Raw genomic sequence first — 57,671 nt, 5'->3', positions numbered from 1 at the left:
GCCTTGGTGGTACGGCGAAAGGGTTAGTGAAGGTTCGCGGTACGGTGGAAGCGCCGCAGCTGCTGGCGGACATTACCGCTAATAACCTGCGCTGGCAGGAACTTTCCATTGCCCGCGTGCGCGTAGAAGGGGACGTGAAATCCACCGATCAGATCGGCGGTAGCCTCGACCTGCGCGTGGAGCGTATTTCTCAGCCGGACGTGAACATCAGCCTGGTGACGCTGGCGGCGAAAGGTAACGAGAAGCAGCACGATCTCCAGCTGCGCGTGCAGGGCGAGCCGGTCTCCGGGCAGCTGCACCTGACCGGCAGCTTTGACCGCAACGCGACGCGCTGGAAAGGGCAGCTGGACAACACCCGCTTCAGCACGCCAGTTGGCCCGCTGGTGCTGTCCCGATCCATCGCGCTGGACTACCGCAACGCAGAGCAGAAAATCAGCATTGGGCCGCACTGCTGGACCAACCCGAACGCCGAGCTGTGCGTGCCGCAGACCATTGATGCGGGCGCGGAAGGACGCGCGCAGCTCAACCTCAACCGTTTTGACCTGGCCATGCTGAAACCGTTTATGCCGGAAACCACCCAGGCGAGCGGGGTCTTTAGCGGTAAAGCGGACGTCGCGTGGGACACCACCAAAGAGGGGCTGCCGCAGGGCAGCGTGAGTCTCTCCGGGCGTAACGTGAAGGTCACGCAGGAGGTCAATGACGCGCCGCTGCCGGTGGCGTTCGACACCCTGAATCTGAATGCCGACCTGCGTAACAACCGCGCGGAGCTGGGGTGGCTTATTCGTCTGACCAACAACGGTCAGCTTGACGGCCAGGTGCAAATTACCGATCCGCAAGGGCGGCGCAACCTCGGCGGCAACGTCAATATTCGCAACTTCAACCTGGCGATGGTGAATCCGATTTTCTCGCGGGGTGAAAAAGCGGCGGGTATGCTCAGCGCCAACCTGCGCCTGGCGGGAGATGCACAAAGCCCGCAGCTGTTTGGCCAGATGCGGCTAAGCGGCGTGGACATCGACGGTAACTTTATGCCGTTCGATATGCAGCCAAGCCAGCTTGCGATGAACTTTAACGGCCAAAGCTCAACCCTCAGTGGTTCAGTGCTGACGCAGCAGGGACAAATCAACCTGAGCGGTGACGCAGACTGGAGCCAGCTTGATAACTGGCGCGCCCGTATTGCGGCCAAAGGCAGCAGGGTGCGTATCACGGTACCGCCGATGGTGCGGCTGGACGTATCGCCAGACGTGGTCTTTGAGGCAACGCCAAGCCTCTTCACGCTGGACGGCCGCGTCGACGTCCCGTGGGCGCGCATCGTGGTTCACGAGGTGCCGGAAAGCGCGGTTGGCGTCTCCAGTGATGAAGTTATGCTCAATGAAAATCTGAAACCTGTTGAACAGAAGAGCGCTGGCATACCGATCAATAGTAATCTTATCGTGCACGTGGGGAATAACGTGCGTTTGGACGCGTTTGGGCTGAAGGCGAGACTCACGGGTGACCTGAAAGTGGCGCAGGATCAGCAGGGGCTGGGCCTGAATGGACAAATCAATATTCCTGAAGGGCGCTTCCATGCCTACGGTCAGGATTTGATTGTGCGTAAAGGTGAGCTGCTGTTCTCCGGTCCACCGGATCAGCCGGTCCTGAATATCGAAGCGATCCGTAACCCGGAAGCCACCGAAGATGATGTGATTGCGGGCGTGCGCGTGACGGGCTCTGCCGACGAACCTAAGGCAGAGATCTTCTCTGACCCGGCCATGTCGCAACAGGAAGCGCTCTCTTACCTGCTGCGCGGACAGGGTCTGGATAGCCAGCAGGGCGATGGTGCGGCAATGACGTCAATGTTAGTCGGTCTGGGGGTTGCACAAAGTGGTCAGGTTGTGGGTAAAATCGGCGAGACGTTTGGCGTAAGCAATCTGGCGCTGGACACTCAGGGCGTGGGTGACTCTTCGCAGGTAGTGGTCAGCGGCTATGTACTGCCGGGTCTACAGGTAAAATATGGCGTGGGGATCTTTGACTCACTGGCTACACTCACGTTACGTTACCGCCTGATGCCTAAGCTATATCTGGAAGCAGTGTCCGGCGTAGACCAGGCACTTGATCTGCTCTATCAGTTTGAGTTTTAGCAATGCGAATATTTGTTTACGGCAGTTTACGAACCAAGCAAGGCAACAGCCACTGGATGACCAACGCCCAGTTGCTGGGAAATTACACAATCGAAAACTATCAGCTGTACAGTCTGGGCCACTATCCAGGCGCGGTTCCGGGGAACGGAACGGTACAGGGTGAAGTTTATCGTATTGATAATGCTACGCTGGCCGAACTTGATGCCTTGCGCACCAGGGGCGGTGAATACGCTCGCCAGTTGATCCAGACGCCTTACGGCAGTGCATGGATGTACGTGTACCAACGTTCGGTCGACGGGTTAACGCTGATTGAAAGCGGTAACTGGTTAGACAGAGACCAGTTCTGAAAAACGACAACGCCACCGTAAGGTGGCGTTGTTTTTTGTTCAATCAGCTTTGTTCTGTATCCTTGCGCCGGGTTAAAAACAAAGGAATGAACAGCATGATGTACGGGGCGATAAGCCATAACAAACACAAGGAGCGTGAACGGCCATAGTAGTTTATGCACCGCGTATTGCTTGAAATGACGGGCAGAAAGAACAGTAAAAACAGCAGAATCGCATAATCGCTTCGATAAGGGATCCATAAGTAAAACATAAACCAGGCAAGCTGGAACGTCATGATGCAGAGATACTGCCCTTTGCTGTCTTTGCCATAGCAATCAAACGCCTTTATGTAGCCCATCTTTATGCTTTGAAGAAAGAAACTTAGCATGTATTACGCTCACGATCGCGACGGTCAGGAGAGTGCTCGTCAGCAACGCCCCTAAAAAATAGCTGTGGGTGATGTCAGTAGCACCAGAGCCTAAAGTATGCAATTTACTATAACCTCTATCTACTGCAACAAAAAGAGTATATAGCCCAATATTAATACAGAACTGAAGCAGACATGAAACTACAATATTTTTGGGGATTCTCTTTAATATAATGAGTAACACGTAAATAATACATGCTGAAAGGGCGAAGTAGAGCCCGTTAAATAAACTGGATACTAATGAGGGGGTTGTTTCGTTAAATATTAAATCATTGGTCCCATAATACCATGCCAGGTATTCAATATACGTGCTTCTGCCGAAGATAAACGCGGCAATGATAAGGATGGTTAAACTTACTAAATGACTTTTTTTACTCATAGTTTTGCTCCTTTTGAGAGCAGCTCTTTCATTGTCTTACTGGCTTCTAGCTGATCTTTGATTATGGCAAGATCACGCGTATTATGGTTATATTTTGCAATAGCGGTTGGTGTACCTTTTCCACCATTATCCATAAAAAAGATAATATCCTTACGACCATAAAGGAGAACATGTGGAATGGGATCTCGACCATAACTCACCGCCTGTGGCAGGGAGTGGATAGACTCTGTAGTGAGGAACCGAGGAATATTCTCAAGTTCAATATTGCCTAACGGCGTTGTGGCAACAAGGGAGCCGATAAAATCGGTTGTATACACTAGCGTATCTGTATCTTTAGTCGTGACTTTTGAACCCGTAAGGTATTTTATCTGTTGCCAAAGGGTAATATCTTTTGGGGTAACTTTAACCCCATCCATGAACATGTCTTGCTTACGTTTTAGCTGAATGACAGTACGGTGCACCTGCGTTAAAGAGGGGCTTATTTCTCCAAAGGAAGGCATAAGGCCATCGCGGGAATACAGCCTTTCAATAATAAAATAAATTCCAGTTGGGCGGGCTACATCAATGTTAATGGATGACATATGAATCCAATAATAAATGGGGATTAATGTTCATCATGACAGTATGTTGTGAACAGCCAAGCTATTCAACTACTCCCACCATAATTAATAGGGATATTTTTTTCATTTTTGAATGCCTCGCCCAAAATGAATGAGATTCTTCTTAAAAATCATCTGTAGGGCTTTTAACCAGAGAAAAAAAAAGCCCCGACGCGCGGGGCTTAGTATCAGCAGTAAGAATTACTTCTTAGCAGCACGCTCGAAAGAGGCGATGATTTCTGCTTTCGCCGCTTCTGCGTTATCCCAGCCTTCAACTTTAACCCATTTGCCTTTTTCGAGATCTTTGTAGTGCTCGAAGAAGTGGGCGATCTGCGCTTTCAGCAGCTCTGGCAGGTCGTTCACATCTTTAATGTGATCGTACTCTTTGCTCAGCTTGGTGTGCGGTACGGCAACCAGTTTCGCATCTTCACCCGCTTCGTCAGTCATTTTCAGCACGCCAACAGGACGGCAGCGAATGACGGAGCCTGGCTGCAATGGGTATGGCGTTGGGACCAGTACGTCAACCGGATCACCGTCCAGAGACAGAGTGTGGTTGATGTAGCCGTAGTTGCACGGATAGAACATGGCGGTAGACATGAAACGGTCAACGAACAGCGCACCGGTGTCTTTGTCGATTTCGTATTTGATTGGATCTGCGTTGGCCGGGATTTCGATCACAACGTAGATGTCTTCTGGCAGTTCTTTACCCGCAGGGACGTTGAGTAAGCTCATGTCGGTGTCCTTTAAAATGGATGGTAAACAAGTGGCAGGTATTATAGCCAACTGGCGCTGAAAGTCTTCGCCTGTTTTCGTCTTATCTCCCTCGCGCTTTCACTTTTCAGACCGTTTCCATGACAGGATAATCCATAAACTCAGCCGCATTTTAAATGTGGAAATGAAAGCGATTACAAACTTGTGATTAACGTTTTATTCACTTTTCTGAAGTGTGATGTAACGCAATCCGTAACATATTCCATTGGCTATAGTTCATCCGCAGAACATCTTTTAACCAACAATAACCTACCCTACGAGGACGTTCATATGTGGAAGCGCTTACTTCTTGTTACAGCAGTTTCGGCAGCCATGTCGTCTATGGCGATGGCCGCACCGTTAACCGTTGGATTTTCGCAGGTCGGATCTGAATCCGGCTGGCGCGCCGCTGAAACGAACGTGGCGAAAAGTGAGGCCGAAAAGCGCGGTATTACCCTGAAAATCGCCGATGGTCAGCAAAAGCAAGAGAATCAGATTAAAGCGGTGCGCTCTTTTATCGCTCAGGGCGTGGATGCCATCTTTATCGCCCCGGTTGTTGCCACGGGCTGGGAGCCGGTGCTGAAGGAAGCTAAAGAGGCTGAAATTCCTGTGTTCTTGCTCGACCGTTCCATCGACGTTAAAGACAAATCTCTCTATATGACCACCGTCACCGCCGATAACGTGCTGGAAGGCAAACTGATTGGTGACTGGCTGGTGAAGCAGGTGGATGGCAAGCCGTGTAACGTGGTTGAGTTGCAGGGCACCGTCGGGGCGAGCGTGGCTATCGACCGTAAGAAAGGTTTCGCGGAGGCCATCGCCAAAGCACCAAACATCAAGATCATCCGTTCTCAGTCCGGCGACTTCACCCGCAGCAAGGGTAAAGAGGTCATGGAAAGCTTCATCAAGGCAGAAAATAACGGCAAAAATATCTGCATGGTTTACGCCCACAACGACGACATGGTGATCGGCGCCATCCAGGCCATCAAAGAAGCGGGCCTGAAGCCGGGCAAAGATATTCTCACCGGCTCGATCGACGGCGTACCGGACATCTACAAAGCGATGATTGACGGCGAAGCGAACGCCAGCGTGGAGCTGACGCCGAACATGGCGGGCCCGGCATTCGATGCGCTGGAGAAATTCAAGAAAGACGGCACCCAGCCTGAGAAGTTGACCATCACCAAATCCACGCTCTACCTGCCGGACACGGCGAAAGAAGAGTTAGAGAAGAAGAAAAATATGGGCTACTAAGCTCAGCCCACCCTCACCCTAGCCCTCTCCCCGGAGGGGAGAGGGAAAAGGGCAGTTTGGGCAGAAAATTAAAGACTGGCACGAATAATCCCCTCTCCCCTCCGGGGAGAGGGTCAGGGTGAGGGGAAACCATGACCACCGAACAACACCAGGAAATCCTCCGCACAGAGGGCCTGAGTAAATTTTTCCCTGGCGTTAAGGCGCTGGATAACGTTGATTTCAGCCTGCGGCGGGGGGAGATCATGGCGTTGCTCGGCGAAAACGGGGCGGGGAAGTCGACGCTGATTAAAACCCTGACCGGGGTCTATCACGCCGATCGCGGCGCTATCTGGCTGGAAGGTAATGCTATTTCGCCCAAAAACACCGCGCATGCGCAGCAACTGGGGATCGGCACGGTCTACCAGGAAGTGAACCTGCTGCCAAACATGTCGGTAGCGGATAACCTGTTTATTGGCCGCGAGCCCAGACGTTTTGGCCTGCTGCGCCGTAAAGAGATGGAAGCGCGCGCCGCGAAGCTGATGGAATCGTATGGCTTCTCTCTCGACGTGCGCGAACCGCTGAACCGTTTTTCCGTGGCGATGCAGCAGATCGTGGCGATCTGTCGCGCTATCGATCTCTCGGCGAAAGTGCTGATCCTCGATGAACCCACCGCCAGCCTCGATACCCAGGAAGTGGAGATGCTTTTTACCCTGATGCGCCAGCTGCGCGATCAGGGCGTGAGCCTGATCTTTGTTACGCACTTCCTCGATCAGGTTTACGAGGTAAGCGACCGTATTACGGTGCTGCGCAACGGCGGCTTTGTCGGCTGCCGGGAAACCCGCGAGCTGCCGCAGATTGAGCTGGTCAAAATGATGCTGGGCCGCGAGCTGGAGACCAACGCACTCCAGCGCGCGGGCCGTACGCTGCTGAGCGAAAAACCGATCGCCGCGTTTCACGATTACGGCAGAAAAGGGACCATCGCGCCGTTTAACCTCGAGGTACGCCCCGGTGAAATTGTGGGTCTGGCAGGGCTGTTAGGTTCCGGGCGCACCGAAACCGCCGAAGTGATCTTCGGGATCAAACCTGCCGACAGCGGAACGGCGCTGATCAAAGGCAAACCACAAACGCTACGTTCACCACATCAGGCGTCGTGCCTCGGCGTGGGCTTCTGCCCGGAGGACAGAAAAACGGACGGGATTATTGCCGCCGCCTCGGTGCGGGAAAACATCATTCTGGCGCTACAGGCCCAGCGCGGCTGGCTGCGTCCGATCCCTAAGCGCGAGCAGAACGCCATTGCCGAGCGCTTCATCCGCCAGCTCGGTATCCGTACCCCGAGCGCGGAACAGCCCATCGAGTTCCTTTCGGGCGGTAATCAGCAGAAGGTGTTGCTCTCGCGCTGGCTGCTGACCAAACCGCAGTTCCTGATCCTCGACGAGCCCACGCGCGGTATCGACGTGGGCGCGCATGCCGAAATCATCCGGCTTATCGAAACGCTGTGCGCCGACGGTCTGGCGCTGCTGGTGATCTCGTCTGAGCTGGAGGAGCTGGTTGGCTATGCCGATCGCGTCATCATCATGCGCGATCGCAGGCAGGTGGCAGAGATCCCGCTGGATAAACTGTCGGTTCCGGCGATCATGAATGCCATCGCGGCGTAAGGAGTCATATGTGATGTCCCGTTCTCTTTCGCAAACTGGCGAAGCGAAGCGCCGCTTCAGCTGGCCGACCGGCACGCCGCAAATCGTGGCGCTGCTGCTGGTGCTGCTGGTGGATAGCCTGGTGGCTCCGCATTTCTTCCAGATCGTCGTGCAGGATGGCCGCCTGTTTGGTAGCCCGATCGACATCTTAAACCGTGCCGCGCCCGTGGCACTGCTGGCGATGGGCATGACGCTGGTGATTGCCACCGGCGGGATTGACCTCTCCGTCGGTGCGGTAATGGCAATTGCGGGCGCCACCGCCGCCTCGATGACCGTTGCCGGGCACAGCCTGCCGGTGGTTCTGCTGGCCGCGCTGGGCTCCGGTGTATTAGCCGGGCTGTGGAACGGCATTCTGGTCGCGGTGCTCAAGATCCAGCCGTTTGTCGCGACGTTGATTTTGATGGTGGCCGGGCGCGGTGTGGCGCAGCTTATCACCTCCGGTCAAATCGTCACCTTTACCTCCCCGAATCTTGCGTGGATTGGCAGCGGTAATTTTCTGTTCTTCCCGACCCCGGTGATCGTCGCGCTGGTGACGCTGGTGGTGTTCTGGCTTTTCACCCGCAAAACGGCGCTCGGGATGTTCATCGAAGCGGTGGGGATTAACATTCGGGCCGCGAAAAACGCCGGGGTAAATACACGGCTGATGGTGATGCTGACCTACGTGCTGAGCGGTGTCTGTGCTGCGATTGCCGGGGTGATTGTGGCGGCCGACATTCGCGGGGCGGATGCCAACAACGCCGGACTCTGGCTGGAGCTTGATGCGATCCTCGCGGTGGTTATCGGCGGTGGGTCGCTGATGGGCGGACGTTTTAATCTGCTGCTCTCGGTGGTGGGGGCGTTAATTATTCAGGGTATGAATACCGGTATTTTGCTCTCCGGGTTCCAGCCGGAGCTTAATCAGGTCGTCAAAGCGGTCGTGGTGCTTATCGTACTTATCGTGCAGTCGCCGCGCTTTATCACTCTCATTAAGGGGTTCCGCGGTCATGATAAAACGTAATTTGCCGTTAATGATCACGCTGGGTGTGTTCGTGCTGGGATACCTTTACTGCCTGACCCAGTTCCCGGGCTTCGCCTCCACGCGGGTGATTTGCAACATCCTGACCGACAACGCCTTTTTAGGCATTATCGCCGTCGGCATGACGTTTGTGATCCTCTCCGGCGGGATCGATCTCTCCGTTGGGTCGGTGATCGCCTTTACCGGCGTGTTCCTTGCCAAGGCGATTGGCTTTTGGGGCATTTCGCCGCTGCTGGCGTTCCCGCTGGTGCTGATTATGGGCTGCGCGTTCGGCGCCTTTATGGGGCTTTTGATCGACGCGCTGAAAATCCCGGCGTTTATCATCACCCTCGCCGGGATGTTCTTCCTGCGCGGCGTGAGCTATCTGGTGTCGGAGGAGTCAATTCCGATTAACCACCCGATCTACGACACGCTCTCCAGCCTGGCGTGGAAAATCCCCGGCGGGGGGCGCCTGAGCGCAATGGGGCTGCTGATGCTGGGCGTGGTGGTTATCGGGATCTTCCTCGCCCACCGTACCCGGTTTGGTAACCAGGTTTATGCCATTGGCGGCAGCGCCACGTCCGCGAACCTGATGGGGATTTCCACGCGCAGCACCACCATCCGCATCTATATGCTTTCGACCGGCCTTGCCACGCTCGCGGGGATTGTGTTTTCGGTATACACCCAGGCAGGCTATGCCCTGGCGGGGGTGGGCGTTGAGCTGGACGCCATTGCCTCGGTGGTGATTGGCGGTACGCTGCTCAGCGGCGGGGTAGGGACGGTGCTCGGTACGCTGTTTGGCGTGGCGATCCAGGGGCTGATTCAGACCTACATCAACTTCGACGGCACGCTCAGCTCCTGGTGGACCAAAATCGCCATCGGTATTCTGCTGTTTATTTTTATCGCGCTCCAGCGCGGCCTGACGGTGCTGTGGGAGAACCGCCAGAGCTCGCCTGTTACCCGTGTGAATACATCTTTAACAGGGCGATAACATGCTGAAATTGCTTAAACTCTAAACATTTTCCGGTAGCGGTCGATACTCTTTTTTTATGCCCAGAAATATCTCGCTACCGGAAATAACATCATGCTTAAAACGCTATCGATTCGTACCGGCTTGCTCTCTTTACTGGCCGTTATGACCCTTCTGCTGCTGATTGTCAGCGGCATTGGCATTTATGCCCTTACACAAAGTTCCACTTCTCTCCAGCGCATCAATCATCTTCAGGGTGAACAGATGGTGCAGCTGAATGCCGGCTATACGCTGATCCTGCGCGCGCGTAACGAAGCGGGTCAGGCCGTCCGCATGATGGAGGTCGGCCTGCTGGACGATGCGGCCAGGGCGGTCAAAACCATTAACCAGGAAGTGGCGCTGGCACAGAAAACGCTGAAGGGCGTGATCGGCGGCGGCGTGGCGGATGAGCAGGGGCAAAAGCTGCTGGATAACGTCGCCTCGAGCCTGGCGGTGTACAACCAGCAGGGTATCAGCCCGATGCTGAAGGCCCTGAACGAGCAAAGTGCGGACGGCTATTACGATCTGCTGGAAAGTAAGCTGGTCCCGGTGGCGAAGCAGTTTGATAACGATATGCAGGCGTTCCAGACGTGGAGCGAGGCGCGCGGCAAAGCGGAGGTGAGCGCCGTGCAGGCGAGTAAAACCCGTGTGCTGATCCTGATTATCGTCGCGGCGCTGCTGACGGCAGGCATTATCGTGCTGGCCTGGCTGGTGCTGCGCCATATGCTGCTCAAGCCGCTTTCAGCCTCAATTGCCCAGCTGGAGCACGTAGCGGCCGGGGATTTAACCCACACCCTGAACGCGCCGGCGAGCCAGGAATTTAATCGCCTCAACGCGGTCATCGAAGAGATGCGCCAGTCGCTGATGAACTCCGTTCTGCGGGTGCGTGACGCCAGCTCGCAGATTGATACCGGCAGCCGCGAGCTGACGGCAGGGAACCTGAACCTGGCCCAGCGCACGGAATCCACCGCCACCTCGCTGGAACAGACGGCCGCCAGCATGGAAGAGATCACCGCCACGGTGAAACTTAACGCCGATAACGCCGGGCAGGCGCATCAGCTGGCGCAGTCGGTCTCCGATACCGCCGATCATGGCAGCGAAATGGTCTGCTACGTCATTGAGAAGATGCGCGACATCGCCGGCAGCTCGGCGCGCATCGCCGATATCCTGAGCGTCATCGACGGCATTGCCTTCCAGACCAATATTCTGGCGCTGAACGCCTCCGTGGAAGCGGCGCGCGCGGGCGAGCAGGGACGGGGTTTTGCGGTCGTGGCGGGTGAGGTGCGTAATCTCGCCAGCCGCAGTGCTGATGCGGCGAAAGAGATCCGCTCGCTGATCAGCGATTCGCAAACCCACGTGAACGAGGGCAGCGAGCTGGCGCAACAGGCCGGTGAGACGATGGACGAGATCGCTACCGAAGTGCTGCGTATGACCAAACTGATGCGAGAAATTGCGACGGCGTCTCAGGAGCAGAGCCGCGGTATTGAGCAGGTTAACATTGCCGTCAATCAGATGGATGAAACGGCGCAACAAAACGCGGCGCTGGTTCAGCAATCCTCTGCGGCAACGCGTTCCCTGGAGGAACAATCGCGCGAGCTGATGGAGGCGATGGCATCCTTCAAACTGACGGCGCAAACGGCATGATAAAAATAGGGGAGCCTGTCGGGCTCCCCTATTTACGCGTTACGCGTCCGGGAATTCGCGGATCATGCGTTCAACGTCTTCAACCATGTGGTCGTTGCCGACAAAGAACGAACGGCGCTGGTGCAGGCTTTCCGGCACGATATCCAGAATACGCTCTTTACCGTCACTCGCTTTGCCGCCTGCCTGTTCGGCCAGGAATGCCATCGGGTTGCACTCGTACAGCAGACGCAGTTTTCCGTCCGGGTGGCTGGCGGTGCTTGGGTAGAGGTAAATACCACCCTTCAGCAGGTTACGGTGGAAATCCGCCACCAGCGAGCCGATATAGCGCGAGGTGTACGGGCGCTGGGTGGCTTTATCCTCTTCCTGGCAGAATTTGATGTACTTCTTCACGCCATTCGGGAATCGGATGTAGTTGCCTTCGTTGATGGAGTAGGTATTGCCCTTCTCCGGGAAGCGCATGCGCTCCTGGCTCAGACAGAAAACGCCCAGCGACGGATCGTAGGTAAAGGCGTGCACGCCGCAGCCGGTGGTGTACACCAGCATGGTGGACGAGCCATACACCACATAACCGGCAGCAACCTGCTTGCTGCCCGGCTGCAGGAAGTCTTCTTCCGTCACCGGTGTGCCAACCGGGGTGACGCGACGGTAGATGGAGAAAATGGTACCGACAGAAACGTTAACGTCGATGTTGGAGGAGCCGTCCAGCGGATCCATCAGAACAACGTATTTTGCGTGTTCACACCCTTCGAATACGACGATCTCATCTTCTTCTTCAGAGGCGATACCCGCAACGATGTCGCGCGCGCGCAGTGCTGCTTTCAGTTTTTCATTGGCGAACAGGTCGAGTTTCTGCTGAACCTCACCCTGAACGTTCTCGGCACCGCTGGCACCCAGGATATCGACCAGACCGGCCTTGTTGATATCGCGGTGGATGATCTTAGCGCCCAGCTTTATTGCCGACAGCAAAGCAGTGAGCTCACCCGTAGCATGAGAGAACTCGTGCTGCTTTTCGACAATAAATTCACCTAACGTTTTCATAACACTTTCCCTGCATCTTATGTTGAGTAAAGCGGTTGATGTCCAACAATCTTAACAAACATTCAAATATTAGCGCAGAGGTGAATCGCGCCAGCAAAATACGGATTTACCTGAAATGCGTTTCACAGCCGCTGACATGTGAGTAAAATGTGCGCCACATTGAAGAAGGATAGTGACGTATGCGCATTCATATATTGGGGATTTGTGGCACTTTCATGGGCGGACTGGCAATGCTGGCGCGCTCGCTGGGCCATGAAGTGACAGGTTCGGACGCCAATGTGTATCCGCCGATGAGCACGCTGCTGGAGAAGCAGGGGATTTCTCTGATTCAGGGATATGACGCCAGCCAGCTCGAGCCGCAGCCGGATCTGGTGATCGTTGGTAACGCCATGACCCGTGGGAATCCATGCGTTGAAGCGGTGCTGGAACGTAATATCCCGTACATGTCTGGCCCGCAGTGGCTGCATGACTTTGTCCTGCGCGACCGCTGGGTTGTCGCCGTTGCCGGGACGCACGGCAAAACCACCACCGCCGGTATGGCGACCTGGATCCTCGAAGCCTGCGGCTACAAGCCGGGGTTCGTGATCGGCGGCGTGCCGGGGAATTTCGACGTCTCCGCGCGTCTGGGCGACAGCCCGTTCTTTGTGATTGAAGCGGATGAATACGACTGCGCGTTCTTCGACAAGCGCTCCAAGTTCGTGCATTACTGCCCACGCACGCTGATCCTCAACAACCTTGAGTTCGATCACGCGGATATCTTTGACGACCTGAAAGCGATTCAGAAACAGTTCCACCATCTGGTGCGCATTGTTCCGGGTCAGGGCCGCATTATCCTGCCGGAGAACGACATCAACCTGAAGCAGACTATGGCGATGGGGTGCTGGAGCGAGCAGGAGCTGGTTGGCGAGCAGGGGCACTGGCAGGCGAAAAAGCTCAACGCGGATGCTTCCGAATGGGAAGTGCTGCTCGACGGCGAAAAAGTGGGCGAAGTGAAGTGGGGCCTGGTGGGTGAGCACAATATGCACAACGGCCTGATGGCGATCGCCGCGGCGCGTCACGTGGGCGTACTGCCTGCGGATGCCGCCAATGCGCTGGGTTCGTTCATTAACGCCCGCCGCCGTCTGGAGCTGCGTGGTGAAGCGAATGGCGTGACGGTGTACGACGATTTCGCGCACCACCCAACCGCCATTCTGGCGACGCTTGCCGCATTGCGTGGCAAAGTTGGCGGCACCGCGCGCATTCTGGCCGTGCTGGAACCGCGTTCGAACACCATGAAAATGGGGATATGCAAAGACGATCTCGCGCCGTCCTTAGGGCGTGCCGACGAGGTCTTCCTCCTGCAACCGCAGCATATTCCGTGGCAGGTGGCCGAAGTGGCCGACGCCTGCATTCAGCCAGCGCACTGGAGTGCGGACGTAGATGTCTTAGCGGATATGGTGGTGAAAGCCGCACAGCCTGGCGATCACATTCTGGTGATGAGCAACGGCGGGTTTGGTGGGATCCATCAGAAGCTGCTGGACGGTCTGGCGAAGAAAGCCGCGGCCGCAGAGTAAAAAAAGGCCCGGTGGCGTTAGCGCTTCCCGGGCCTACATTATCTCTTCTCCCTCTCCCCTTTGGAGAGAGAGCTGGGGTGAGGGGGTTACTCTTCGTTCTCAGACAGCTCGCGCAGATACTGGAAAATCAGACGCGCAGACTTCGGCGGCTTATTCCCTTCTTTCTCTTTCTTCGCGTTACGGATCAAAGAACGCAGCTGCTGGCGGTCGGCATTCGGCCACAGGTTCAGCACTTCAGGTACCGCGTCATCACCTTGCTCGATCAGACGGTCGCGGATCTGCTCCAGCTTATGGAACAGCGCAACCTGCTGGTTGTGGCGGTTCTTAAGTTTATCCAGCGCCTGACGGATCGGCTCCACGTCGCGCTGACGCAGCAGTTTCCCGATAAGCTGAAGCTGGCGGCGACGCCCTTCTTTCTTGATTTTCTGTGCCAGTTCAATGGCATCACGCAGATCCTGGTCGAGCGGGATCTTATCCAGCGCGTTCTTACCCAGTTCTACCATTTCTGCGCCAAGCTGTTTTAACTCTTCGGCGTCACGTTTAATTTCACTTTTACTGACCCAGATGATCTCATCATCTTCGTCTTCGATGTCATCACCGGGAACGTCGTCGAGCCAGTCTTCGGGCTGCTTAGTCATGTCAGGCTCCTTAAAAAAAGAGGCTAATGTTACCAGTTAAGACGCGCACTGAAAAACGGTTCTCTGTTAGACTTCACTTAACTCTCTCTTACAGTATGGCATTTGCGATGAAAGTAACCTCACAAGTTGAAGCGCAGCGTAAGATCCTGGAAGAAGCCGTCTCCACCGCGCTGATGCTCGCTTCAGGTAAATCAGATGGCGCCGAAGTGGCGGTCAGCAAAACCACCGGCATTAGCGTGAGCACCCGCTATGGCGAAGTGGAGAATGTAGAATTTAATAGCGATGGCGCGCTGGGGATCACGGTGTATCACCAGAATCGCAAAGGCAGCGCGTCGTCTACCGATCTCAGCCCGGATGCCATCGCCCGTACAGTGCAGGCGGCGCTGGATATCGCGCGGTACACCTCCCCGGATCCTTACGCTGGCGTGGCTGATAAAGAGCTGCTGGCGTTTGACGCGCCGGATCTCGATCTGTTCCATCCGGCGGAAGTGACCCCGGATGAGGCCATTGAGCTGGCCTCGCGCGCCGAGCAGGCGTCTTTGCAGGCTGACAAACGCATCACCAATACCGAAGGCGGCAGCTTTAACAGCCACTACGGCATCAAAGTGTTTGGTAACTCCCATGGCATGTTGCAGGGGTACTGCTCAACCCGCCACTCGCTTTCCAGCTGCGTGATCGCCGAAGAGAACGGCGATATGGAGCGTGATTACGCGTATACCATTGGCCGCGCGCTGGGGGATTTGCAGTCTCCGGAGTGGGTGGGAAAAGAGTGCGCCGAACGTACGCTGTCACGCCTCTCGCCGCGTAAACTCTCCACCATGAAAGCCCCGGTCATTTTTGCCAACGAAGTGGCAACCGGTCTGTTTGGTCATCTGGTGGGGGCGATTGCGGGTGGTTCGGTGTACCGTAAATCGACCTTCCTGCTCGACTCGCTGGGCAAGCAGATCCTGCCGGAATGGCTGACCATCGAAGAGCACCCGCACCTGCTGAAAGGGCTGGCCTCCACGCCGTTCGACAGCGAAGGCGTGCGCACGGAGCGCCGGGATATCGTTAAAGACGGCATTCTGACCCAGTGGCTGCTGACCAACTACTCCGCGCGTAAGCTGGGGCTGAAAAGCACCGGGCACGCGGGCGGCATTCATAACTGGCGCATTGCCGGACAGGGCCTGAATTTTGAACAGATGCTGAAAGAGATGGGCACCGGTCTGGTGGTCACCGAGCTGATGGGGCAGGGCGTGAGCGGTATCACCGGCGACTACTCTCGCGGCGCAGCGGGCTTCTGGGTGGAAAACGGTGAAATTCAGTATCCGGTGAGCGAAATCACCATCGCCGGCAACCTCAAGGACATGTGGCGCAATATTGTTACGGTCGGTAACGATATTGAAACACGCAGCAATATTCAGTGTGGTTCTGTATTACTGCCGGAGATGAAAATCGCCGGGCAATAATCCCCGTAAAAGCGTGATTTATAATAAAAAAGGAAGTGAGCAATGCGTAAACACCTGTTAGCGATCGTCGCGGCTTCAACGCTGGTTCTTGGCTCATCTGCGTTTGCTGCCGATCTTGAAGACAACATGGACATCCTCAGTCAAAACCTGAAGGTGGTGCAGAAAACCGACGATGCGGCGGAGATGAAAGACGCACTGACCAAAATGCGTGAAGCGGCGCTGGATGCGCAAAAAGCGACGCCGCCGAAGCTGGAAAGCAAAGCGGCGGACAGCGCCGAGATGAAAGACTACCGCCACGGTTTTGACGTGCTGGTCGGCCAGATCGACGGCGCGCTGAAGCTGGCGAACGAAGGCAAAGTGAAGGAAGCCCAGGCGGCAGCCGACCAGTTTGCGGCGACCCGCAACGCGTATCACAAAAAGTATCGTTGATAGTCTGGATGAGCGGGGCGCGTTAAGCATCCCCGCTCACACTCTTCTCCATCCCCATAAGAAAACCTTATCCACGTCACATTTCTACGAGCCTGCTCGTAAACTTTTCCACTCCGCTTACCTGTTTAGTGCCGCGTAATAGCGTGATATTCATCACGTAAATCCAGCGATTAATCCAGATTCACCGCATTTATGTGGCACAGATCACTGCCGCGGCTCGCCTTTCCACTTCGAAGTGGAAAACAACTCGCTACAAACAACGCCCCCTCGACGTTAGTTTTATTCCAGAGCCATTAACGGGGTAAGACGAGTGATTAACGGAGCGGTAATGAACGACGTTGGGGAACAGGCGGTGCAAACAGAACAGCTCGCGAACACCATGCTTCAGCAGGTCTACGCCCTGCTGGCCCGGCACAACATCATCCCCAACGCGGTACAGGAGCAGATGCTGACCTCCCACGTTCGCGCAATGGCGCACCGGTCTGTGACCGGCGAGCCGCTGCCGGAGGTTGAAGCAGAGCTGTTCGACGAAATTTCACCAGATTCAATGCAACTTGCCCGTGAAGTGGTAGCGCAGTTTGGCAATCTTCCTGATGAAGAAGCCTGGCTGCTCTCCGTTCACTTCGAAGTCGCGAAAGACAACCTTTAAGGAGCAACACATGGAACAGATTACAGTCGTGATTGGCGATCGCCTGGGTAAAGGTCAGAAAGTGGCTGCGGGTGTGGAAAAAGCCGGCGGACGCGCGGTTGTCGTACCGGGCATGGCAGCGGATATGAAGCTCGGTGACGTGATGAAAGCAGAAAACGCCACCTTCGGGATCTCGTTCTGCGGCAGCGGCGGCGCGGGTGCCATCACCGCCCAGACCAAATACGGCTACAAGGCCAAATACGGCATGCGCTCCGTGGATGAGGGGGTGACCGCTATCAACGAAGGCTGCAACGTGCTGGGCTTTGGCTTTATGGATAAAGAAGAGCTGGGCGAGCGTCTGGTACAGGCGTGGCAGAAGAAATACGGCGCGTAAGCATGAAAGAACAGTTCACGACCACGGTGAGAGTGAAGGGGAAGGGCGACGCCAAAGCGCGCGCCTTTGCCGACGCCCTCAACCACGTACAGGCCGCGGTGATGAAAGCCTCACCGCATATCTTACTGCGTATTGAGCCACAGGATGTGCAGGTTGTTCAGGCGCAAGAAGCGGTGCGAAAAGAAGCGTTTTTGTTCTTCTTTCTGCGTCGGGAAAGACGCACCTACAGCGTGGAGCTGGATGTGACCGTCAACGTGACCGCCATCAATCTCGACCAGGTGGATTTCGTCACGCAACGCTGATTATTCATAAAAGGGCAGACTGATGTTCTTAATTATATTAATAAAATCGCTCATCATTGGCGGCCTGGTTGGCGTCGGTGTTGGAGCCGGGGCTGCACGCATGTTTCATGCGCCTACCACTCAGGGTATGGGCGCGTTTCGTACATTGGGGGAACTGAACTCCTGTGAAGGGGATCCGGCGTCCCACTTCTCCTTTGGGTTAGGTTTCTTCTTTAACGCCTGGGCCTCTTCCGTGGCCGCAGGTGCCTTCACACAGGACGTTGACCACCGCATCATCCCGAACTGGGGTGCTGCTGCACTGATGATCAAAAACCGTAACGTCGGTGAAACGCTGCATGACCCGCGCAAAATGGCGATTGCCTGCGGCATTATCGGCATGATTGTCGTGACCTTCCTTAACCTGACTGCCTCCTCCGTTCCGGCTGCGCTTCAGGTCACTGCCGTGAAGGTGCTGGTGCCTGCCGCGAACCTGCTGGTCAACACCGTGATGCCGGTGATCTTCTGGCTGGCAGCCATCGACGCGGGTAAAAAATCGGGCTTCTGGGCCACCATCTTTGGCGGCGCAGCGCAGCTGATCATGGGTAACGCCGTGCCGGGCCTGGTGCTGGGGATCCTGATCGGTAAAGGCGTGGAAGAGAGCGGCTGGAACCACGTCACCAAAGTGATGATGGCGGCGATCGTCCTGCTGTTTGTGCTGAGCGGCTTCTTCCGCGGCTTCGACATGAAGATGATCGAATCCTTCCATCTGACCGTGCCGAACTGGCTCGACATGATCCACAACTCGCTCAGCGGTAAATAACAGGAGCCTCTAAATGGAACAGAATAAAGGTTTTTGGTATGCCGACTGGTCGTTCCCGATCTTCGTTGGCCTGCTCTCCTCCGGCGTCTTCGCCGGGACGCACATGTACTACCTCTACGGTATCGGCGCGTTTAACGAAGTGGCCTTCGTGGCAATGCTGAAAGCGGGAATCGATACCGGCGTTTACGGCGCGGTGGCGGCGTTCGGCGCAAGCTTCCTTTTCGCCCGTATCATCGAAGGGTCGCTGGTCGGGATTCTCGACATCGGCGGGGCGATCCAGACCGGCGTGGGCCTCGGCGTACCGGCGCTGCTGCTGGGCGCGGGGATCATGTTCCCGGTGACCAACTTTATTGCCTCGCTGATTACCGGCCTGGTGATTGGTCTGGCGATTGGCTACGTCATCATCCTGGCGCGTAAGTTCACCATCAACCAGAGTAACTCCACCTACGGTGCAGACGTGATGATGGGCGCGGGTAACGCCTCCGGCCGCTTCCTCGGGCCGTTGATTATCCTCAGCGCCATGACCGCCTCCATTCCAATCGGCGTCGGTTCCCTGGTGGGCGCGCTGCTGTTCTACATCTGGCAGAAGCCGATTACCGGTGGCGCCATCCTCGGCGCAATGATTTTGGGCTGGCTGTTCCCGGTCGCCCTTTAATACCTGCGGGCGCTTCGGTGCCCGCCTTATCAGGAGAACCCCATGTTTGATCTACTCCTGCGCCGTGCGCGCCTCGCCGACGATACCCTGACCGATATCGCCATTCAGGACGGGAAGATCGCCGCGACAGGCCAAATTGACGCTCCCGCTCGTAAAACGGTTGAGCTTAACGGTGTCGTGTTCGTCAGCGCGGGCTGGATTGACTCCCACGTCCACTGCTACCCGAACTCCCCAATTTACCACGACGAGCCGGACAGCGTGGGCATTGCCACCGGCGTCACCACCGTGGTGGACGCGGGCAGTACCGGGGCCGACGACGTGGATGATTTTTACGCCATCACCCGCAAAGCATCCACCGAGGTGTTTGCCCTGCTGAACATCTCCCGCGTGGGGCTGATTGCCCAGAACGAGCTGGCCAATATGGCCAATATTGATGCTGATGCGGTGAAGCAGGCGGTGACGCGCTACCCGGATTTTATCGTCGGCCTGAAGGCGCGCATGAGTAGCAGCGTGGTCGGTGAAAACGGCATTACCCCGCTGGAGCGCGCGAAAGCGATTCAAAAAGAGAATGGCGACCTGCCGCTGATGGTGCACATCGGCAACAACCCGCCGAACCTCGATGAGATTGCCGAACTGCTGAGCTCCGGCGACATCATCACCCACTGCTACAACGGCAAGCCTAACCGCATTCTGACGCCCTCCGGCGAGCTGCGCGCCTCCATCACCTCCGCCCTGAAGCGCGGCGTGCGCCTGGACGTCGGTCACGGCACGGCGAGCTTCAGCTTTGAAGTGGCGAAGCGCGCCATCGCGATGGGCATTCTGCCGCACACCATCAGCTCGGATATCTACTGCCGCAACCGCATCAACGGCCCGGTCGGCTCGCTGGCCAGCGTGATGTCGAAATTCCTCGCCATCGGCATGTCATTGCCGCAGGTGATTGACTGCGTCACCGCCAACGCCGCAGACGGCCTGCGCCTGACGCGCAAAGGCCGCATTCAGCCTGGTCTCGACGCTGATCTGACGCTGTTCACCCTCAAACGCCAGCCGACGGTGCTGACGGATGCTGAAAACGACAGCCTGCAGGCTGAACACATTCTGGTGCCGCTTGCCGCGATCCGCGCGGGCAAGGGCTACATGACCGAACAAGGGAGCACGGAACATGCCTTCGATTTATGAGAAGTACAACTTAAAGCAGGTTATCAACACCTCTGGCCGCATGACGGCGCTGGGTGTCTCCACGCCGCGCCCGGAAGTGGTGCAGGCGGCGATGGACGGCATGAATCACTATTTCGAGATAAAGGATCTGGTCAATAAAACCGGCGAATACATCGCGAAGTTGCTGGAGGTGGAAGGCGCAACGGTGGTCTCCTGCGCGTCAGCGGGCATTGCCCAGTCCGTGGCGGCGGTACTGGTGAAAGACAGCGACTGGCTGCTGGAAAACCTGCACGTCACACCGATTGAGAACAACGAGATCGTCCTGCCGAAAGGCCACAACGTTAACTTTGGCGCGCCGGTAGGCACCATGGTAGCGCTGGGCGGCGGCAGGCTGGTGGAAGCGGGCTACGCCAACGAATGCTCTGCCGATCAGCTGGCGGCAGCGATCACCCCGCGTACAGCGGCTATCCTCTACATTAAATCGCACCACTGCGTGCAGAAAAGCATGCTTAGCGTTGAGCAGGCGGCGGTCGTGGCGCGTAAACACGATCTGCCGCTGATCGTTGACGCCGCGGCGGAAGAAGATCTGCATACCTATTACCGATCCGGCGCCGATCTGGTGATCTACAGCGGCGCGAAGGCGATTGAAGGGCCAACCAGCGGCCTGGTGATCGGCAAAACCCAGTACGTTGAGTGGGTGAAGCGCCAGACGGCGGGCATTGGCCGCGCGATGAAGGTGGGCAAAGAGGGGATCCTCGGCCTGACCTGCGCCATCGAACACTACCTGACGGCCACCAGGGAGAGCGGGGCCGAGATGGTGGCGAAAATGACGCCGTTTATTGACGCGCTCAACACCCTGAACGGCGTCACCGCCCGCGTGGTCTGGGACAGCGCGGGTCGCGATATCGCGCGCACCGAGATTAAGTTTGACGAAGCGACCACCGGCGTCGGCACCGGTGAACTGGTGAACGCGCTCAAGCAGGGCGAATACGCCATTTACTTCCGTGGCTATAAAGCTAACGAAGGGATTATCGAAGCGGATGTGCGCAGCGTGAATGCTGACCAGCTGAACATCGTGTACCGCCGCATTAGCGAAGAATTAGGACAGGAGAAAAAAGCATGAAACTGACCCCCAACTTTTACCGTGACCGCGTCTGCCTGAACGTGCTGGCAGGATCGAAAGCCAACGCCAGCGCCATTTACGAGGCGGCGGAAGGTCATGTGCTGGTGGGCGTGCTCTCCAAAAATTACCCCGACGTGGCGAGCGCCGTCGCGGATATGCGCGAGTACGCGGCACTGATTGATAACGCGCTCTCCGTGGGGCTGGGCGCAGGCGATCCGAACCAGTCGGCGATGGTGAGTGAAATCTCCCGCCAGGTACAGCCGCAGCACGTCAATCAGGTCTTTACCGGCGTGGCCGCCAGCCGCGCGCTGCTGGGGCAGAATGAGTCGGTGGTCAACGGCCTCGTCTCCCCGACCGGTACCGTCGGCATGGTTAAAATTTCCACCGGCCCGCTGAGCAGCAACGCGCCGGACGGCATTGTGCCGGTGGAAACCGCGATCGCCCTGCTGAAAGATTTTGGCGGAAGCTCAATCAAGTACTTCCCGATGGGCGGCCTCAAGTGCCGTGACGAGTATAAAGCGGTGGCGGAAGCCTGCGCCCGTCACGACTTCTGGCTGGAGCCGACCGGGGGAATCGATCTGGAGAACTTTGAGGAGATCCTGCAGATCGCCCTGGACGCGGGCGTGAGCAAAATCATCCCGCATATCTACAGCTCGATTATCGACAAAGCCAGCGGCGACACGCGTCCGGAAGATGTGCGTACGCTGCTGGCGATGACGAAGAAGCTGGTGAAGTAGAACCTGCCCCTCACCCCAGCCCTCTCCCCAAAGGGGAGAGGGTGTAATCGTCCCCTCTCCCCTTTGGGGAGAGGGTTAGGGTGAGGGGAAACACACCGCACACACCCGAAGGAGCCACCATGCACACCCGTACCCTGCTTGTCGCTTCACTCTCAATGCTCGCCACCGCCGCTGTCGCCCAGACGCAATACGCCTGGGTGGGTACCTATAATCCCAACGGCGAAGGGCTGTACCGTTTTACCGTCGACCCGCAAACCGGCGCGCTCGATAACAAAACGCTGGTGAGCCAACTCCCGAACGCTGCGCAGCTTACCGTCTCGCACGACGGCAAAACGCTCTACCTGGCAAGCGAGGTGGAGCAGGGCGTGGTGCAGGCGTTGCGAATAGGCGATAACGGCGCGCTGAGCGAGCTGAATCAGGTGGCCTCCGGCGGCGCGGGGCCGGTGTATCTTTCCCTGACGCCGAACGGCAAACATTTGCTGGTGGCGAACTACGTCAGCGGATCGATCGCGGTGCTGCCCGTTAACGCAGACGGCAGCCTGGGCGATGCTACGGACACCCATCAGGACAAAGGCGAACCGGGCGCGGCAAAGCCGGAAGCTGCCGTCGAGGGCAGTTTCGCCATCAGCGATCATAACGGCCCTCACGCGCACATGATCGCCGCCGATCCGAGCGGGAAATACGTTTTTTCCACCGATTTGGGGCTGGATCGCATCTATCAGTACCGTTTTGACGATCGAACCGGAAAGCTGACCCCGAACGATCCGCCGTTTATAAGCGCATCCTCAAAAGGGGCCGGGCCGCGCCACTTCGTCTTTACGCCGAAGGGGGATGCCCTGTGGCTGATTAACGAAGAAGCCTCTACGCTCACCCATTATGCGCTGGACAGCAACGGCAGGCTGCAAGAGGGTAAAACGGTTTCAGCCTTGCCGGACGGTTATAAAGGCACCAGTTTTGCTGCCGGGCTGGCGCTAAGCGCCGACGGGAAACAGCTGTATGTCGCTAACCGTTTGCATAACAGCATCGGGCACTTTACCGTAACGGCGGAGGGCACGCTGACACATCAGGACGATGTCTGGACGCGGGGCGACTATCCGCGCACCCTGACGCTTGATAAGCAGGGGCGATGGCTGTACGTCATGAACCAGCGCAGCGACAACATTACCCGTTTCCGCGTGGCGCCGGACGGCAAGCTGAGCGCCGAGCCAGACTATACCCCGGTCGGCAGCCCATCCCAGATGGTCATTTCACCCTGAGCAGTAAGAGGACAACGACGTGCGATTTCCGAACCAACGTTTAGCACAACTTTTCGATCTGTTGCAAAACGAGACGCTGCCGCAGGACGAGCTGGCGCAGCGGCTGTCGGTCTCCACGCGAACCGTCCGGGCGGATATCACCGCCCTGAACGCGCTGCTGGCCAGCCATGGCGCGCAGTTCATTTTGAGCCGGGGCAACGGCTATCAGCTCAAAATCAATGATGTGGTGCGCTATCAACAATTGCAGTCGTCCCACCCGCGCGCGCTGCGTATTCCGCGAACCGGACCGGAGCGTGTGCACTATCTGGTGGTGCGTTTTCTGACGTCAGCCTTTTCCCTCAAGCTGGAGGATCTGGCCGATGAATGGTTCGTCAGCCGGGCCACATTGCAGAGCGACATGGTGGAAGTACGCGAGTGGTTTCACCGTTACAACCTGACGCTGGAAACCCGCCCGCGCCACGGCATGAAGCTGTTTGGCAGCGAGATGGCGATCCGCGCCTGCCTGACCGACCTCCTGTGGGAGCTGGCGCAGCAGGATAGCCTGAACCCGCTGGTGACCGACGTGGCGCTCAACGCGGGCGTGGCGGAAAAGATGGTCCCTGTCCTGCACGACGCGCTGACGCGCCATCACATTCGCCTGACCGATGAAGGCGAGCTGTTCCTGCGCTTGTACTGCGCGGTGTCGGTGCGGCGCATCAGCGAGGGGTATCCGCTGCCGGAATTCCACGCTGAAGACGTGGAAGAGAACGTACGCGAGGCGGCGAAAGATATCGCCGTGGCTATCCAGGAGCTGGCGGGCAAAGCGCTTTCACCATCGGAAGAGAGCTGGCTGTGCGTGCACATTGCGGCGCGGCAGATCCAGGAGATCGCCCCCAGCGCCATTAATGCTGACGACGACGAAGCCCTGGTCAACTATATCCTGCGCTACATCAACACCCACTATAACTACAACCTGTTGAGCGACGAGCAACTGCATGCAGATCTGCTCACGCACATCAAAACCATGATTACCCGCGTGCGGTATCAAATCATGATCCCCAATCCGCTGCTGGATAACATCAAGCAGCACTACCCGATGGCGTGGGATATGACCCTCGCGGCGGTGTCGAGCTGGGGCAAATACACGCCGTATGTGATCAGCGAAAACGAAATTGGTTTTCTGGTGCTGCATATCGGTGTCGGTCTGGAGCGCCACTACAACATCGGCTACCAGCGTCAGCCGCGCGTGCTGCTGGTATGTGACGCCGGTAACGCGATGGTGCGCATGATCGAGGCGGTGCTTCAGCGCAAATACCCGCAGATTGAGGTGACGCGCACGCTCACCCTGCGCGAGTACGAACTTGCCGATGCCATCGGCGAAGACTTCGTGATCTCCACCGCTCGCGTGAGCGAAAAATCCAAACCGGTGGTGATAATCGCCCCGTTCCCGACCGATTATCAGTTAGAGCAGATCGGCAAGCTGGTGCTGGTGGACCGTACCCGCCCGTGGATGCTGGAGAAATACTTCGACGCGGCCCATTTCCGCATTCTCGACAAGCCTGTCGACCAGCAAACGCTGTTCCGCGAACTGTGTGGGCAGCTTGAAAGCGAAGGCTTTGTCGGCGCGGAATTTCTGGAATCGGTTATCGAGCGTGAAGCTATCGTCAGCACTATGCTCGGCGACGGCATCGCGCTGCCGCACTCCCTCGGCCTGCTGGCGCAAAAAACGGTGGTCTACACCGTGCTGGCGCCGCAGGGCATTCAGTGGGGAGATGAAACCGCCCATGTCATTTTTCTGCTCGCCATCAGCAAAAGCGAGTACGAAGAGGCAATGGCGATTTACGATATTTTTGTCACTTTCCTGCGTGAACGCGCGATGGCGCGCCTGTGCCAGTGCGAGGATTTTGCGGCGTTTAAGGCTGAGGCAATGGAGAGTGTGAGTCGGTTTTGACGTTCAGGCGGAAAGAGGATATCCGCCTTCATTCAACGCAGATGATGCACAACCTGGTTGCTGCTGCCGCGCCAGATAAGCATAGGATCTTTTAGATCCTGCACGAACTTGCCGTCGACCAGGACGTTAATCAGATCCACCACTTCCTTCTGCTGCGCATTCAGTTCATCCAGCTTATAACCCGTCCAGACCCAGATGTCTTTTCCCGCGCACTCGCGGCGGATGCGTTTTACCAGCTTCAGGATCGCCGGCACGTTTTGCGGATGGAGCGGGTCGCCGCCGGAGAGCGAGATCCCCTGACGTTTAATGCGCGTGTCGTTCAGGTCGTTGATGATGCGGTCTTCCATCTCAGCGGTAAACGGCATACCCGAGTTCAGGCGCCAGGTGCTTTTGTTATAGCAGCCGGGGCACTCGTGAACGCAGCCTGATACAAAGAGGGTGCAGCGGGTGCCGGGGCCGTTGACGATGTCGACGGGGTAGTACTGGTGATAGTTCATCGCGAATAACCACGCCGGGTGGCGCTGCGCTTACCCGGCCTACAAAAGAGAGCGGTCCGTAGGCCCGGTAAGCGCAGCGCCACCGGGCATTAACGTGGCAGTGGATTACCCGATCTGCCCATTCCCCAGATGTTTCACCCTGCGCTTCACCTCTTCCTGCTTACCGGCGTTAAACGGACGGGCGTCCGGGCTGCCGAGGTAGCCGCACACGCGGCGGGTCACGGAGACGCGGGCTGCATCGTGGTTACCGCATTTAGGGCAGGTGAAGCCTTTGCTGGTACACTCGAACTCACCGGTAAAGCCGCACTCGTAGCACTCGTCGATTGGCGTGTTGGTTCCGTAGTACGGAACGTGCTGATAGCTGTAATCCCACACGTCTTCCAGCGCCTTCAGGTTGTGCTGAATGTTCGGGTACTCGCCGTAGCAGATAAAACCGCCGTTCGCGATGGGCGGATAGGCCGCTTCGAAGTCGATCTTGTCGTACGGGTTCACCTTCTTCTCCACATCGAGGTGGAAGCTGTTGGTGTAGTAACCTTTGTCGGTCACCCCTTCCACGATGCCGAACTCGGCGGTATCCAGACGGCAGAAGCGATCGCAGAGGTTTTCGCTCGGCGTGCTGTACAGGCTGAAACCGTAGCCGGTTTCCTCTTTCCACTGGTCTACCGCATCGCGCAGGCGCTGCACAATCGCGATACCTTTCTCACGCAGGGCGTCGTTGTCATAGATGTGCTTGTCGCCAAATAGCGCGTTAATGGTTTCGTGAATGCCGATATAGCCGAGAGAGATCGACGCGCGACCGTTTTTGAAGATCTCCGACACATCATCATCCGCCTTCAGGCGCACGCCGCAGGCCCCTTCCATATAGAGAATTGGCGCGACGCGGGCTTTCACCCCTTCAAGGCGGGCGATGCGGGTCATCAGCGCCTTACGTGCCAGCTGTAAACGTTCATCCAGCAGCGCCCAGAAGGCCGCTTCATTACCTTTGGCTTCCAGCGCGATGCGCGGCAGGTTCAGGCTGATGACGCCCAGGTTGTTGCGCCCGTCGTGGATCTGCTCGCCGTTCTCATCTTCGTACACGCCGAGGAAGCTGCGACAGCCCATTGGCGTTTTAAACGAACCGGTGACTTTTACCACCTGGTCGTAGTTCAGAATGTCCGGGTACATACGCTTGCTCGCGCACTCCAGCGCCAGCTGTTTGATGTCGTAGTTCGGATCGCCAAACTTGTGGTTCAGGCCGTCGCGAATGGCGAACACCAGTTTCGGGAACACCGCCGTTTTACGGTTTTTACCGAGGCCGGAGATACGGTTACGCAGAATAGACTGCTGGATCAGGCGTGATTCCCAACTGGTTCCGAGGCCAAACCCGAAGGTCACAAACGGCGTCTGGCCGTTGGCGGTGTGCAGCGTGTTTACTTCATATTCCAGCGACTGGAACGCGTCGTAGCACTCTTTCTCGGTGCGGGAACGGGCATAACCGTCGGCGTCCGGGATCTGCCACTCTTCCGCCGTTTTACGGTGTTTGTTGAAGCTCTCGGTCACGAACGGGGCCAGCACTTCATCGATGCGGTTAATGGTGGTGCCGCCATAGATGTGGCTCGCCACCTGGGCGATGATCTGCGCCGTGACCGCCGTCGCGGTGGAGATGGATTTCGGCGGCTCAATCTCGGCGTTACCCATTTTAAAACCCTGGGTCAGCATGCCTTTCAGGTCGATCAGCATGCAGTTAAACATCGGGAAGAACGGCGAGTAGTCGAGATCGTGGTAGTGGATCTCACCGCGCTCGTGCGCCGAGACTACATCGCGCGGCAGCAGGTGCTGGCGGGCATAGTGCTTGGCGACGATACCAGCCAGCAGGTCGCGCTGGGTCGGGATCACTTTGCTGTCTTTATTGGCATTTTCATTGAGCAGCGACGAGTTGGTTTGCTCTACCAGGCCGCGGATCTCCTGGTTCAGGCGACCGCGTTTCTCACGCTGGACGTCACGGTCGTGACGATACTCAATGTAGGCGCGCGCCAGCTGCTTGTACGGACCAGACATCAGCTGGTTTTCAACCGCGGTCTGGATCTCGTTGATATCCACCTGGCTGCGTTCATGCATCTGGCTGCTAACGACTTCTGCGACGGTGGCGCAGTAATCTGCGTCATCGACTCCCGCTGCTTTAGCTGCACGCAGAATGGCTTCTTTGATGCGCTCTGATTTAAACGGCACTTTACAGCCATCACGTTTCATCACATGCGGTGTCATGATCACTCCATTTTAAAAACAGGTTATCCACAGAGGTGGAGAAGTATTCACCGGGCGTATTCCTCGCCGCGGCAAAGACTTCCCGCGTGCCCAGCCCGTGTTATCCACAATTCCGGCCAGCGTAAGCGCCGTCTTGTTGTTGGAATAGTAGACGATAAATACAAGATGTTGGGTCGGCGTGCATTTTAAGTGCTACATATAGTGATTTGCATCAAACATGTTTGCGATTTTTTTGATGCAGGACAAAGTAAAAAGACGAGAGTACAAACGGCGGGCGCTGGGGCAATTGTAAAGACGCGAAGGAAAAATCTGATTAATTATTCAACAAAAACAGCAAAGTAAGCCGGACACGGCATCGTGCCCGGCGGAGGAATTACTGCTTTAACCACCACACGGCTTCAAACGGACGAAGCATTGAGGTTTGAGGGGCGGGGTAGTTGCTTATCACCACCTGCGACTCGCCGCTGAGAGCGTCCGCTTGCCATTCCTGAGGCAAATGGCTCAGGTTCGCCACCACCATCAGCGTTTGCCCCTGCCACTGGCGGCGATAGCACCACAGGGAAGGGTGGTCAGGCAGGAGATCCTCATAATCCCCCCACGTCAGTACCGGCAGGGTTTTGCGCAGGATAATCAGCGACTGATAGGTGTAGAACACCGAATCGGGGTCGTCCAGCGCCGCGCGGACATTCACGGTTTCGTAGTTGTCGCAAACGCCAATCCACGGCTCGGCCTCGGTAAAGCCCGCATTATGCGAGGCGTCCCACTGCATCGGCGTGCGGCCATTATCGCGTGACTTACTCGCCAGAATCGCCAGTAGTTCATCCGTATCGCGTCCGTTAGCCCGCTGTTCGGCGAACATGTTCAGGCTTTCTACGTCGCGGTAGTCGGTGATACGGCTGAAATGCGGGTTGGTCATGCCCAGCTCTTCACCCTGATAGATATACGGCGTGCCCTGCATCCCGTGCAGCACCATGCCGAGCATTTTCGCCGCCGCCACGCGGTGTTCCCCTTCGTCACCAAAGCGTGACACGATGCGCGGCTGGTCATGGTTACACCAGAACAGCGCGTTCCAGGCTTTGTTGTGCATCCCCTGCTGCCAGTGGCGGAAAAGGGTTTTCAGCGCCACAAAATCCGGCTTCGCAAGCGTCCACTTTTCGCCGCCGGGGTAGTCGACCTTCAGATGATGGAAGTTAAAGGTCATCGACAGCTCGCGCCCGTCGAGCGACGCATACTGCTGACAGTTCTCCAGCGAGGTGGAGGACATCTCGCCCACCGTCATCAGGTTGCGCGGCGTAAAGACATCCCGGCTCATCTCCTGAAGATATTCGTGGATGCGCGGCCCGTCAGTGTAGAAACGTCGGCCATCCCCGATGGTGTCGTCCGGGAAATCCTGATCTTTTGAAATCAGGTTAATGACGTCCAGACGCAAGCCGTCCACGCCGCGATCGGCCCAGAACTCGCACACTTTTTTCAGCTCGGCGCGCACCGCCGGGTTTTCCCAGTTGAGATCCGCCTGCTCCGGCGCGAACAGATGCAGATAATACTGCTCGCTTTCGGCATGCCAGCGCCAGGCGTTGCCGCCAAACTTGGAGCGCCAGTTGTTGGGAAGCGCGTCCGGCGTACCGTCGCGCCAGATATAGAACTCACGGTACGGACTCGCTTTATCCAGCGACTCGCGGAACCAGGCGTGCTGCGTGGACGTGTGGTTAAAGACCATATCCAGCACGATGCGGATGCCACGTTCATGCGCCCGGGCAACCAGCTCGTCAAAGTCGTCCAGCGTGCCGTAGGTCGGGTCGATGGCAGTGTAGTTCGCCACGTCATATCCGTTATCCACCTGCGGGGAGATATAAAACGGCGTCAGCCAGATGGCGTCAATGCCAAGGGTTTTCAGGTAGTCAAGGCGCTGCGTTACGCCGCGCAGATCGCCGGTGCCGCTGCCGGTGGTATCCTGAAAACTCTTTGGGTAAATCTGATAGATAACGCCGTTCTGCCACCAGTGAGGAAGGGTATTCATAGTACGTTCCTGCAAATGCGAAGGGGCGCAACTGCGCCCCGAAAAAGGGAATTAAACAATCTGCAACGTGCCCTGACGGAACTTACGCTGGTAAACCACGGTAGTCAGCGCCATTGGGATGATAATCGCCACCGCCATCGCCAGCGCAAATACCTGCCAGAATGAAGGCTGAATGGAGAGGATACCCGGCAGGCCGCCGACGCCAATCCCGTTTGCCATTACGCCGTTCAGGCCGCACAGCAAGCCCGCCAGACCGGAGCCGATCATCGCGCAGAGCATCGGGAAGCGATATTTCAGGTTGATACCGTACATCGCCGGTTCAGTGACGCCGAGGTAAGCGGAGATGGCCGCCGGAACGGAGATCTCACGCTCGTTGTGCTTACGGCTGACGATGATAATGCCGGTTACAGCGGAGGCCTGCGCAATGTTAGACAGGGCGATAATCGGCCAGACCGGCGTGCCGCCGAGGCTCTGGATCATCTGCATATCGATCGCCAGCGTGGTCTGGTGCACGCCGGTGATCACCAGCGGAGCGTACAGGAAGCCGAACAGTGCGGCGCCAATCGGTGCGAAGCTGCCGGTCATCAGGTGACGGACCGCGAAGGCCACGCCGTCGCCAATCATGCGGCCAAACGGACCGATAAAGGCATGCGCCAGGAACACCGCCAGGATCAGCGAGCAGACCGGGACCACCACCAGATAGAGATAGTCCGGCACGATGCGCTTCAGACGCGTCTCAATAAAGCCCAGCGCCAGACCCGCCAGCAATGCCGGGATAACCTGCGCCTGGTAGCCCACTTTGGCGATGGTAAACAGGCCGAAGTTCCACACCTCTGGCGTTTGCTGACCAAGTAAGTAAGCGTTCATTAACTGCGGAGAGACCAGCGTCACGCCGAGTACGATTCCGAGAATGGGCGTTCCGCCCATCTTGCGCACCGCTGACCAGCAGATCCCGACCGGCAGATAGAAGAAGATGGCTTCGCCAATCAGCCACAGGAAGTCATAGATGCTTTGCAGCGCCGGGTACATCTGCGCCAGGGTTTTGCCGTCGCTCATTGGCACATCGCCGATGACGTTACGGAAGCCCAGAATTAAGCCCCCGCTGATCAGCGCTGGCAGCAGCGGGAAGAAGATCTCCGCAAAATGGGAAATCAGCTGCTCATGCCATTTCATATTCTGGCGCGCTGCCTTCTTCGCCTGCTCTTTATCGGCGGAAGAGTGCCCGGTAGTCGCCAGCAGAGCCTGATAGTAATCGCCCACTTCGGTACCAATCACCACCTGGAACTGCCCGGCGTTGGTGAAGCAGCCTTTAACCATTTTCAACTCTTCAATGGCTTTCGGATTGGCTTTGGCCGGATCGTTCAGCACGAAGCGCAGGCGGGTAATGCAATGGCTGACGGTGGCGATGTTCTCGCGTCCGCCGACCAGGACGATCAGCTGATCGATATCGGCTTGTTTGACTTTACTCATCATGAAACCTCATGACAGATGGTGAAAGGGGTTATGACCTGTGCGCAAGCCTACTCCTTCAACGTGACGGCGAAAATGGGAACGTTCCCGAAATCGGGCGAAGATCACAATAATCCGTTTAGCGGGGGCTATCTGGATGCGTTTCTTGATATAAGTTCAAGCGCGTGTATGCCCTTTGAGATTTATGTCTGAAGCTTACGGGCTGTGAGGGGAGTGATATAAAAATATTCTAAATTCATGAGGTTAATAGTTAATATTTTTGAAGAAATACCGGGTCAATATCTTAAAAATACGTTTACCAGACCTAAACGTGATCTGGTTGGAACATTCATATCGCGTTCAGGCATAGGCTGCTTTCAAATTGTTAAAAAAGTCTGGGGCGCGTATGTACGGAAACAACGAGATCATCAGTTATCTACAGGCCAATAAAATACTTGCGTTAAAGCTCGACCATGCTATTACAGGTGTAAGTGAGCAAGTTAAAAATCAGGTGGATACGATAAGTAAAGGCGCGACTCGTCTGTTGTATTACACCTCATGTTTCACCGATGAATACAATGACGTTTGCCAGAGACAAAAGACCGAAGATATACGTTTCAGGGATGCCGTTTATAAGGTGCTCAGTGGCGTTGATGTCGCCTATAACATGCTACAAATCTACTTTGAAGAAATTTTCAAAAACAAAACCTCAGACCAGTTAGAATACATCAAGCAGCGCCTGATGGCCGTAAATGTTCATGTTGCAGCAGTTACTCTCACAGGTGCTGGATTTACATTAGCTGTCGCCTCTTACGTTCGACTTGGTTTAAACCTCAGTCTCGAACTCAGCGCCATTGCAGGAACATGGGCATCCCGGGGGATTGCCCTTATAGGTTTTTATGGTGTCGTGCAGAAAGCTGCAGATAGTGCTTATCGACTGCATATTCAATTCCCTGCCTATTATTCTGCACTTTATGCGCAAGGACTGGAAATGCTCTATTTTCTCATTGAGCCGATATTTCATCGGGCGGGCGCGATGAAAGCGCAATGGGCGTCGAATGACCAAATTGCAGACATCATTAGCAGGATGATCCAATAGTCATGCTGAACTACATAAAACGTTTTTTACGTTGGCAAGGGAGAACTTTCTTTTCAGTTTACGGCCCAACCGCGCTAACAATTATATTCGCCATTATTCAGGCTCATTTCTTTCCAGGAAGCCCAGTCTGGCCAGTCGGTGTTTTCTTCATTGCCGTAATGATTATTTTTGGCCGTTATATAAAAGGCTGAACACTCCAATATTGATATCAACTAATAAGGAAATTATATGTCTACTCCCGCACACTTATGGCTTGAAGATGAGAACGGTTCGCCGGTTGTCGGTAGCTGCATGATACCGCTGCGCCTGGGCTCTATTGAATTAAAATCATTCTCTCACGGTGTGACCATCCCGGTTGACTCCCATTGGGGAAAACTCACTGGTACTCGTGTTCACCGCCCAATCACAATAATTAAAGAATTCGATCAGACAACTCCCCTTCTGTACCGTGCGGTGTGCGAAGGCCGAACAATGAAGAAAGCGACAATCAAAATGTACCGTATTTTGGACTCAGGGATCGAAGCCGAATATTTTAACATCATTCTTGAAAACGTGAAGTTCACAACGGTAGCGCCATATCTGTCACCCAACGGCACGAGCAGTACTCACCTCGAAACGCTCGAATTGCGCTATGAGGCGATCACATGGAAGTATATGGAAGGCAATATCCTATATCGTGATTCATGGAACGATCGCTGTTGTGCATAATATCGAAAGAAATGGCGCAGGAGACATTGATACGCTAATTGATTTTCTGCTCCCTGCGCTTACTTTTCTTCCTGACACGTTCTACGACAGGCGGGCTGGAATAACGATCTGACGGGGCTCGGTACGCCCGGTAATTTGCTCGATCAGCTGCGCGGCAGCCTGCCGGCCAGACTCGGCATAACCCGGATCGACGCTGATAATCTCCGGGTGTAAGAACTTCATCAGCGGCGTGCTTCCCACGCTCGCTAACTGCAGCTCCCCGATGCGTTGTTCCTGCAAATATTTGCTCGCACCCAATGCAAGGGTATCCGTGGCGCACACCAGGGCGGTGGTTTGTGCAGTCAGCACGCTGGCGACCTGCTCATATCCCTGTTTCATACCCAGTCCAGGCAGCGCGGCCACGGCGGGGAGATTGTTTTTTTTACAAAACGCCAGGTACGCTTCATGGCGACGCTTGCCGGTGGTGATGTCGGCATGCGGCACGCCGAGATAGCTGATATGCCGATGGCCCTGCTCATACAGGCGCTGCATCAGGATCACGATTGCCCCTTCGTCATCGTAACAGACAGAGGCAAACCCGCTGGCGTCGCGCGCCAGCAGCACCAGAGACGGCTGCCAGGGTTTAAGCATGTCCTCTTTAAGGCCGGTAAACCCGAACAGCACTACGCCATCAATGTTGCGGCGCTGAAGCATACCGAGATGCTCCTCCACCATTTGCGCCGAGAACTTGCTCTCCATCATGATCGGATCGTAGCCCTGCTCGTAGAACGCGGGCAGCATCGTCTGTACGGCGAGGTTTTCGGAGAGGGAATCCAGACGCGAGACAATAATGGCGACCACTTTATCGCTCTGCCCGCGCATGGCGCGCGCGGAGCGGGAAGGGGAAAAACCGTGCTGATTCATCACCGCCTCGACGCGCTCGCGTGTGCGCTCGCTGACACCGCTTTCGTTGTTAAGCACGCGTGAGACGGTCGATTTCCCCACGCCGCTTAAACGCGCGATGTCTTTAATCGTAAGGCGGTTCTGCATGCTGTATTCCCTGTAACAACGATAAAATAATCAGTTGAGCCTAATGCTATCCTGCGAATTCGCTATGGGCAAAGTCTGGTTTACGTGCGGTTTATTTACGAGGGGGTATCATACCGCCCGAATAGTCACAAAAGGTATGGTTAAATCCTTATACTGCGCGACGACATCCCATTTTTAACTTACCGGAGGCCACATGGATCCCGATCCCACACCTCTCCTGACCAGGAGAAAACCTTCTTTCCGGTAAGCCAGCCTTTTGCTGTCTCACCGGCGTGAGGCAGCAACGTTCATACGTTCCTGCTTGATAAATTAAGTGCCTGACAGGTACGGCTCTGCCACGCCTGCGGGAAAACTGCGTCCGCCTTTGCGGATGCGGGGGAATGACTATGCTGAAAAATATCACCCGGCAGCTGTTCGCGCAGCTGAGCCGCCACCTGCCACATCGCCTGATTGCGCGCGATCCGCTGCCAAATGCCAACACCCTGGCGGGCGCGGAAATCCCCGCTTCCCTGACCGAGCGCTGCCTGAACGTGGCGGCGATGGATGAAAACGAAGTCTGGCGTGCCTTTGGCGGCCACCCGGAAGGGCTGAACGCGCAAGAAGTGTCAAAAATCCGCGAGGAACATGGCGATAACCAGATCCCGGCGCAAAAACCCTCTCCATGGTGGGTCCACCTGTGGCTCTGCTACCGCAATCCGTTCAACCTGCTGCTGACGGTGCTCGGGATTATCTCTTACGCCACTGAAGATCTGTTTGCCGCAGGCGTAATTGCCCTGATGGTGGGGATCTCCACGCTGCTTAACTTTATTCAGGAAGCGCGCTCCACCAAAGCGGCGGATGCGCTGAAAGCGATGGTCAGCAATACTGCCACCGTGTCGCGTGTGATTAACGACCTCGGCGAAAACGCCTGGATTGAACTGCCCATTGACCAGCTGGTGCCGGGCGATCTGGTGAAGCTGGCGGCGGGGGACATGATCCCGGCGGATTTACGCATCATCCAGGCGCGGGATCTGTTCGTCGCGCAGGCGTCACTCACCGGTGAATCCCTGCCCGTAGAGAAGGTGGCGAGGACCCGCGATCCGCAGCAGATGAACCCGCTGGAATGCGACACCCTGTGCTTTATGGGCACCACGGTGGTCAGCGGCACGGCACAGGCCATTGTCACCGCTACCGGCGGCAACACCTGGTTTGGGCAGCTTGCCGGACGCGTCAGCGAGCAGGAGAGCGAGCCGAACGCATTCCAGAAAGGCATTGGCCGCGTCAGCATGCTGCTGATCCGCTTTATGATGGTCATGACGCCGATTGTCCTGCTGATCAACGGCTACACCAAAGGTGACTGGTGGGAAGCGGCGCTGTTCGCCCTCTCCGTGGCTGTCGGCTTAACGCCGGAAATGCTGCCGATGATTGTCACCTCCACGCTGGCGCGCGGGGCGGTCAAACTCTCTAAACAAAAGGTGATCGTCAAACACCTCGACGCCATCCAGAACTTTGGCGCGATGGACATTCTTTGCACCGATAAAACCGGCACCCTGACCCAGGACAAAATCGTGCTGGAGAACCACACCGATATCGCCGGAAAGACCAGCGAACGGGTGCTGTACAGCGCGTGGCTGAACAGTCACTACCAGACAGGGCTGAAAAACCTGCTCGACGTGGCGGTGCTGGAAGGTGTGGATGAAGAGTCTGCCCGCATGCTCTCCGGCCGCTGGCAGAAGGTGGACGAAATTCCGTTCGACTTTGAACGGCGCCGCATGTCGGTGGTGGTCAGCGAGCAGCCGGACGTACATCAGCTGATCTGCAAAGGGGCATTGCAGGAGATCCTGAATGTTTCCACGCAGGTGCGTCATAACGGCGAGATCGTGCCGCTGGATGAGACCATGCTGCGCCGCATCAAACGCGTCACCGATAACCTGAACCGTCAGGGGCTGCGCGTGGTGGCGGTAGCAAGCAAGTTCCTGCCCGCGCGGGAAGGGGACTACCAGCGTATCGATGAATCCGATTTGATCCTCGAGGGTTACATCGCATTCCTCGATCCGCCGAAAGAGACCACCGCGCCGGCGCTGAAAGCACTGAAAGCGAGCGGGATCACCGTCAAAATCCTGACCGGCGACAGCGAGCTGGTGGCGGCCAAAGTGTGCCACGAAGTGGGCCTGGACGCGGGCGACGTCGTGGTGGGGAGCGACATTGAGCACCTGTCCGACGATGAGCTGGCCGAGCTTGCCCTGCGCACCACGCTGTTTGCCCGCCTGACGCCGATGCATAAAGAACGCATCGTCACTCTGCTGCGTCGTGAAGGGCACGTGGTGGGCTTTATGGGCGACGGCATCAACGATGCGCCAGCCCTGCGTGCGGCGGATATCGGTATCTCCGTGGACGGCGCGGTGGATATCGCCCGCGAGGCGGCAGATATCATTCTGCTGGAAAAGAGCCTGATGGTGCTGGAGGAGGGCGTCATCGAAGGGCGTCGCACCTTCGCCAATATGCTCAAATACATCAAAATGACCGCCAGCTCCAACTTCGGTAACGTCTTCAGCGTGCTGGTGGCGAGCGCCTTCCTGCCGTTCCTGCCGATGCTGCCGCTGCACCTGCTGATTCAGAACCTGATGTACGATGTCTCTCAGGTCGCCATCCCGTTTGATAACGTGGACGACGAGCAGATCCAGAAGCCGCAGCGCTGGAACCCCGCCGATCTGGGGCGCTTTATGCTGTTCTTTGGGCCGATCAGCTCCATCTTTGACATTCTGACCTTCTGCCTGATGTGGTTTGTGTTCCACGCCAACACCCCGGAACACCAGACGCTGTTCCAGTCCGGCTGGTTCGTGGTGGGGCTGCTGTCCCAGACCCTGATTGTGCATATGATCCGCACCCGCCGCATTCCGTTTATCCAGAGCCGTGCCGCATGGCCGCTGATCGTGATGACGGGCATTGTGATGGCGCTCGGGATCGCGCTGCCGTTCTCGCCGCTTGCAAGTTACCTGCAACTTCAGGCGCTGCCGCTGAGCTACTTCCCGTGGCTGGTGGCGATCCTCGCGGGTTACATGGTGCTGACGCAGATGGTCAAAGGGTTCTATAGCCGTCGGTATGGATGGCAGTAACGGCAAGCCCGGTGGCGCTGCGCTTACCGGGCCTACGATCCGAACGTAGGCCGGGTAAGGCGAAGCCGCCACCCGGCAGCTGGCTTTCCTCCCAAATTCAACAACCTGTGATCTCCGTCGGCGCATTCGCTTGACGACAATTTGAGCGCATGTTAACAGAATGTTTTGCCTTTATTTGGCCCGTCAGATAAGGAACATTCATGTTACGGTACAGTCTCTTAACCGCCGGGCTTATGCTCGGCGCCTCCGCCTTTGCCGCCCCGGCAGGCGACCTTCCCTTAATGCCCTGGCCTGCGAAGGTTGAACGCCCGACCACGCAGGGTGCGCTGGTGCTTAACAATCAACTCACCGTGAGCGTCAGCGGCGACGATCTGGGGGATGCGGTCAACCGCCTGCGCCAGCGCATCGCCCTGCAAACTGGCTGGACGCTACAGCCGCAGGCCGAAAAACCTGACAAGCCAACCATCCGTATTTCCATCGCTAAAAAAGTGAAGCCGCAGCCGCTGCCGGACAGCGATGAGAGCTATAAACTCACGGTGGACGCCAACGGCGCAAATATCTCCGCCAACACCCGCTTCGGCGCGCTGCGCGCCATGGAAACCTTGCTCCAGCTGATGCAGAACGGTGCCGAAAACACCTCGATTCCGTGGGTTACCATTGAAGATTCGCCGCGCTTCCCGTGGCGCGGGCTGCTGCTCGATTCAGCGCGCCATTTCATCCCGTTACCCGATATCAAACGCCAGATCGACGGCATGGCCGCGGCTAAGCTCAACGTCCTGCACTGGCATTTGACGGACGATCAGGGCTGGCGCTTTACCTCGAAGCGTTATCCAAAATTAACCCAGCTTGCCAGCGATGGGCTGTTCTACACCCCGGAGCAGATGCGCGAGATTGTGCGTTACGCTGCCGAGCGCGGCATACGCGTGGTGCCGGAAATTGATATGCCGGGCCACGCCTCGGCGATTGCCGTCGCCTACCCGGAGCTGATGAGCGCGCCGGGGCCGTACGCCATGGAGCGCCACTGGGGCGTGCTTAAGCCAGTGCTGGATCCCACCAAAGAGGCGACCTATACCTTTGCCAACGCGATGGTCAGCGAACTGGCGGCGATCTTCCCGGATCCGTATCTGCATATTGGCGGCGATGAGGTTGACGACAGCCAGTGGAAAGCGAACGCTGCGATCCAGAGATTCATGCGCGACAACAAACTGGCGGACAGCCATGCGTTGCAGGCGTATTTCAACCGCAAGCTGGAGACGATCCTTGAGAAGCACCACCGGCAGATGGTTGGCTGGGATGAGATCTACCATCCCGATCTGCCGAAAAGCATTCTGATCCAGTCCTGGCAGGGACAGGACGCGCTGGGGCAGGTGGCGCAGAACGGCTATAAGGGCATTCTTTCTACCGGTTTCTACCTCGATCAGCCGCAATCCACCGCCTACCACTACCGCAATGAAATTGTGCCGCAGGGGTTGAACGGCGTGGATGTGATAGCAGACACCGACAGCGTCCAGAGCTGGGCTTTCTCGATGCCGCGTCTGAAAGGCAAGCCGGTGGAAGGCAGCTTTACGCTGGTGAAAGGCGATGCTGGCTGGCGCGGATTCATTGATTTTGCCGGGAAATCGCGTCGGGCGGTGGATAACATTCAGTGGCGGGACGACAATCAGGTAACGTTTACCGTTGATACCTGGATGGGTGAAACGCGTCCGGTCGTTTCTGTTGAGAACGATAAGCTCAGCGGCTATTTCCTGGTGGGTAACGCCCGCTACCCGATTAGCGGCACGCGTCTGGACGAGGTGCCGCAAGGCGTTCCGCCGGTGGTGCCGGACCCGGCGAACGAGGCCAATCTGCTCGGCGGTGAAGCCGCGCTGTGGGCGGAAAACGTAGTCGCGCCAGTACTGGATATCCGTCTGTGGCCGCGCGCCTTTGCGGTGGCGGAGCGGCTTTGGTCGGCGAAGGACGTCAACGACATCGACAACATGTATACCCGGCTCCAGGCGATGGACAGCTGGTCCACGGTATCGGTTGGGCTACAGCAGCATACCCAGCAGCAGATACAGTTCACGCGCCTCGCTAACAATGCGGATACCTTGCCGCTGCAAATCCTCGCCCAGGCGCTTGAACCGGCGCAGTATTACACCCGTCAGCATCTTAAGTTCCAGGCCGGAAACTATCATCAGTTTGAGCCGCTTAACCGGCTCGCTGACGCGCTAAACGCGGAAAGTGCGACCGTGCGTCAGATGAATAAATGGGCTGATCGTCTGGTGAGCGACGCGGAAGACACGGAGAGCGCCGACGCGCTGCGCCACGTCTTTAACCGCTGGCAGAACAACACCAGCGACGTGCTGGCCTTGAGCGAAAACAGCTATCAGTTGAAGGCCATCAAACCGGTAATTCAGGAGGTGGACAAGCTGGCCTCGATTGGCCTGAGGCTGACGGATCTGGTGGCGCGCCAGGGAACGCTGGATGATAAAGAGATCGCGTCGATCCAGAGCGAACTGGATAACGCGGCGACAATCCAGGACGAAGTGGTGATTGCGGCGGTGTACCCGCTGGAAACGCTGCTGCGTGCGACGCAGAATCAGTAGAAAAAAATACCCCTCACCCCAACCCCTCTCCCCATAGGGGCGAGGGGGCTCGATCCGTTCCCTCTCCCCTTTGGGGAGAGGGTTAGGGTGAGGGGTAAGGTTTTTCCACTCAGTTCTTCAACACCCACGCCTCTTTCCAGTGCGCGCCAACGCCAGGCTCAAACTGGTTTGCGGTTGGGCTGTACTGCACGCAGTAGCCGCTGTACGGGAAAGGCTTACATTCGTAGGTCTTACCGTCTTTTGGCTGTAGTACCACGGTGCCCGCTTTGTACGAGGCGATATTGTCCGGGAAGGTAAAGTCGTGGTGGCCGGTGCTGTCCGCAGCCGCATCGCTTTCCAGCATCAGGTTCAGCACGTCCTGGGCGAACATCGTGCCGTCTTTATTGGTCGCGTAGTATTTCAGCATATGGTGTCCCGCCGTCACGTCAGTCAGCGTCATGGTCACGTCCTGATTGACGTTGTTCATGTCCTGCTTCAGGTAACCTTTTTCCGCACCGTGGTGGTTCATCACGTGCGCTTCAAAATTAACGTCACCCTGCGTGTTGACGTGGAAGGTGACGGTCGCGTTGCCATGTTCGATTTTACTGTATTGCAGATCGGAAACGGCGATGGTCTCGCTCACCTGCGCTTTTTGCTCTTCATAGGAGATGGCAACGGATTTCAGCGTGCTGCCGTCTTTCACGAATACGCTGTTGGCGCCGTGAACCGGGCTGATGTCACCGGCTTCATCTTTAACACCGACGCGGACATCGCTCTGAGCGGTGTTGATCTTCTGCGCCAGATCGTAAGACCACTGGTTAGCGTCGCCTTGTTCAGCAGAGCCGATGGTCATTTCGGTACGCATGGCGGTCACTTCACCGTTGGCGTCGAAGAAGCGTGCGATAACCTTATCGCCCACGTTCAGGTTATTACCAGCAATCTGGCCGCTCAGGGTTTTGCTCCATTCGGAAACAATCGCAGGCGTTTCATCCGGGGTAACGTTGCCACCATTCCCGAAATCAACGTCAATGGCCTGATAAAAGCTATTTGAGGTGTCCGCAATTTCCCACACGCCGTAAATAACCTGGTACCCCGTACGCGCAGGAACATTGCAAGTCATAGATTTTGTTACGGCTGGTGCCTGACTATTTCCGTTGATCGTACAGAATGGAGTTAATTCAAATTGATCGCGAGTCAGCGGCTTATTTGGATCCCAGTTTTGTTTGGTGATGTAATAGCGCCAGTTAGTGGTTTTATGCGGTGCAGTATGATGCCAGACGAACTCATGCGGGCCTGCTGTTATCGGGTTTTTGGTCCAGGCATTCAGGCTTTGCTTATCCAGCTGAGAATACTGGGAAATACCTGCACTGGCGAGCTGGCCGTCCGGCGGCATAGCGCCGGTCGGGAAACCGGAAGTTTTTTCCACGCTCTGCGGTTCATACTGTACAGCGCCGCAATCAATATTTTGGCCAAGCTTACACATATAGGCGCGGCTGGCTGGAGATTCAATATAGCCGTGAGCAAATGCCGACGATGCAACGGTCACTGTCGCGAGGGCAAGTGCAATTTTTGAAAGTTTCATTACTCATCCATTATTAGAGAATATTACCGGGTGGAGAAGCTTAATAATGGACGGTGCGATTTGTCATTTTATATGGAGAGTAAAAATAGTCGAAATAAAAAGGACAGCTAAGCTGCCCTTTCTTAATTGAATTGAATTAGCGACGTACGGCAATCGCTTCAATTTCAATTTTCACGTCTTTTGGCAGACGCGCCACTTCCACGCAAGAGCGAGCCGGGAAGGTCGCGTTGTGCTCGGTGAAGAACGCTTCGTAAGTGGCGTTAACGGTCGCGAAATCATTCAGATCTTTCACGAACACGGTGGTTTTGACGATATCGCCCACTTTCAGACCGGCAGATTCCACGATCGCCTGCACGTTTTCCAGCGACTGACGCGCCTGCGCCGCTACGTCGGCGGGTACTTCACCGGTTTTTGGGTTCACCGGGATCTGACCAGAAGTGATGATCATGCTGCCCAGATCAACGCCCTGAACGTATGGGCCGATAGCCGCTGGTGCATTTTCCGTCGCGAGTACTTTGCTCATTTTTTCTCCAGAATTACAGCGTTAAGAATGTTCCCGGCCATTATAACAGCCGGGATTTCATTACCAACCTCAATTAGTTGGCCAGCACCACATAATGAGAAAACTCTTTTTCGCAGTATTTGCATTTGAGTGCGATGTCATTGGCGCGTTTTTTCACTGCGAAACTGGAGGAAACCGGCTCAGCATGACTGATGCAGTTGCTGTTCGGGCAGACCAGCACGCTTTCGATGCGATCCGGCAGGCTTGGGCGGGATTTGCCCACCACGTTGTAATCGTCGATGCGGTTAACCGTGGCGTCCGGCGCGTACAGCGACAGCTGGTTAACCTGCTCGTCGGTCAGGAAGGTGTTCTCGATTTTGATCAGGTCTTTACGGCCCATTTCGCCCGACGGCAGGTTCAGGCCGATGGTGATGCGCTGGTCGGTTTCGGTCAGTTTGAATAGCGTCAGCAGCTTAAAGCCCACCTGCGCAGGGATGTGGTCAATCACGGTGCCACGCTTGATGGCTTCAACCTGGAGTTTGTTATCGTGTGTCATGGTCGTCTCCCCTTACAGAGCTAATTCGCGATTCAGAACCAGTGCCAGTAACGCCTGGCGAGCGAAGATGCCGTTTCCGGCCTGCTGGAAGTACCAGGCGTGCGGCGTTTTGTCCACGTCTGTGGTGATCTCATCGATGCGCGGCAGCGGGTGCAGCACCTTCATATTGTCACGCGCGCCTTCAAGGTCGCTGGCGCGCAGCACGAACTGCGCCTTCACGTTGGCGTACTCGGACGGATCCAGACGCTCTTTCTGCACGCGGGTCATGTAGAGAATATCCACGTTGCCCATCACCTCTTCGATACTGGCGTGCAGGCTCCACGCGATGCCTTTCTCGTCCAGCATGTCGAGAATGTACTGCGGCATCGCCAGCGCGTCCGGCGCGATAAAGAAGAAGCGGTTGCCGTTAAATTTCGCCAGCGCCTGGGTCAGGGAGTGGACGGTGCGGCCATATTTCAGGTCGCCGACCATGGCGATGTTCAGGTTCTCAAGCGTGCCCTGCGTCTCCTGAATGGTGAACAGATCCAGCAGGGTCTGCGTCGGATGCTGGTTAGCACCGTCACCGGCGTTCAGCACCGGAATGCCGCCGGAAAACTCGGTCGCCAGACGCGCCGCGCCCTCCTGCGGGTGGCGCATCACAATCGCGTCAACGTAGGTACTGATAACCGAAATGGTATCCGCCAGGGTTTCGCCTTTTTTGCCCAGCGACGTGTTGCTGCTGTCCGAGAAGCCCACCACGCTCGCGCCCAGACGGTGCATGGAGGTTTCGAAGGAGAGGCGGGTGCGGGTCGAGGCTTCGAAGAAGCAGCTCGCAATCACCTTGTGCTTCAACAGCTCCGGTTGCGGATTGGCCTTCAGTTTTGCCGCGGTTTCCAGAACCAGTTCCAGCTCTTCGCGGCTGAGGTCGTTTATGGAAATGATGTGTTTTTGATAAAGCGGATTCATGTTTATCTCCTGACGCCGGGCAAAAAAAAGCCCCTCAAATGAGGGGCTCTGGGAATAGGTTTAGCAACGGGAAGAAAAACGGCAGGCCAGCGTCTGATTTCAGACGCGGTAAGACGTTATGTCGTACACGCTTGACCATGCTTCCTCCCGGCAAATTGTCGGGCATTATACGCAGCTCGCTTTTGGGATCAAGCGATTTAATGCACGCTTTACTCAATGCAAACGGTTCTTTGTGAATATTAATGCGTTCTGAGTAAATAATTAATTTGCTTATGTACCAGCGCGGTGCGCTTCACTACGCGGGGCGCGACCCAGACAATACTGCTCCCGGCCACTACACCTAAAATTTCCGGTAACTGGTGATAATCCAGAATACGCGCCACCGCGCGGCCATATCCGGCGACGGTATGGATAAGGATAAATTCGCTGTTGTGCTCCACGCTCACCACCATTTCAGAGACCGTACGCGCCGCGTCGGGGGCCGGGCGCAGCTGGGGATTCAGCGAATAAATCTTTAGCCCTTTGGCATTGCGAATTTTTATGACACCAAGCAACTTGAGCAGACGTGAAACGGTGGACTGGCTGATGGTCTCAAAACCACGCTCCTGTAAGTCGCGGCGGATCTCTTCCTGGGAGAGATAGCTCTTTTCCGCGATCAGACGCTGGCAGACCGTTAGCTGTAGTTGCTCTTTGGGAGAGTACTCTTCGTAATCCATCATAGTTCCCATATCAGTTCCCGAAATAACCGGTGGCACCGCACCGATCCGTAGGCCGGATAAGCGCAGCGCCATCCGGCAAATCACAACAAAGCACCCAGGCTTAACGCCACCATAATCACCACCGTTAAAATCCCCAGCAGCGGCGCGACCCATTTCAGATAACGCACGTAGGGCACGCGGGCGATAGCCAGCCCGCCCATCACGACGGCAGAGGTGGGAGTGATCAGGTTGACGATGCCGGACGCCGACTGGTAAGCCGTAACCACCAGGTCGCGGTTGACGTTAGCGAAATCGGCAAGGGGCGCCATGATCGGCATCGTCAGAACGGCCAGGCCGGACGAAGAAGGCACAAGAAACGACAGCACCACTTCCAGCCAGTACATCACGTTGATGAACGCCACCGTCGACAATCCGGTGACCATTCCCTCGGCGCTGTGCAAAATGGTGTGGGTAATCATGCCCTTATCCATGATCACTACGATACCGCGCGCGATGCCGATTATCAGCGCGACGCCCAGCAAATCTCGCGCGCCGTTGATAAAGGTTGTGGTCAGCTCCTCTTCGCTCATGCGGGCGATCAGCCCGACGATAATGGCACTGGCGAGGAACACCGCCGAAATCTCCGCCATCCACCAGCCCAGCACCGCCACGCCGTAGATCATCACCGCGAAGGCGAGGGCGAAGATCACCAGGATGAGTTTGCGCACCGGGGTAAATTCCAGCGACTGCTCGCCCTTGTTACCGAGAAAGTGGGCGCGATTTTCTTCCTGCTTATCCGCCACGATCGACAGCGACGGATCCTTGCGCACCTTGCGGGCGTAGCGCATTACCCACGCCACGCAGATGATCCAGCCGATCACCAGCAGCGCGATGCGTAGCATGATGCCGTTGGTGAAGGGGATCCCGGCGGCGTTGGCGGCGATCACCGTGGCGAACGGGTTGATGGTGGATCCGAGCGTGCCGATCCCCGCGCCGAGCAGCACGGTAGAGGCCGCAACCACCGGATCGAACCGCGCTGCCAGCATCACCGGCACAAGTAAGGTATAGAAGGGTAGCGACTCTTCGGCCATGCCGTAAATCGTGCCGCCGGCGGCAAACAGCGCCATCAGGATCGGGATCATCCACTCTTCGCGGCCGCGCAGTCGGGTGGTGACGCGCTCGATCCCGGCGTCTATCGCCCCGGTTTTAGTGACGATCCCGAGGAATCCCCCGATGATCAGAATAAACAGCGCCACGTCGATCGCCCCGGCCTGGCCGGACTCCGGATCGTACAGCCCGGCAATCGGCGCCATCAGCACGGAGACGAGCCCCTGCGGGTGCGCTGCCACGTGCGCGTAAGTGCCAGCAATCGGCACTTCTTTGCCGAGCGCCTCGTTCATCGCCATATGGTACTGCCCGGCCGGAACAATCCACGTCAGCACGGCAACCACGGCAATCAGAAAAAAGAGAATGGTATAAGCGGAGGGAAATTTGAACTTGCCCATGATGTTCTCCTGAACCCGGCGCACCCCGCGGCGCGCCGGGCGGTGATTAGTCGCCGAGTGTCGCCACCATGACCGCTTTAATGGTGTGCATGCGGTTCTCTGCTTCGTCGAAGACGATGGAGTTCGGTGATTCAAAGACCTCTTCCGTCACCTCCAGCCCCTTCAGGCCGTACGCCATCTCGATTTCGCGGCCCACTTTGGTATGTTCGTTGTGGAACGCCGGCAGGCAGTGCATGAACTTGACGTTCGGGTTACCGGTGGCCTTCATCACGTCCGCATTAATCTGATACGGCTTCATCAGGCTAACGCGCTCGGCCCACGCCTCCTTCGGCTCGCCCATGGAAACCCACACGTCGGTGTAGAGGAAATCGGTGCCCTGCACGCCTTCTCCCACATCGTCGGTGAGGGTGATGCGCGCGCCGGTCTCTTTGGCGATGGCGCGGCACTGCTCAACCAGCCCGGCCTCCGGCCAGAAGGATTTCGGCGCCACAAGGCGGATATCCATCCCCATTTTGGCCGCGCCGACCATCAGCGAATTACCCATGTTGTTGCGCGCGTCGCCGAGGTAAGCAAAGCTCAGCTCCGGCAGGGTTTTGCCCGGAGAGTGCTCCAGCATAGTCATCAGGTCGGCAAGGATTTGCGTGGGGTGGAACTCGTCGGTCAGGCCGTTCCACACCGGCACTCCCGCGTATTCGCCCAGCTCCTCAACGATGGCCTGGCCGTAGCCGCGGTACTCGATGCCGTCATACATGCGGCCCAGCACGCGCGCGGTGTCCTTCATCGACTCTTTGTGGCCAATCTGCGAGCCGCTTGGGCCGAGGTAGGTGACCTGCGCGCCCTGGTCGAACGCGCCCACTTCAAAGGCGCAGCGGGTGCGGGTGGAGGTTTTTTCAAAGATCAGGGCGATGTTTTTCCCGACCAGGGTTTGCTTTTCGCGCCCGGCTTTTTTGGCCGCCTTCAGCTCGATGGCGAGGTCGATCAGGTACTGGATCTCCGCCGGGGTGTAGTCCAGCAGTTTCAGGAAGTTGCGGTTTTTCAGGTTGATGGTCATGGGTAAATCCTTTTTAAAATTAATGTCTAAGACCTTACCCCTCACCCCAGCCCTCTCCCCAAAGGGGAGAGGGTGTAATCGTCCCCTCTCCCCTTTGGGGAGAGGGTTAGGGTGAGGGGAAATGGGTGCTCAGTTACGAATCAACGTGCCTTTCTCGCCCGCCAGGATCTCCGCGCCGTCGGCCAGCGCGCCGATCCCGGCAATGCCGTTGCAGGCTTCAACAAACTCGCGGCAGGCGGCCACTTTTGGCCCCATCGATCCGGCGTCGAACTGCATGCCTCTGAGCAGTTCCGGCGTGACCTGCGCCAGCGGGCGCTGGGTCGGTTTGCCCCAGTCGAGGTACACCGCGTCGGCATCGGTGAGGATCAGCAGGGCATCGGCCTCGATCTGCCGCGCCAGCAGAGCGGCGGAGAGGTCTTTGTCGATCACCGCCTCAATGCCGCGATAACCGTTGGCGTTTTCCACCACCGGCACGCCGCCGCCGCCGTTGCAGATGACCAGGTGGTCGCGCTGAATAAGCGCCGTAATGGCGTCGCTCTCCACGATGCGCTTCGGCTGCGGAGAGGGCACAACGCGGCGGAAATAGGCCCCGTCGACCTTGAACACCCAGCCTTTTTCCGCGGCCAGCGCTTTCGCCTGGGCTTCGCTGTAGACCGGGCCGATGTACTTGGTCGGGTTGCTGAACGCCGGGTCGGCGGCGTCCACTTCCACCTGCGTGAGCAGGACGCTCACCTCGCGCTGGGGCAGATTGTTTTTCAGCGCCTGCTGGAGCATGTAGCCGATCATTCCCTGGCTTTCTGCACCAAGAACGTCCAGCGGGTAGGGGGTGACTTTGTCGTAGGCGCTGTTTTGCAGCGCCAGCAGCCCGACCTGCGGGCCGTTTCCGTGCACCAGCACCACGCGCCATTGCTCCGTTAAGCCTGCGATGGTGCGGGCGGCCTGCTCGATGTTCTGACGCTGGATGTCCGCTTCCAGCGGCTCGCCGCGCTTGAGCAGCGCGTTGCCGCCAAGGGCCACAACCAGAGTGGGTTTTCGTTCCATGATGGCTCCTTTAAATTCCGTCGCGTTCCAGTGGGCAGCTCATGCAGCGCGCGCCGCCGCGACCGCGCCCCAGCTCGTCGCCCGGGATCGGCAGCACGGCGATGCCCGCCTTGTCGTATTTCTCGTTGGTCCAGACGTTGCGCTCGTAGCCGATCACCACGCCCGGACGGATGGTCAGGACGTTGTTGGCGTCGTTCCACTGCTCGCGTTCGGCTTCAAAGGCATCGCCGCCGGTGGTGATCAGGCGCACCTGGTTAATGCCGAGGGCTTTCTCGATGGCGTGCAGCAGGTCGGTTTCCTGAGTACGCAGCAGACCGCCGCGTCCGTCCGGGGTGAGCGTCCAGCACTGGGCGTCCTTGCGCACCACTTCCGGGTAAACGGAGAAAGTGTCCACGTCGATGTGGGTCATCACGGTGTCGAGGTGCATGCAGGAGCGATGTTTCGGCAGCTCAACGGCGATCACGCGCTCGGCCTGACGATGTTTAAACAAGCTGTTGGCGAGGAACTCCACGCCCTGCGGCGTCGTGCGCTCTGACATGCCGATCAATACCGCCCCGCGGCCAATCACTAATACGTCGCCGCCTTCCAGGGTGGCGTGGTCGTAATTAATATTCTCGTCGCCGAAATACTTAATAAACTCGCCATCGGCAAATGCGGGGTGCCAGCGATATATTGCGCGCAGATTATTGGTTTCGCGCTGGCGGGCGGGTTTCGCCATCGGATTAATGGACACGCCGTTATAAATCCAGCAGGAGGTATCGCGGGTAAATAAGTGGTTCGGCAGCGGTTTCATAATAAAATCATTCGCCGTGTGGGTATCGACCACCATATTTTTAATAGCTGCCGGAATTTCACCGTAGGTTAATCCGCCGCTTAATCTGCGCGCCAGTTCGCGGTGCGGCATATCCGCCAGCCAGCCGCGGACGTCGCTGGCAAAGGCTGGGCCGAGGCGGTAGTCGGAGATTTGTGTTTCAAGAAGCCAGGCTTTTGCTTCCGCAATATCAAGCGTTTGCGTAAGAAGGTCGGTCAATAGCAGGACTTCCACACCCTGCTCGCGCAGCGTGTTTGCGAAGATATCATGCTCCTCTCCCGCCCGCTCAACCGAGAGCACGTCATCAAATAACAGCTCCTGACAATTCGATGGCGTTAAACGTTTAAGACTTAAATTAGGACGGTGCAGCATAACGCTACGCAATTGACCAATTTCAGAACCGACGTAATGCTTTTCCATAATTATTCCTTTAACTGTTTTTCAGAATAAAAAGGGCATGCGCCATGTGATGTGTTTAATTTCATGGCGGCTAAGCTCAATTGATTTCGTGATTCATAGTAGGCGCTTAAATAATGGTTATTGTGACGCTGCTCACGCGAAAACCGATATTGAGCAGTTTATTTTCAATTGCATGATTCGTATCAGATAATGATTAATTTCATATTATTACGGGATGAATAGCTAAGCAGGAACGGGTGGCAATATTTGAGGTTGTTATTGTTTTGTAGAATTACATGCTTTGAAATATTTAGTTATGCTGTTGATTTTAATGAATAAAATTTTGCCTCGAGAATAGCTATGCAATAATGACAGTTAACTATTTTTCACTTAAGAGAAATCGATAAATAATTATGGATTTTTAAAGGAAATAACCGAAGTGATAAAGTGTGATGCAACAACAGGTTTTGTGAGTTACGTTTTAAATTCAGCGAGTTAGATAAGTTGCGTAAAGCTTAGGAAATGAGGTTATGCATAACGACTGCATAAATGCCTTTATGTAATTAACAGTGAATTAACACATTTTCCGATAAACATGCGCTGGCGCAAATCTTGTCTAAAAAGGGCTGGTATGGGAGAGGCGATTCTCGTATAAAAGATTAAAATGAAACAATGTTTTAATTTGAGGGTTGTATCATGATTATTGGCAATATTCATCATCTCCAGTCCTGGCTACCAGAAGAGCTGCGCCAGGCCATTGAGCACGTCAAGGCCCACGTAACCGACGCGACGCCGACCGGCAAGCACGACATCAGCGGCAACAGCCTGTTTTATCTGGTATCGGAGGACATGACCCAGCCGTTCGCCGAGCGTCGCGCTGAATACCATGCACGCTACCTGGATATTCAGATTGTGCTGAAGGGGCAGGAAGGGATGACCTTCAGCACCCTGCCGCACGGCACGCCGGACACCGACTGGCTGGCGGACAAAGACATCGCGTTCCTGCCGGAAGGCGAGCAGGAGAAAACCGTGGTGCTGAGCGAAGGAGATTTCGTGGTGTTTTACCCGGGCGAAGTGCATAAGCCGCTGTGCGCGGTGGGTGCACCTGCTAAGGTCAGGAAAGTGGTTGTTAAGATGCTGGTGGAGTAACCCTTACCCCTCACCCTAACCCTCTCCCCAAAGGGGAGAGGGGACTTTACCACCCTCGCCCCTTTGGGGAGAGGGCCGGGGTGAGGGGTTAGCGGACAATATGTGATCCAGCTTAAACTTCCCGCACTCCCTCCTCATCTCCCATTTACCTGTGCTTTTTCTCCGTCATAGTATGATCGTTAAATTAATGAACACTGTTCTATAATGTAGAACAAAATGATTCAGCAAGGAGATCACATGCCGCAGTCCGCGTTGTTCACGGGTATCATTCCCCCTGTCTCCACCATTTTTACCGCCGATGGCCAGCTTGATAAGCCGGGCACCGCCGCGCTGATCGACGATCTGATCGCTGCGGGCGTCGACGGCCTGTTCTTCCTGGGCAGCGGCGGCGAGTTCTCCCAGCTCAGCGCCGAAGAGCGTAAATCCATTGCCCGGTTTGCGATCGATCATGTCGATCGTCGTGTGCCGGTCCTGATCGGCACCGGCGGCACCAACGCCCGGGAAACCATTGAGCTGAGCCAGCACGCGCAGCTGGCGGGCGCGGACGGCATCGTGGTGATCAACCCCTACTACTGGAAAGTGTCGGAAGCGAACCTGATCCGCTACTTCGAACAGGTGGCCGACAGCGTCACGCTGCCGGTGATGCTCTATAACTTCCCGGCGCTGACCGGGCAGGATCTGACCCCGGCGCTGGTGAAAACCCTCGCCGACTCGCGCAGTAACATCGTCGGCATCAAAGACACCATCGACTCCGTCGCCCACCTGCGCAGCATGATCCACACCGTTAAAGCGGCCCTTCCACACTTCACCGTGCTCTGCGGCTACGACGATCATCTGTTTAATACCCTGCTGCTCGGCGGTGACGGGGCGATCTCGGCCAGCGGTAACTTTGCTCCGCAGGTGTCGGTAAATCTTCTGAAAGCCTGGCGGGATAAAGACGTGGCGAAAGCGGCTGAGTATCATCAGACCCTGCTGCAAATCCCGCAGATGTATCAGCTGGATACGCCGTTTGTGAACGTGATTAAAGAGGCGATCGTGCTCTGCGGTCGTCCAATTTCTACGCACGTCCTGCCACCAGCCTCGCCGCTGGACGAGCCGCGTAAGGCGCAGCTGAAAACCCTGCTACAACAGCTCAAGCTCTGCTGAGCCGGACGATAACGATGACCATTGAGAAAATTTTCACCCCACAGGACGACGCGTTTTATGCGGTGATCACCCACGCGGCGGGGCCGCAGGGCGCGCTGCCGCTGACTCCGCAGATGCTGATGGAATCCCCCAGCGGCAACCTGTTCGGCATGACGCAGAACGCCGGGATGGGCTGGGACGCCAACAAGCTGACCGGCAAAGAGGTGCTGATTATCGGTACTCAGGGCGGCATCCGCGCCGGAGACGGACGCCCGGTTGCGCTGGGCTACCACACCGGCCACTGGGAAATCGGCATGCAGATGCAGGCGGCGGCGAAGGAGATCACACGCAACGGCGGGATCCCGTTCGCGGCCTTCGTCAGCGATCCGTGTGACGGGCGCTCGCAGGGCACGCACGGCATGTTCGACTCCCTGCCGTATCGTAACGACGCGGCGATCGTGTTTCGTCGTCTTATCCGCTCTCTTCCGACGCGGCGGGCGGTGATCGGCGTGGCAACCTGCGATAAAGGGCTGCCCGCCACCATGATTGCGCTGGCCGCGATGCACGACCTGCCGACCATTCTGGTGCCAGGCGGAGCGACGCTGCCGCCGACCGTGGGGGAAGATGCGGGCAAGGTGCAGACCATCGGCGCGCGCTTCGCCAACCATGAACTCTCCTTGCAGGAGGCCGCCGAGCTGGGCTGCCGCGCCTGCGCGTCGCCGGGCGGCGGGTGTCAGTTCCTCGGCACGGCGGGCACCTCGCAGGTGGTCGCGGAAGCGCTGGGTCTGGCGTTGCCGCACTCCGCGCTGGCCCCGTCCGGGCAGGCGGTATGGCTGGAGATCGCCCGCCAGTCGGCGCGCGCAGTCAGTGAACTGGATAACCGCGGCATTACCACGCGCGATATCCTCACCGATAAAGCCATCGAAAACGCGATGGTGATCCACGCGGCGTTCGGCGGCTCCACTAATTTACTGCTGCACATTCCGGCCATTGCCCACGCGGCGGGCTGCACGATCCCGGACGTTGAACACTGGACGCGCGTCAACCGCAGGGTGCCGCGCCTGGTGAGCGTGCTGCCCAACGGCCCGGACTATCACCCGACCGTGCGTGCCTTCCTCGCGGGCGGCGTGCCGGAGGTGATGCTCCACCTGCGCGATCTCGGCCTGCTGCACCTGGATGCCATGACCGTCACCGGCCAGACGGTGGGCGAGAACCTCGACTGGTGGCAGAGCTCGGAGCGCCGTAAGCGCTTCCGCCAGTGCCTGCGCGAGCAGGACGGCGTGGAGCCGGATGACGTGATCCTGCCGCCGGAGAAAGCAAAAGCGAAAGGGCTGACCTCGACGGTCTGCTTCCCGACGGGCAACATTGCGCCGGAAGGATCGGTGATCAAGGCCACGGCGATCGACCCGTCGGTCGTCGGTGAAGATGGCGTTTACCGCCACACCGGCCGGGTGCGGGTGTTTGTCTCGGAGGCGCAGGCGATCAGGGCTATCAAGCGGGAAGAGATTGAGCAGGGCGATATCATGGTGGTGATCGGCGGTGGACCGTCCGGCACCGGCATGGAGGAGACCTACCAGCTCACCTCCGCGCTCAAACACATCTCGTGGGGCAAAACGGTGTCGTTAATCACCGATGCGCGCTTCTCGGGCGTGTCGACGGGCGCCTGTTTCGGCCACGTGTCGCCGGAGGCGCTGGCGGGCGGGCCGATAGGCAAGCTGCGCGATAACGACATCATTGAGATTGCGGTGGACCGCCTGACATTAACAGGCAGCGTAAACTTTATCGGTACTGCGGACAACCCGCTGACGCCGGAAGAGGGCGCGCGCGAGCTGGCACGGCGGCAGGTGCATCCGGACCTGCACGCTCACGACTTTTTGCCGGACGATACCCGGCTGTGGGCGGCATTACAGTCCGTGAGCGGCGGCACCTGGAAAGGCTGTATTTATGACACCGATAAAATCATTGAGGTAATTAACGCCGGTAAAAAAGCGCTCGGTATTTAATTATTTTGTGAGAGAAAATCGTCTGCGGAAAATAGTCCGCGGGCGGTTTTTACGTGTCTGCAATTTACTAATTTAAACAATAAGTTGTGATATATCGTTGGCGTCACAAAAGCGAAATAACGTAATTCAGAAATAAGATATGAGCATTGCTGGTTAATTGAACAGCTCATTACACTCCATTAACACGATGTTGTAATTCAGCACACTACATAAGGGTGTAATTCTGATGACGCAATTAACCATGAAAGACAAAATTGGCTACGGGCTGGGTGACACCGCCTGCGGCTTCGTCTGGCAGGCCACGATGTTCCTGCTGGCCTATTTCTACACCGACGTCTTCGGCCTCTCCGCGGGCATTATGGGGACGCTGTTTTTAGTCTCCCGCGTGCTCGACGCCGTGACCGACCCGCTGATGGGGCTGCTGGTAGACCGCACCCGCACGCGGCATGGCCAGTTTCGCCCGTTCCTGCTGTGGGGCGCCATCCCGTTCGGCATCGTCTGCATGCTGACCTTCTACACGCCGGACTTCTCCGCGCAGGGCAAAATCATCTACGCCTGCGTGACCTATATTCTGCTGACTCTGGTCTACACCTTCGTTAACGTCCCGTACTGCGCTATGCCGGGCGTCATTACCGCCGACCCGAAAGAGCGTCACGCCCTGCAGTCCTGGCGTTTCTTCCTCGCCGCCGCGGGGTCGCTCGCCATCAGCGGCATCGCGCTGCCGCTGGTCAGCATCATTGGCAAAGGCAACGAGCAGGTGGGGTATTTCGGCGCCATGTGCGTGCTGGGGCTGAGCGGCGTGGTGCTGCTCTACGTCTGCTTCTTTACCACCAAAGAGCGCTACACCTTTGAGGTGCAGCCGGGTTCGTCGGTGGCGAAAGACCTTAAGCTGCTGCTGGGCAACAGCCAGTGGCGCATCATGTGTGCCTTCAAGATGATGGCGACCTGCTCCAACGTGGTGCGCGGCGGGGCGACGCTCTACTTCGTGAAATACGTGATGGATCACCCGGAGATGGCGACCCAGTTCTTACTCTACGGCAGCCTTGCCACCATGTTCGGCTCGCTCTGCTCCTCCCGCCTGCTGGGCCGCTTCGACCGCGTTACCGCCTTCAAGTGGATCATCGTCGCTTACTCGCTGATTAGCCTGCTGATTTTCGTCACCCCGGCGGAGCACATCGCGCTGATTTTTGCCCTCAACATTCTGTTCCTGTTCGTCTTTAACACCACCACGCCGCTGCAGTGGCTGATGGCCTCTGACGTGGTGGATTACGAGGAGAGCCGTAGCGGTCGCCGCCTCGACGGGCTGGTGTTCTCCACCTACCTGTTCAGCCTGAAGATTGGCCTGGCAATTGGCGGGGCGGTGGTGGGCTGGATCCTGGCGTACGTCAACTACTCCGCCAGCAGCAGCGTGCAGCCGGTTGAGGTGCTGACCACCATCAAAATTCTGTTCTGCGTGGTGCCGGTGGTGCTCTACGCGGGCATGTTCATCATGCTGTCGTTCTACAAGCTCACCGACGCCCGCGTGGAGGCCATCAGCCAGCAGCTGATCAAGCACCGCGCGTCGCAGGGCGAGGCCGTTCCCGACGCTGCGACAGCCGCATCCCATTAACCGGAGGCAACATGGAAATTACTAACCCGATACTCACCGGCTTCAACCCGGACCCGTCCCTGTGCCGTCAGGGCGAGGACTACTACATCGCCACCTCGACCTTCGAGTGGTTCCCGGGCGTGCGCATCTACCACTCCCGCGATCTGAAAAACTGGTCGCTGGTCAGCACCCCGCTGGACCGCGTGTCGATGCTGGACATGAAGGGCAACCCGGACTCCGGCGGCATCTGGGCACCGTGCCTGAGCTACGCCGACGGGAGGTTCTGGCTGCTCTACACCGACGTGAAGATTGTCGACTCGCCGTGGAAAAACGGCCGCAATTTTCTCGTCACCGCGCCGTCCATCGAGGGGCCGTGGAGCGAGCCGATCCCGATGGGCAACGGCGGGTTCGATCCCTCCCTGTTCCACGACGACGATGGCCGCAAATACTACCTCTACCGCCCGTGGGGGCCGCGCCACCACAGCAACCCGCACAACACCATCGTGATGCAGGAGTTTGATTCGCAGACTGGCACGCTCTCGCCCGAGCGCAAAACGCTGTTTACCGGCACGCCGCTCTGCTACACCGAAGGGGCGCATCTTTATCGCCACGCGGGATGGTACTACCTGATGGTTGCCGAGGGCGGCACCAGCTACGAGCACGCCGTCGTGGTGCTGCGCGCAAAAACCATCGACGGGCCGTACGAGCTGCACCCGGACGTGACGATGATGACCAGCTGGCACCTGCCGGAGAACCCGCTGCAAAAGAGCGGTCACGGCTCGCTGCTGCAAACCCACACCGGGGAGTGGTATATGGCCTACCTCACCAGCCGCCCGCTGCGCCTGCCCGGCGTGCCGCTGCTGGCCTCCGGCGGGCGCGGCTACTGCCCGCTGGGGCGCGAGACCGGCATCGCCCGCATTGAATGGCGCGACGGCTGGCCGTACGTGGAAGGCGGCAAGCACGCGCAACTGACCGTGAAAGGCCCGCAGATGGCGGAGCAGCCTGTAGCCGTTCCGGGCATCTGGCGGGACGATTTCGACGCCAGTTCGCTTGACCCGGAACTGCAGACCCTGCGCATTCCATTCGACAACACCCTCGGCTCGCTCACCGCCCGCCCGGGCTACTTACGGCTCTACGGCAACGACTCGCTCAACTCGACCTTTACCCAGTCGACCGTGGCGCGCCGCTGGCAGCATTTCACCTTCCGGGCCGAGACGCGGATGCAGTTCTCGCCGGTCCACTTCCAGCAGAGCGCGGGGCTGACCTGCTACTACAACAGCAAAAACTGGAGCTACTGCTTTGTGGACTACGAGGAGGGGCAGGGGAGAACTATCAAGGTGATCCAACTCGACCACAACGTGCCGTCATGGCCGCTGCACGAGCAGCCGATTCCGGTGCCGGAACAGGCCGAGAGCGTCTGGCTAAGGGTGGACGTGGATAAACTGGTCTACCGCTACAGCTACTCGTTCGACGGCGAGACATGGCATACCGTGCCGATCACGTATGAGGCGTGGAAGTTGTCGGACGACTACATCGGCGGGCGCGGCTTCTTTACCGGTGCGTTTGTGGGACTGCACTGCGAGGACATCAGCGGCGACGGCTGCCACGCGGACTTCGACTACTTCACCTACGAGCCGGCATAGCCCAGTGCGCGTGAGAGCGCGAGCCCGGCCTGCTGAAGCTGCTCGCGGAAATTAGCCAGCTCGGCGTCGTCCACGCGCGAGGTCAAAGTCGACAGGCTCAGGGCGGCAATCACGCGGGATTCGTGGTTCCACACCGGCACCGCCACGCAGCGCACGCCCTGCTCGTTCTCTTCGCTGTCCAGGGCATAACCTTGTTCGCGGGTCTGCGTCAGGGCAGTCATTAACGCTTCCCGGGAGGCGAGGGTGGAAGGGGTATAGGTGGTGTACTGATAGCCCTCCAGCAGGGTGTTCAGCTCGGTCTCGCCCAGCCAGGCAATCAACACTTTGCCGATGGCGGTTGCGTGAACCGGCAGGCGGCGGCCGATGCGCGAATAGGCTATGGCGGCCAGCTTGCCTTCAATCTTCTCGATATAGACCCCTTCACGACCGTCCAGGATCCCCAGATGGGTGGTCTGCCCGGTCCGCTGGGACAGCTCCGTCAGCCAGCCTTTCGCCTTCTGGCGAATATCGATGGAGCCCACGACGAAATGACCGCGCTCAACCAGCTTCATGCCGAGGCGATATTTGCCGTTCTCCGGGTTCTGATCGATATAGCCGTGAAGCTGGAGGGTTTTCAGCAGCGAGTGGAGGGTACTCTTGCTCAGCCCCATCAGTTTGCTGATGTCGGTGATCTTAAGCTCGGTGGCCTGCTCGTTGAACAGGTCGAGGATCTGCAACGCACGTTCAACAGACTGAATAATCGGCATAATGCTGGCATGTCCACGCTGGAATGAAGGCGAAAACGTACCTTTTTCGGGGTGAAAAATCAATGAAATGGCGCCGGTGTTCTCCCTCTCCCCGTGGGAGAGGGCCGGGGTGAGGGCATAAGGCCGCATCGTTGCCTGATTCGCCCGGCGGCGCTACGCTTGCACGGGCCTACGGGTTGTGTTTTCTCCCTCTCCCTGTGGGAGAGGGACGGGGTGAGGGCATCAGGCCGCATCGTCGCCTGATTCGCCCGGCGGCGCTGCGCTTGCACGGGCCTACGGGCTGGGTGTTCTCCCTCTCCCCGTGGGCTGAGGGATCCCCAGTAATTTTTTTATGCAGAAGCAATAAAGTTGCTTTCTAAATGACTGAGGGCTGT

The 57,671-nt window shown here is 57.2% G+C and carries 52 protein-coding genes and 1 pseudogene (1 of these 53 running past the window's edge); 32 read left to right on the top strand and 21 right to left on the bottom strand.

Translation table 11 applies throughout. From position 1 onward, the window contains the following. Together tamB and ACOT1A_RS17540 are read left to right on the top strand one after the other, a co-directional pair. Positions 1–2,117: the 3' portion of an autotransporter assembly complex protein TamB gene (gene tamB / locus ACOT1A_RS17545; RefSeq protein ID WP_276170237.1), read on the top strand. The gene continues 1,660 nt to the left of window position 1, outside the view; only the last 2,117 of its 3,777 coding nucleotides appear in the window; the start codon falls outside the window, past its left edge; its stop codon occupies positions 2,115–2,117. A 2-nt stretch (positions 2,118–2,119) separates the two neighbouring features. Then, positions 2,120–2,464, top strand: a complete 345-nt coding sequence (locus tag ACOT1A_RS17540; protein ID WP_045307822.1) for a gamma-glutamylcyclotransferase family protein — start codon at positions 2,120–2,122, stop codon at positions 2,462–2,464. 314 nt (positions 2,465–2,778) lie between these two features. On the opposite strand, the gene ACOT1A_RS17535 is transcribed toward ACOT1A_RS17540, so the two are convergent. The 3 genes from ACOT1A_RS17535 to ppa form a co-directional block, all read right to left on the bottom strand. After that, positions 2,779–3,249: a hypothetical protein gene (locus ACOT1A_RS17535; protein ID WP_063146639.1), complete on the bottom strand. Its 471-nt coding sequence runs from the start codon at positions 3,247–3,249 to the stop codon at positions 2,779–2,781. Continuing rightward, the gene (locus tag ACOT1A_RS17530) at positions 3,246–3,830 is read right to left on the bottom strand and encodes a hypothetical protein (RefSeq protein ID WP_063146638.1); all 585 of its coding nucleotides are present in this window, start codon (positions 3,828–3,830) and stop codon (positions 3,246–3,248) included. The genes ACOT1A_RS17535 and ACOT1A_RS17530 overlap by 4 nt, the downstream gene beginning before the upstream one ends. Before the next feature lie 219 nt (positions 3,831–4,049). Beyond that, positions 4,050–4,580 carry an inorganic diphosphatase gene (ppa, locus tag ACOT1A_RS17525; RefSeq protein WP_006810347.1) on the bottom strand — a complete coding sequence of 177 codons (531 nt, stop codon included), beginning with the start codon at positions 4,578–4,580 and terminating at the stop codon, positions 4,050–4,052. A 309-nt stretch (positions 4,581–4,889) separates the two neighbouring features. Here ppa and ytfQ point away from each other — a divergent pair, with 309 nt between their 5' ends. The 5 genes from ytfQ to ACOT1A_RS17500 all read left to right on the top strand — a co-directional run bounded on the left by ytfQ (position 4,890) and on the right by ACOT1A_RS17500 (position 11,166). After that, positions 4,890–5,846: a galactofuranose ABC transporter substrate-binding protein YtfQ gene (ytfQ, locus tag ACOT1A_RS17520; RefSeq protein ID WP_022646853.1), complete on the top strand. Its 957-nt coding sequence runs from the start codon at positions 4,890–4,892 to the stop codon at positions 5,844–5,846. Positions 5,847–5,977: 131 nt separating this feature from the next. After that, complete coding sequence (gene ytfR, locus ACOT1A_RS17515) at positions 5,978–7,480, top strand: galactofuranose ABC transporter, ATP-binding protein YtfR (protein ID WP_045307823.1); 1,503 nt, start codon at positions 5,978–5,980, stop codon at positions 7,478–7,480. 10 nt (positions 7,481–7,490) lie between these two features. Beyond that, on the top strand, positions 7,491–8,516 hold the full coding sequence (ytfT, locus tag ACOT1A_RS17510; RefSeq protein ID WP_161177600.1) for a galactofuranose ABC transporter, ATP-binding protein YtfT: 1,026 nt from the start codon (positions 7,491–7,493) through the stop codon (positions 8,514–8,516). Next, complete coding sequence (yjfF, locus tag ACOT1A_RS17505; protein WP_023299180.1) at positions 8,503–9,504, top strand: galactofuranose ABC transporter, permease protein YjfF; 1,002 nt, start codon at positions 8,503–8,505, stop codon at positions 9,502–9,504. Before ytfT ends, yjfF begins: the two co-directional genes overlap by 14 nt. Positions 9,505–9,597: 93 nt before the next feature. Then, positions 9,598–11,166, top strand: coding sequence for a methyl-accepting chemotaxis protein (locus tag ACOT1A_RS17500; RefSeq protein ID WP_058647065.1), 1,569 nt, complete (start codon positions 9,598–9,600; stop codon positions 11,164–11,166). 39 nt (positions 11,167–11,205) lie between these two features. On the opposite strand, the gene fbp is transcribed toward ACOT1A_RS17500, so the two are convergent. After that, the gene (fbp, locus tag ACOT1A_RS17495; RefSeq protein ID WP_022646858.1) at positions 11,206–12,204 is read right to left on the bottom strand and encodes a class 1 fructose-bisphosphatase; all 999 of its coding nucleotides are present in this window, start codon (positions 12,202–12,204) and stop codon (positions 11,206–11,208) included. Positions 12,205–12,383: 179 nt separating this feature from the next. Here fbp and mpl point away from each other — a divergent pair, with 179 nt between their 5' ends. Further along, entirely contained in the window at positions 12,384–13,757 is a 1,374-nt protein-coding gene (mpl, locus tag ACOT1A_RS17490) for a UDP-N-acetylmuramate:L-alanyl-gamma-D-glutamyl-meso-diaminopimelate ligase (RefSeq protein WP_022646859.1), read from the top strand. 86 nt (positions 13,758–13,843) lie between these two features. Here the strand turns inward: mpl and yjgA are convergent, their stop codons facing one another. Then, on the bottom strand, positions 13,844–14,395 hold the full coding sequence (yjgA, locus tag ACOT1A_RS17485; RefSeq protein ID WP_003856072.1) for a ribosome biogenesis factor YjgA: 552 nt from the start codon (positions 14,393–14,395) through the stop codon (positions 13,844–13,846). 95 nt (positions 14,396–14,490) lie between these two features. Between yjgA and pmbA the strand changes: the two genes are divergently transcribed. From pmbA to ACOT1A_RS17425, 12 genes are all read left to right on the top strand, one after another. Continuing rightward, on the top strand, positions 14,491–15,843 hold the full coding sequence (gene pmbA, locus ACOT1A_RS17480; protein WP_023299182.1) for a metalloprotease PmbA: 1,353 nt from the start codon (positions 14,491–14,493) through the stop codon (positions 15,841–15,843). A gap of 42 nt (positions 15,844–15,885) precedes the next feature. Further along, a complete protein-coding gene (gene cybC, locus ACOT1A_RS17475) occupies positions 15,886–16,272 on the top strand; it encodes a cytochrome b562 (RefSeq protein WP_022646861.1) in 387 nt (128 codons plus the stop codon). Between the two features lie 310 nt (positions 16,273–16,582). Further along, positions 16,583–16,921, top strand: coding sequence for a PRD domain-containing protein (locus ACOT1A_RS17470; RefSeq protein ID WP_026080657.1), 339 nt, complete (start codon positions 16,583–16,585; stop codon positions 16,919–16,921). A 10-nt stretch (positions 16,922–16,931) separates the two neighbouring features. Next, positions 16,932–17,294, top strand: a complete 363-nt coding sequence (locus ACOT1A_RS17465; protein WP_006810339.1) for an SFCGS family glycine-rich protein — start codon at positions 16,932–16,934, stop codon at positions 17,292–17,294. Between the two features lie 2 nt (positions 17,295–17,296). Beyond that, positions 17,297–17,596 (top strand): DUF4312 family protein, encoded by a 300-nt coding sequence (locus tag ACOT1A_RS17460; protein ID WP_006810338.1) that lies wholly within the window; start codon positions 17,297–17,299, stop codon positions 17,594–17,596. A gap of 22 nt (positions 17,597–17,618) precedes the next feature. Next, positions 17,619–18,395, top strand: a complete 777-nt coding sequence (locus ACOT1A_RS17455) for a DUF4311 domain-containing protein (RefSeq protein WP_006810337.1) — start codon at positions 17,619–17,621, stop codon at positions 18,393–18,395. A gap of 13 nt (positions 18,396–18,408) precedes the next feature. Beyond that, a complete protein-coding gene (locus tag ACOT1A_RS17450) occupies positions 18,409–19,050 on the top strand; it encodes a DUF4310 family protein (RefSeq protein WP_003856081.1) in 642 nt (213 codons plus the stop codon). 42 nt (positions 19,051–19,092) lie between these two features. Continuing rightward, positions 19,093–20,226, top strand: coding sequence for an amidohydrolase/deacetylase family metallohydrolase (locus ACOT1A_RS17445; RefSeq protein ID WP_022646862.1), 1,134 nt, complete (start codon positions 19,093–19,095; stop codon positions 20,224–20,226). Then, on the top strand, positions 20,210–21,328 hold the full coding sequence (locus ACOT1A_RS17440; RefSeq protein ID WP_058677081.1) for a DgaE family pyridoxal phosphate-dependent ammonia lyase: 1,119 nt from the start codon (positions 20,210–20,212) through the stop codon (positions 21,326–21,328). The genes ACOT1A_RS17445 and ACOT1A_RS17440 overlap by 17 nt, the downstream gene beginning before the upstream one ends. Continuing rightward, positions 21,325–22,065: a 2-dehydro-3-deoxy-phosphogluconate aldolase gene (gene dagF / locus ACOT1A_RS17435; RefSeq protein WP_022646864.1), complete on the top strand. Its 741-nt coding sequence runs from the start codon at positions 21,325–21,327 to the stop codon at positions 22,063–22,065. Before ACOT1A_RS17440 ends, dagF begins: the two co-directional genes overlap by 4 nt. Positions 22,066–22,184: 119 nt before the next feature. Further along, the gene (locus ACOT1A_RS17430) at positions 22,185–23,321 is read left to right on the top strand and encodes a lactonase family protein (protein ID WP_063146637.1); all 1,137 of its coding nucleotides are present in this window, start codon (positions 22,185–22,187) and stop codon (positions 23,319–23,321) included. Positions 23,322–23,340: 19 nt separating this feature from the next. Continuing rightward, entirely contained in the window at positions 23,341–25,251 is a 1,911-nt protein-coding gene (locus ACOT1A_RS17425) for a BglG family transcription antiterminator (RefSeq protein WP_023305322.1), read from the top strand. 32 nt (positions 25,252–25,283) lie between these two features. Here ACOT1A_RS17425 and nrdG read toward each other — a convergent pair whose 3' ends face one another. From nrdG to treB, 4 genes are all read right to left on the bottom strand, one after another. After that, positions 25,284–25,748, bottom strand: a complete 465-nt coding sequence (nrdG, locus tag ACOT1A_RS17420; protein ID WP_022646867.1) for an anaerobic ribonucleoside-triphosphate reductase-activating protein — start codon at positions 25,746–25,748, stop codon at positions 25,284–25,286. 105 nt (positions 25,749–25,853) lie between these two features. Next, positions 25,854–27,992: an anaerobic ribonucleoside-triphosphate reductase gene (gene nrdD, locus ACOT1A_RS17415; RefSeq protein ID WP_022646868.1), complete on the bottom strand. Its 2,139-nt coding sequence runs from the start codon at positions 27,990–27,992 to the stop codon at positions 25,854–25,856. A gap of 373 nt (positions 27,993–28,365) precedes the next feature. Beyond that, the gene (treC, locus tag ACOT1A_RS17410) at positions 28,366–30,009 is read right to left on the bottom strand and encodes an alpha,alpha-phosphotrehalase (protein WP_105322943.1); all 1,644 of its coding nucleotides are present in this window, start codon (positions 30,007–30,009) and stop codon (positions 28,366–28,368) included. 51 nt (positions 30,010–30,060) lie between these two features. Further along, positions 30,061–31,479, bottom strand: a complete 1,419-nt coding sequence (treB, locus tag ACOT1A_RS17405) for a PTS trehalose transporter subunit IIBC (RefSeq protein WP_022646875.1) — start codon at positions 31,477–31,479, stop codon at positions 30,061–30,063. Positions 31,480–31,512: 33 nt separating this feature from the next. Here treB and ACOT1A_RS17400 point away from each other — a divergent pair, with 33 nt between their 5' ends. The 4 genes from ACOT1A_RS17400 (at position 31,513) to ACOT1A_RS17385 (ending at position 33,265) form a co-directional block, all read left to right on the top strand. Next, positions 31,513–31,671, top strand: coding sequence for a hypothetical protein (locus ACOT1A_RS17400; protein WP_176690886.1), 159 nt, complete (start codon positions 31,513–31,515; stop codon positions 31,669–31,671). A 193-nt stretch (positions 31,672–31,864) separates the two neighbouring features. Further along, entirely contained in the window at positions 31,865–32,557 is a 693-nt protein-coding gene (locus ACOT1A_RS17395) for a hypothetical protein (protein ID WP_105322944.1), read from the top strand. Between the two features lie 2 nt (positions 32,558–32,559). After that, positions 32,560–32,748, top strand: a complete 189-nt coding sequence (locus tag ACOT1A_RS17390) for a hypothetical protein (protein ID WP_032670905.1) — start codon at positions 32,560–32,562, stop codon at positions 32,746–32,748. Positions 32,749–32,785: 37 nt separating this feature from the next. Further along, positions 32,786–33,265, top strand: coding sequence for an Hcp family type VI secretion system effector (locus tag ACOT1A_RS17385; RefSeq protein ID WP_023305327.1), 480 nt, complete (start codon positions 32,786–32,788; stop codon positions 33,263–33,265). 81 nt (positions 33,266–33,346) lie between these two features. On the opposite strand, the gene treR is transcribed toward ACOT1A_RS17385, so the two are convergent. Next, positions 33,347–34,294 carry a trehalose operon repressor TreR gene (gene treR / locus ACOT1A_RS17380; protein WP_022646876.1) on the bottom strand — a complete coding sequence of 316 codons (948 nt, stop codon included), beginning with the start codon at positions 34,292–34,294 and terminating at the stop codon, positions 33,347–33,349. Positions 34,295–34,680: 386 nt separating this feature from the next. Here treR and mgtA point away from each other — a divergent pair, with 386 nt between their 5' ends. Further along, the gene (mgtA, locus tag ACOT1A_RS17375) at positions 34,681–37,389 is read left to right on the top strand and encodes a magnesium-translocating P-type ATPase (protein ID WP_022646877.1); all 2,709 of its coding nucleotides are present in this window, start codon (positions 34,681–34,683) and stop codon (positions 37,387–37,389) included. Positions 37,390–37,589: 200 nt separating this feature from the next. Beyond that, positions 37,590–39,974, top strand: a complete 2,385-nt coding sequence (locus tag ACOT1A_RS17370; RefSeq protein WP_276170235.1) for a beta-N-acetylhexosaminidase — start codon at positions 37,590–37,592, stop codon at positions 39,972–39,974. Positions 39,975–40,083: 109 nt separating this feature from the next. On the opposite strand, the gene gbpA is transcribed toward ACOT1A_RS17370, so the two are convergent. The 5 genes from gbpA to ACOT1A_RS17345 all read right to left on the bottom strand — a co-directional run bounded on the left by gbpA (position 40,084) and on the right by ACOT1A_RS17345 (position 43,677). Then, a complete protein-coding gene (gene gbpA / locus ACOT1A_RS17365; RefSeq protein WP_126490153.1) occupies positions 40,084–41,535 on the bottom strand; it encodes an N-acetylglucosamine-binding protein GbpA in 1,452 nt (483 codons plus the stop codon). 136 nt (positions 41,536–41,671) lie between these two features. Beyond that, positions 41,672–42,058, bottom strand: coding sequence for a 2-iminobutanoate/2-iminopropanoate deaminase (gene ridA / locus ACOT1A_RS17360; protein WP_003863373.1), 387 nt, complete (start codon positions 42,056–42,058; stop codon positions 41,672–41,674). A gap of 73 nt (positions 42,059–42,131) precedes the next feature. Continuing rightward, positions 42,132–42,593, bottom strand: coding sequence for an aspartate carbamoyltransferase regulatory subunit (pyrI, locus tag ACOT1A_RS17355; protein WP_276170234.1), 462 nt, complete (start codon positions 42,591–42,593; stop codon positions 42,132–42,134). A gap of 12 nt (positions 42,594–42,605) precedes the next feature. Next, a complete protein-coding gene (gene pyrB, locus ACOT1A_RS17350; protein ID WP_003863368.1) occupies positions 42,606–43,538 on the bottom strand; it encodes an aspartate carbamoyltransferase in 933 nt (310 codons plus the stop codon). Positions 43,539–43,572: 34 nt separating this feature from the next. Next, positions 43,573–43,677 (bottom strand): pyrBI operon leader peptide, encoded by a 105-nt coding sequence (locus tag ACOT1A_RS17345; protein WP_022646880.1) that lies wholly within the window; start codon positions 43,675–43,677, stop codon positions 43,573–43,575. Between ACOT1A_RS17345 and ACOT1A_RS17340 the strand changes: the two are divergent. Beyond that, positions 43,657–43,774: pseudogene (locus ACOT1A_RS17340) on the top strand (hypothetical protein). The gene ACOT1A_RS17345 and the pseudogene ACOT1A_RS17340 sit on opposite strands and share 21 nt — an antisense overlap. A gap of 3 nt (positions 43,775–43,777) precedes the next feature. Here ACOT1A_RS17340 and ACOT1A_RS17335 read toward each other — a convergent pair. The 5 genes from ACOT1A_RS17335 to arcA form a co-directional block, all read right to left on the bottom strand. After that, positions 43,778–44,257, bottom strand: coding sequence for an arginine repressor (locus tag ACOT1A_RS17335; RefSeq protein WP_003863366.1), 480 nt, complete (start codon positions 44,255–44,257; stop codon positions 43,778–43,780). Positions 44,258–44,337: 80 nt separating this feature from the next. Continuing rightward, entirely contained in the window at positions 44,338–45,741 is a 1,404-nt protein-coding gene (locus ACOT1A_RS17330; RefSeq protein ID WP_105322947.1) for a YfcC family protein, read from the bottom strand. Between the two features lie 46 nt (positions 45,742–45,787). Further along, positions 45,788–46,792 (bottom strand): ornithine carbamoyltransferase, encoded by a 1,005-nt coding sequence (gene argF, locus ACOT1A_RS17325; protein ID WP_038415176.1) that lies wholly within the window; start codon positions 46,790–46,792, stop codon positions 45,788–45,790. Between the two features lie 129 nt (positions 46,793–46,921). Further along, complete coding sequence (gene arcC, locus ACOT1A_RS17320; RefSeq protein WP_022646884.1) at positions 46,922–47,833, bottom strand: carbamate kinase; 912 nt, start codon at positions 47,831–47,833, stop codon at positions 46,922–46,924. A 10-nt stretch (positions 47,834–47,843) separates the two neighbouring features. Continuing rightward, positions 47,844–49,064 carry an arginine deiminase gene (gene arcA, locus ACOT1A_RS17315; RefSeq protein ID WP_063200759.1) on the bottom strand — a complete coding sequence of 407 codons (1,221 nt, stop codon included), beginning with the start codon at positions 49,062–49,064 and terminating at the stop codon, positions 47,844–47,846. Between the two features lie 675 nt (positions 49,065–49,739). On the opposite strand from arcA, the gene ACOT1A_RS17310 reads away from it, so the two are divergent. From ACOT1A_RS17310 to ACOT1A_RS17290, 5 genes are all read left to right on the top strand, one after another. Continuing rightward, complete coding sequence (locus ACOT1A_RS17310; RefSeq protein ID WP_022646886.1) at positions 49,740–50,192, top strand: YhcH/YjgK/YiaL family protein; 453 nt, start codon at positions 49,740–49,742, stop codon at positions 50,190–50,192. Between the two features lie 237 nt (positions 50,193–50,429). Continuing rightward, positions 50,430–51,338: a 2-keto-3-deoxygluconate aldolase gene (gene yagE, locus ACOT1A_RS17305; protein WP_105322948.1), complete on the top strand. Its 909-nt coding sequence runs from the start codon at positions 50,430–50,432 to the stop codon at positions 51,336–51,338. Positions 51,339–51,352: 14 nt separating this feature from the next. Beyond that, positions 51,353–53,320, top strand: coding sequence for a xylonate dehydratase YagF (gene yagF, locus ACOT1A_RS17300; RefSeq protein ID WP_105322949.1), 1,968 nt, complete (start codon positions 51,353–51,355; stop codon positions 53,318–53,320). A gap of 226 nt (positions 53,321–53,546) precedes the next feature. Continuing rightward, the gene (locus ACOT1A_RS17295) at positions 53,547–54,929 is read left to right on the top strand and encodes an MFS transporter (RefSeq protein WP_023299198.1); all 1,383 of its coding nucleotides are present in this window, start codon (positions 53,547–53,549) and stop codon (positions 54,927–54,929) included. 11 nt (positions 54,930–54,940) lie between these two features. Further along, positions 54,941–56,551: a glycoside hydrolase family 43 protein gene (locus tag ACOT1A_RS17290; RefSeq protein WP_105322950.1), complete on the top strand. Its 1,611-nt coding sequence runs from the start codon at positions 54,941–54,943 to the stop codon at positions 56,549–56,551. Here ACOT1A_RS17290 and xynR read toward each other — a convergent pair. Next, positions 56,536–57,297: a DNA-binding transcriptional repressor XynR gene (gene xynR / locus ACOT1A_RS17285; RefSeq protein ID WP_105323056.1), complete on the bottom strand. Its 762-nt coding sequence runs from the start codon at positions 57,295–57,297 to the stop codon at positions 56,536–56,538. The two genes, ACOT1A_RS17290 and xynR, sit on opposite strands and share 16 nt — an antisense overlap. Between the last annotated feature and the right edge of the window lie 374 nt (positions 57,298–57,671).

The sequence above is a fragment of the Enterobacter cloacae complex sp. SYL003 genome (assembly GCF_049236925.1).
In the GTDB taxonomy this organism is placed as follows: Bacteria; Pseudomonadota; Gammaproteobacteria; order Enterobacterales; family Enterobacteriaceae; genus Enterobacter; species Enterobacter intestinihominis.
Note: the sequence above shows the minus strand (reverse complement) of the source record. Positions and strands in the feature narration are given on the sequence as shown.

Coding starts and splice junctions, on each gene's coding strand:
- ACOT1A_RS17540 (WP_045307822.1), top strand. CDS start 2,120: ATGCGAATATTTGTTTACGGCAGTTTACGAACCAAGCAAGGCAACAGC.
- ACOT1A_RS17535 (WP_063146639.1), bottom strand. CDS start 3,249: ATGAGTAAAAAAAGTCATTTAGTAAGTTTAACCATCCTTATCATTGCC.
- ACOT1A_RS17530 (WP_063146638.1), bottom strand. CDS start 3,830: ATGTCATCCATTAACATTGATGTAGCCCGCCCAACTGGAATTTATTTT.
- ppa (WP_006810347.1), bottom strand. CDS start 4,580: ATGAGCTTACTCAACGTCCCTGCGGGTAAAGAACTGCCAGAAGACATC.
- ytfQ (WP_022646853.1), top strand. CDS start 4,890: ATGTGGAAGCGCTTACTTCTTGTTACAGCAGTTTCGGCAGCCATGTCG.
- ytfR (WP_045307823.1), top strand. CDS start 5,978: ATGACCACCGAACAACACCAGGAAATCCTCCGCACAGAGGGCCTGAGT.
- yjfF (WP_023299180.1), top strand. CDS start 8,503: ATGATAAAACGTAATTTGCCGTTAATGATCACGCTGGGTGTGTTCGTG.
- ACOT1A_RS17500 (WP_058647065.1), top strand. CDS start 9,598: ATGCTTAAAACGCTATCGATTCGTACCGGCTTGCTCTCTTTACTGGCC.
- fbp (WP_022646858.1), bottom strand. CDS start 12,204: ATGAAAACGTTAGGTGAATTTATTGTCGAAAAGCAGCACGAGTTCTCT.
- mpl (WP_022646859.1), top strand. CDS start 12,384: ATGCGCATTCATATATTGGGGATTTGTGGCACTTTCATGGGCGGACTG.
- yjgA (WP_003856072.1), bottom strand. CDS start 14,395: ATGACTAAGCAGCCCGAAGACTGGCTCGACGACGTTCCCGGTGATGAC.
- pmbA (WP_023299182.1), top strand. CDS start 14,491: ATGGCATTTGCGATGAAAGTAACCTCACAAGTTGAAGCGCAGCGTAAG.
- cybC (WP_022646861.1), top strand. CDS start 15,886: ATGCGTAAACACCTGTTAGCGATCGTCGCGGCTTCAACGCTGGTTCTT.
- ACOT1A_RS17465 (WP_006810339.1), top strand. CDS start 16,932: ATGGAACAGATTACAGTCGTGATTGGCGATCGCCTGGGTAAAGGTCAG.
- ACOT1A_RS17460 (WP_006810338.1), top strand. CDS start 17,297: ATGAAAGAACAGTTCACGACCACGGTGAGAGTGAAGGGGAAGGGCGAC.
- ACOT1A_RS17455 (WP_006810337.1), top strand. CDS start 17,619: ATGTTCTTAATTATATTAATAAAATCGCTCATCATTGGCGGCCTGGTT.
- ACOT1A_RS17450 (WP_003856081.1), top strand. CDS start 18,409: ATGGAACAGAATAAAGGTTTTTGGTATGCCGACTGGTCGTTCCCGATC.
- ACOT1A_RS17445 (WP_022646862.1), top strand. CDS start 19,093: ATGTTTGATCTACTCCTGCGCCGTGCGCGCCTCGCCGACGATACCCTG.
- ACOT1A_RS17440 (WP_058677081.1), top strand. CDS start 20,210: ATGCCTTCGATTTATGAGAAGTACAACTTAAAGCAGGTTATCAACACC.
- dagF (WP_022646864.1), top strand. CDS start 21,325: ATGAAACTGACCCCCAACTTTTACCGTGACCGCGTCTGCCTGAACGTG.
- ACOT1A_RS17430 (WP_063146637.1), top strand. CDS start 22,185: ATGCACACCCGTACCCTGCTTGTCGCTTCACTCTCAATGCTCGCCACC.
- nrdG (WP_022646867.1), bottom strand. CDS start 25,748: ATGAACTATCACCAGTACTACCCCGTCGACATCGTCAACGGCCCCGGC.
- nrdD (WP_022646868.1), bottom strand. CDS start 27,992: ATGACACCGCATGTGATGAAACGTGATGGCTGTAAAGTGCCGTTTAAA.
- treC (WP_105322943.1), bottom strand. CDS start 30,009: ATGAATACCCTTCCTCACTGGTGGCAGAACGGCGTTATCTATCAGATT.
- treB (WP_022646875.1), bottom strand. CDS start 31,479: ATGAGTAAAGTCAAACAAGCCGATATCGATCAGCTGATCGTCCTGGTC.
- ACOT1A_RS17400 (WP_176690886.1), top strand. CDS start 31,513: ATGACCTGTGCGCAAGCCTACTCCTTCAACGTGACGGCGAAAATGGGA.
- ACOT1A_RS17395 (WP_105322944.1), top strand. CDS start 31,865: ATGTACGGAAACAACGAGATCATCAGTTATCTACAGGCCAATAAAATA.
- ACOT1A_RS17390 (WP_032670905.1), top strand. CDS start 32,560: ATGCTGAACTACATAAAACGTTTTTTACGTTGGCAAGGGAGAACTTTC.
- ACOT1A_RS17385 (WP_023305327.1), top strand. CDS start 32,786: ATGTCTACTCCCGCACACTTATGGCTTGAAGATGAGAACGGTTCGCCG.
- treR (WP_022646876.1), bottom strand. CDS start 34,294: ATGCAGAACCGCCTTACGATTAAAGACATCGCGCGTTTAAGCGGCGTG.
- mgtA (WP_022646877.1), top strand. CDS start 34,681: ATGCTGAAAAATATCACCCGGCAGCTGTTCGCGCAGCTGAGCCGCCAC.
- ACOT1A_RS17370 (WP_276170235.1), top strand. CDS start 37,590: ATGTTACGGTACAGTCTCTTAACCGCCGGGCTTATGCTCGGCGCCTCC.
- gbpA (WP_126490153.1), bottom strand. CDS start 41,535: ATGAAACTTTCAAAAATTGCACTTGCCCTCGCGACAGTGACCGTTGCA.
- ridA (WP_003863373.1), bottom strand. CDS start 42,058: ATGAGCAAAGTACTCGCGACGGAAAATGCACCAGCGGCTATCGGCCCA.
- pyrI (WP_276170234.1), bottom strand. CDS start 42,593: ATGACACACGATAACAAACTCCAGGTTGAAGCCATCAAGCGTGGCACC.
- pyrB (WP_003863368.1), bottom strand. CDS start 43,538: ATGAATCCGCTTTATCAAAAACACATCATTTCCATAAACGACCTCAGC.
- ACOT1A_RS17345 (WP_022646880.1), bottom strand. CDS start 43,677: ATGGTCAAGCGTGTACGACATAACGTCTTACCGCGTCTGAAATCAGAC.
- ACOT1A_RS17335 (WP_003863366.1), bottom strand. CDS start 44,257: ATGATGGATTACGAAGAGTACTCTCCCAAAGAGCAACTACAGCTAACG.
- ACOT1A_RS17330 (WP_105322947.1), bottom strand. CDS start 45,741: ATGGGCAAGTTCAAATTTCCCTCCGCTTATACCATTCTCTTTTTTCTG.
- argF (WP_038415176.1), bottom strand. CDS start 46,792: ATGACCATCAACCTGAAAAACCGCAACTTCCTGAAACTGCTGGACTAC.
- arcC (WP_022646884.1), bottom strand. CDS start 47,833: ATGGAACGAAAACCCACTCTGGTTGTGGCCCTTGGCGGCAACGCGCTG.
- arcA (WP_063200759.1), bottom strand. CDS start 49,064: ATGGAAAAGCATTACGTCGGTTCTGAAATTGGTCAATTGCGTAGCGTT.
- ACOT1A_RS17310 (WP_022646886.1), top strand. CDS start 49,740: ATGATTATTGGCAATATTCATCATCTCCAGTCCTGGCTACCAGAAGAG.
- yagE (WP_105322948.1), top strand. CDS start 50,430: ATGCCGCAGTCCGCGTTGTTCACGGGTATCATTCCCCCTGTCTCCACC.
- yagF (WP_105322949.1), top strand. CDS start 51,353: ATGACCATTGAGAAAATTTTCACCCCACAGGACGACGCGTTTTATGCG.
- ACOT1A_RS17295 (WP_023299198.1), top strand. CDS start 53,547: ATGACGCAATTAACCATGAAAGACAAAATTGGCTACGGGCTGGGTGAC.
- ACOT1A_RS17290 (WP_105322950.1), top strand. CDS start 54,941: ATGGAAATTACTAACCCGATACTCACCGGCTTCAACCCGGACCCGTCC.
- xynR (WP_105323056.1), bottom strand. CDS start 57,297: ATGCCGATTATTCAGTCTGTTGAACGTGCGTTGCAGATCCTCGACCTG.